Genomic DNA, 53,764 nt, shown 5'->3' with positions numbered 1-53,764 from the left:
TCACCGCTGCTTCGTCGGTCAGGTCGATGGTCTCGGTGCGGGCGCCGAGCGCAGCGAGTGGGGCGAGTTTCGCCGCATCGCGTCCGGTGGCGATGACGCCGGCCCCCGCTGCGAGCAGTGCGCGGGTGGCTGCATCGCCAGCGGCGCTGGTCGCACCGGCGATGAGCACGGTGCGACCGCTGAGGTCGCTGGTCGAGGTGTGCGCCTCAGGCATCGGTGGCTCGAATTCCGGCGGTGGACGCGATGACATCGGCCATCTTCTTGTTCAACGCCTCGAAGAACATGGAGAGCGGGAACTCGTCGTCCATCACGAGGTCGGTGTAGCCCTTCGGGGGGCCCGCGAGCACCTCACGAGGCAGTCCCTCCGCCCAGACCGACGCCGGATTCGGGGTGACGACGGACGAGACGAGGCGGTAGGCCTCGAGCCAGTGCACCGTCTTCGGTCGGTCGATGGACTTCCAGTAGAGTTCGTCGATCGCGTCGCCGAGCTCGACGACGGCGTCCGCGACGCGATCCCAATCGAAGCTGAGCTCGACATCGCGCCACTCGATCACGTGCCGCTGGTGCAGCCACGCGAAGAGCAGCTGCCCGCCGAGCCCGTCGTAGTTGCGGACGCGTCCGCCCGTGATGGCGAATCGGAAGATCCGATCGAAGATCACTGCATACTGCACCAGTTTCGCCGTCATCAGCGTCTGCCGTTCGACATCTGAGAGATCCTCGCCCGCAGCGTCACGAGCCGCGAGGGCGCGCTCGATCTTCACGGACTCCCGGAACGCGGTGAGGTCGCACCGCATCTCCTCGAGCGAGTAGAGGAAGAACGGCATGCGCTGTTTGATCATGAACGGATCGAAGGGGAGATCCCCGCGCATGTGGGTGCGGTCGTGAATGATGTCCCACATCACGAACGTCTGCTCGGTGAGGCGCTGGTCGGCGAGCATGGCCGCGGCGTCGTCCGGCAGCTCGAGCTTGGTGATCTCGGCCGCCGCCTGGACGACCCGGCGGTAGCGTGCTGCCTCGCGGTCCTGGAAGATCGCGCCCCAGGTGAAGCTCGGGATCTCGCGCATCGCGACGGTCTCCGGGAAGAGCACCGCCGAGTTCGTGTCGTATCCGGATGTGAAGTCGACGAGGCGCAGCGAGACGAACAGGCGGTTCCCGTAATCGCCCGCCTCGAGGGCGGCGACGAACTCGGGCCAGATGGTCTCGACGATGAGCGCCTCGACGTGCCGGTCGGGCGAACCGTTCTGCGTGTACATCGGGAAGACCACGAGGTGACGGATGCCGTCGACGCGGTGCTCCTGCGGCTGAAAAGCGACCAGTGAATCGAGGAAGTCGGGCACGCCGAGTCCGGTATCGACCCAGTTGGCGAAGTCGCGGGGGAGCGCGTCGAGGTAGGCGGCGTCGTGAGGGAACAGCGGTGCGAGGTGCGCGATCGCGGCGACGATCGTGTCGATGTGCTCGGCCGCGGCGGCGTGATCGGAGGGATCCGGAATCGACCCGTCCTTCGCCTGCAGCGCCTGCAGTGCCGTCGCAGACTCCTTGAGCGTGAGCCAGGGCGCGCTGCGCTCGACGGTCTCGACCTCGAGGGTCCTTCCCTCGGCGTCGACGACGGTGCGGGTGACGTCGACGGAAGCAGGTGCAGAAGCGGACATGAGCATCTCCGATCAGGGTCGCAACAGAAAAATATCCGGTACAAACCGGAGTACACAGGTTATTTTACTCCGCACATCGGACTCGTCAAGGAGACTCAGCGCTGCTGGTACGATCCCAACCATGGATGATCCTGTCGACATGCGCCTCGCAGCAGCGGTGTCGAACGACCCGCGGGCGACGCTCGCGCAGCTGTCGGAGCGCATCGGACTGTCGTCCTCTGCCGTCCAAGCGCGTTTGAAGCGCCTCGAGCATTCGGGCGTCATCTCCGGGTATCGCGCGGTGCTCGATCCCGAAGCGGTCGGCAAGCCGCTCTCGGCGTTCATCGAGATCACTCCGCTCGATCCGGCGCAGCCCGATACCGCCCCTGAGCTGCTCGAGCACCTCACCGCGATCGAGGCGTGCCACTCCATCGCAGGTGAGGCCAGCTACATGCTGTTCGTCCGCGTCGGATCCCCGCGTGAGCTCGAGGCGCTCATCCGCGACATCCGGCATGCCGCATCGGTGAATACGCGGACCACGGTCGTGCTGCAGACCTTCTACGAACAGCGTCCGATCCTCCCGCCACCCGTATGAACGCGTGGCAGCCGGATGTGCTCGGCGACGGATTCGAACAGCGGACGATCGACCTCGGCGCGGATGACGAGGGCCCGCTCGTCGCGACCCTCGTCCGGGCGCTGCCGCGCCACCGTTCGGTCGGCGCACGGTTCTTTCTCCGTCCGCTCCCACTTGAGAACGTCGATGTGCTCTACGTCCACGGGTGGTCGGACTACTTCTTCCAGCGACGCCTCGCTCGGTTCTGGACCGACCGCGGCGCCAGGTTCTTCGCGCTCGACCTGCGCAAGTACGGGCGGAGCCTGAGACCCAACCAGACCGCCGGCTACGTCGAGCACCTCGAGGATTACGACGCCGAGATCGAGGCGTCCTTGCAGATCATGCGCGACAGCGCCGTGGGCGAGCGCAGGATCCTGCTCATGGGTCACTCGACCGGAGGGCTGATCTTCAGTCTCTGGAGCGCGCGGAACCCTCGGGTCGCCGATGCGCTCGTACTGAACAGTCCGTGGCTCGAGTTTCAACTGAGTGCGCGCATCCGGCAGCTCATCGCCCCGTTCGTGGACCTGCGGGCGCGTCTGCAGCCGATGAAAGAGGCGCCGCAGCTGGACGCCGGGTTCTACTCGCGAGCGGTCCGGGAGGCCGCGGATCCCGACGATCCGATGGACATCGACCTCGATTGGCGTCCGGAGCGATCGCACGCGGTCACTCCTGGATGGTTGCGCGCCGTGCTCACCGGTCACGCCGAGGTCGGCGCCGGCCTGATGGTGGACACGCCGGTCTGCGTCCTGCTGTCCGCGCGTTCGGAGGCGCCGCTGCGCTGGTCGGAGAACCTCACCCGCGTCGACACCGTGCTCGACGTCGACGAGGTGGCACGGGCGTCCTTGAAACTCGGGCCCTCGGTCACCGTCGAGCGCATCGACGGAGCCCTGCACGACATCTTCCTCTCGCGAAAAGGTGCGCGCGACGAGGCATACGCACGGCTCGAACGCTGGGTCATGGGTTGGCAGGCGGTGCCGTACCCCTCCCGAGCATCGGCAAGCTAGGCTCGGGGGTATGGATCTCCGAGTTGCCGCGTACGCGGTCGTCGAGCGCCGGGGGAAGATTCTGCTGACCCACTGGCGCCGCGGCCACATGCACGGGTGGACGCTGCCCGGAGGCGGGCTCGAAGCCGGTGAGCACCCGAAAGACGCCGTCGTGCGCGAGGTGCAGGAAGAGACGGGTCTCGAGGCTCGCGTCGGCAAGCTGCTCGGCGTCGACTCCCGGGTCATGGTGCGCGAAGAGGTCACCGACGGTCGGGATCCCGAGCTGCACACCATCCGCATCATCTACCGCGCCTCGGTGAAGGACGGTCCGCTGCGACACGAGGTCGGCGGGTCGTCGGACGAGGCGCGCTGGGTGCCGCTCAAAGAGGTGCGCGGCTTGCGTACGCTGTCGCTCGTGCAGACGGGCATGCGCATGGCGGGGCTCGGGCGACGCAGCCCGAACACGCGTCCGCGCAAATAGGGCCGCAGAACAGAAGAACGGCGCGACCCCGATTACCCGGGATCGCGCCGTTCGACGGTCTGACTCAGTTCTCTGGCGACACCCAGAGCTCGTCGTCCGACCGGAATGCCTGCCAGAGCGCGTAGCCCACACCCACGGCGGCGACAGCCCCGAGGATGATGCCGAAGACGCCGCCTGCGCGACGCGCCTTCGACTTCTTGAGGTAGCCGGTACGCTCGCCGAACTTGCGCACCTGCTTCGCGGCGTCGGGGTTCTCGAGCTTGTCGAGCGCGCGAACCGTGCTGACCAGCGCTGCCGCCACCATCGGAGCGGTGACGCGACGGGCGCGGGTCGCTGCACGGCGTGCGGAATCGACACCGGTCTCGACATAGGGCCGCAGATTCTCTGCGGCGGAATCGACACGAGGAGCGAGATGCTCATCGCTGAGGTGGCGGGCCTGAGAACCAGCCTCCCCGAGAACGTCGCCCGCCCGACCGAGCACTACGCGCTGGGCGTCGAGCAGGTCGTTGGCGTGACTCCGGAGTTTGCGCAGTTCGCGACGGCGCTTGCGTGAAAGTGCCACAGAATCCTCCATACGGTGTGAAGCTGGTCGCCTTCGTTCGGCTCACGTATCCCCAACGCTACACCGAAGCGACAGTCGATGCGCGATCTGACGCGCATTCCCAGCGGGATCGACGGGTCTCGTCAGTGCGCGCAACTAGACTGGCGCCTATGAGCAACCACACTTCTGTAGCGACGGTCAAGACCAATCACGGCGATATCGTGCTGAACCTCTTCGGCGATCACGCCCCGAAGACGGTGAAGAATTTCGTCGATCTCGCCGGGAAGGGCTTCTACGACGGGGTCATCTTCCACCGCATCATCCCGAACTTCATGATCCAGGGCGGTGACCCGACCGGCACCGGCACGGGTGGCCCCGGTTACACCTTCGACGACGAGATCCACCCCGAGCTCGTCTTCAACCAGCCGTACCAGCTGGCCATGGCGAACGCGGGCAAGCGCCCCGATCTCACCGGCCGCCTCGCGGGCACCAACGGTTCGCAGTTCTTCATCACGACGACGTCGCCCGACTGGCTGAACGGCAAGCACACCATCTTCGGTGCGGTGGCCGACGATGCATCGAAGGCCGTCGTCGACGCCATCTCGGCCGTGCAGACCGGTGCGCAGGATCGTCCCGTCGACGACGTGGTGATCGAGAGCGTCACCGTCACCGAGGCGTAAGTCAGGTGAGTTCGGGCGGATCGACCCCGCAGTTCGGCGAGCGCGCCGAGTACGGTGCTGAGGACGTGTGTTACCGGCACCCCGGTGTGCAGAGTTTCACACTGTGCCAGCGCTGCGGTCGGACGATCTGCTCGGACTGCCAGACCGCGTCAGCGGTCGGCGTGCTGTGCCCGGAGTGCGTGCGTGCCACGCGCCCGGGCGCTGCACAGCGCGTGGGGCGATCCGCGCGCGTCATGAGCCGTCGGGCCTCGAACACGGATACCCCGATCGTCACGTACGGCATCATGATCCTCTGCGCCCTCGTGTTCGTGGGGCAGTTGTTCAGCGACTCCGTGACGCAGACCCTGTGGTACGCCCCCTTCTACTCACTGCCGTCCGACCTCGCGGGAGCCGGGAGCACGAGCTTCGAACCGTGGCGCATGCTGACGGTGATGTTCACGCACTCGCCGAGCTTCTTCTTCCACATCCTGTTCAACATGATCGCCCTGTGGCTGTTCGGGCGGAATCTCGAGCACATGATCGGGCGCCTGCAGTTCGCCGTGCTCTACGTCTTCGCCGGTGTCGGCGGCGCGCTGGGAGTCATGTTCTGGGCATACGTCGATCCCGCGTCGCTCATGACGCCGACGGTGGGCGCATCGGGTGCGATCTTCGGGGTCCTGGCGGCGACGCTCGTCGCATTCCGCGCCGCCAATGTGAATATCACGTCCCTTGCGGTGCTCATCACGATCAACTTCGTGATCGGCCTGATCCCCGGCAGCTCGATCTCGTGGCAGGCGCACCTCGGCGGCCTGATCGTCGGTGCGCTGACGATGCAGCTGATGGTCGTGCTGCGGGGGCCGCGCAAACGCGGAATGCGCATCGCGGCGACCGTCGGACTCGGGGTCGTGCTCGTCGCACTGTCATGTGCCTACTTCGTGGCACTGCCGTTGCCGTCCGCCTGACCTCGCGTCCCTTCCGTTCCCGGTCGCCCGCGAAGTTATCCACAGGGTTATTCCCAGCTGGGGAAGAATTACACCCGTGTGATTTCGCTCAGTCGGCGGTTATTTCCACCACGGCGTCATCAGGAAGCCGACGAGAATCAGGCCGAATCCGATGAAGATGTTCGCCTGACCGAGCTGCGGGATCGGCAGTGGCATCGCCGATGCGCTGGTGATGTAGTACACCACGATCCAGATCAGGCCGAGGAGCATGAACCCGAACATCACCGGCTTGAACCACACGGGGTTCGGGGTGTCCTTTCGGGCCGCCGCGACCTCGGCCTTGCTGCGTTCGGTCTCCGCCGACTTGCGCTTGCTCACGTCTTTTCCAGCTGCTGCCATGCCCCCGAGTCTACCGTCAACTCCGATCCGACTCAGAGAGCAGGCCTAGAATAAGCGGTATGACTGAGTCTGCGCGGCCCGCCCGGCATGGCCGTCGACGTTCGCGGAGGCGAGCACGACTGAGCCCGCTCACGGTGTTCGGCGAGCTGCTGCTGCTGTGCGGACTCGGAGTGCTCGGCTACATGGTCTGGCAGCCCTGGTACACCGGCTTCGTGGTGCAGGGACAGCAGAACGACCTGGCGGCCCAGGAGTCCGATCGGTGGCGTGAGGCGGCAGACACGGGTGAGCAGCCCTCGACCGACGGCATCCCGGTGGTGGATCGACCCGAACCGGGTGAGGTTTTCGCGAACCTCTATGTCCCGGCGTTCGGCGAGACCTTCTCGAACCGCATCACCTACTCGACCGAGCAGTACATCATCGATTCGGGCGACCACGGCATCGGCCAATACGACGTGACGCAGATGCCGGGCGAACCGGGCAACTTCGCGATCGCGGCGCACCGCAACGGACCGATCATCGCACCGTTCCGCGAGGTGATGAACCTCAGGATCGGCGACGGCATGTTCATCGAGACGCCGAAGGGCTGGTACACCTACCGCTTCCGCGATCTCGAGTACGTCCTGCCCGACGCGTTCGATGTGACGAATCCGTTCCCGCGTCTCGACGGGACGCCGGGTGAGGACCAGATCCTCACGCTCACGACCTGCCACCCGAAGTGGGCCGGCAGCGAGGAGCGCGCGATCGCGTACGCGGTGCTGGAGGACTTCCAGCCGCTGAGCGAGGGCCCGCCGGCGGAGCTCGCCGAGCAGAACCCCAACGTGGACGGAGTGTGATCGGGTGTTCTCCCTGCTGTGGCGTTTCTTCCCCGGGCCCGTGTGGCTGCGGTTGATCGTGCTGCTCGTGGCGCTCGCCGCGCTCGTGTATGCGATGATCTTCTATATCTATCCGTGGGTGTCTCAACTGCTCCCTGAACCCGAGGTGACGATCAACCAATGACGCGCATCCTGGTCATCGACAACTACGACAGCTTCGTCTACACGCTGAACGGCTACCTGCAGCAGCTCGGCGCCGAGACGCGCGTGATCCGGAACGATGCGGTGAGCGTGGGCGAGCTCGAGGCGCTCGCGCACGAGTTCGACGGGGTGCTCCTCTCGCCCGGTCCCGGTGCCCCGGTCGATGCCGGGGTCTCGATCCCGATGGTCGAGATCGCGCTGCGCACCGGCATCCCCCTGCTCGGGGTCTGCCTCGGTCACCAGGCCATCGCCGAGACGCTCGGCGGCACGGTGACGCACGCCGAGGAGCTCATGCACGGCAAGACGTCCGTGGTCACGCACCACCACGATCTGCTCTTTCGGGGTGTCGCCGAGCAGTTCACGGCGACCCGCTACCACTCGCTCGCCGTCGTGCGGAACACGGTGCCCGAGTCGCTCACCATCACGGCCGAGACCGATGGCGGAGTCGTCATGGGGCTCCGGCACCGCGAGCTGCCGATCTTCGGGGTGCAGTACCACCCCGAGTCCGTGCTGACCGAGGGCGGCTACGTGCAGCTCGGCAACTGGCTCGGGGTCGCCGGCTCACCGAACGCGGCCGAGATCGCAGCGACGCTCTCGCCGCTGCTCACGCGCAGCGCCGACTGAGGTCAGCCCGAGCAGTAGGTGAGGGAGACCTCGGTGCCCTGCGGCTGATCGCCGACCGCGCTCTGTTCGACGATAGGCAGGTTGTTCGCCTGATCGCACTCGTCGTTCGGCACGATCTTCAGATCGAGCGAGAGACTCTCGAGCTGCGACTGGGCTGCCGTGAGGGACTGGCCCTTGACGTCGGGCACCTGCACGTTGCCGCTCGACACGGTGAGCGTGACGACGGTGTCCGACTCGACCGACGTGCCGACCTCGGGCGAAACGCTCATCACGCGCCCTTTCGGTGCCACGGGATCGTTCTCGGTGTTGACCTGCCCGACCACCAGACCGAGACCTTCGATCTCGGTCGTGTAGTCCTCGACGGACATGCTCTCCGTCTCGGGGATCTCCGCGGTCGCCGGCCCGGTGGAGACGTAGATCGTGATCGTGTCGCCCTCGGAGAGGTTCGCACCCACCTCGGGGTCGGTCTCGATGATGTGCTCGGCGGCGACGTCCTCGTTGGCGCGCTCGACGGGGATCGGCACGAGGCCCATTCCCTCGAGCGTCTCGACCGCGGCTTCGCGTTCGATGCCGGCGAGGTCGGGAACCTCGCGCGAGTCTTCGGGGAACACCTGATAGGGAGACAGTGTGACGAGCCAGAACACCACCGCGACGATCACGGCGCCGACCGTGAGGATCGCCGCCCACGTCCACATGACCGGTGGGCGACTCTGGGTCCGCGATCCGCCGCCGCTCTCGGCGAGCTGGCGCAGCGCGAGGTCGGATTCGGAGACCTCTTCGCCGCCGGAGAAAAGGACGGTGTCGCCGTCGCCGCCGTGATCGGCGGCGAGCTTGGGCATCGTCCCCTCAGCAGCGAGGCGGAGCGCGTCGCGGAACTCCGAGGCCGACTGGAACCGTCGCGCGCGATCCTTCTGCATCGCGTGCAGCACGACCCGGTCGAGCTCGGCGGTGACCTCGGAGTCGCGCTCGCTCGGCGGCGTCGGGCGCTCACTCACATGCTGGTAGGCGACCGAAACGGCGGTGTCGCCCTGGAAGGGCACGGCTCCGGCGAGGAGCTCGTACAGCAGCACGCCGGTCGAGTAGAGGTCGGTTCGCGCATCGACGGTGTCGCCCTTCGCCTGTTCGGGCGAGAAGTACGCTGCGGTGCCGAGGATCGCGGTCGTCTGCTGCAGCGTCGACGACGTCTCGGAGACGGCGCGGGCGATGCCGAAGTCCATCACCTTGACCTGTCCGTCGGTCGTAATCATGATGTTGGCCGGCTTGATGTCGCGGTGGACGATGCCGGCGCGGTGCGAATACTCGAGCGCCGTGAGCACGGAGTCGGTGATGCGGCAGGCTTCGCTCTGCGAGAGCCGCTGCTCCGAGGCGAGCTGTCGGAGGTTCGTGCCCTCCACGTACTCCATGACGATGAACGGGAGCCGCTGCGGGCCGTCGGCGGTGCGGATGAGGTCGTCGCCGGCGTCGAAGACGCGCACGATGGTCGGGTGCGCCATGCGCGACGCCGACTGCGCCTCCTGCCGGAAACGCTCACGGAAGTCGGCGTCGTCCGCCAGATTGGCCTTCATCACCTTGATGGCGACCTGGCGCCCGAGCTTCGTGTCCGTGCCGCGATACACCGTCGCCATGCCGCCCTGGCCGACGAACTCACCAATCGCGTAGCGACCAGCGAGGATTCGCTGCTCACCAGCTTCCGTGGGCTCTGGCATGTTCACCTCAATCTGTGCATGGGCTGGACCTAGTTTACGGGCTCGCGCGACGCGAACCTTGCCCGGGTCCAAGTATTCCGTGACTCCGTGACCGTTCCGTTAGTTATCGTCGTCGTTACCTCCGGGGGGCGTCGGCGAGGGGTCCGGGCGTGCCGGTGCCTTCACGGTGATGCTGGTCTCCGATGAGGACGGGGATTCCAGGCTGGCGCCCGATCCAGCGCACTGGACGACATACGTGACGGTAATGGTTCCATCGCTCGCACCGGCGTCGAGGGTGTTCGCCTTGATGTTCGCTGTGGATCCGGACACGCCGCTGAGCGAACCGTCGCCCTCCACAGTCACGTCGTACCCCTGCACGTTCAGGCCGGTGGGGCAGACGCTCGAGTCGAGCGACAGTCCGGTCGAACCGCCGGCGTCGATCTCGGAGGCGCCGCGGGCCGCTGCCGGCTCCGCCGGATCACCGAAGCCCACGGCATATGTGAGAGTGATGGGCTCGTTGAGGCCGACCTGCTGGCCGGTGGGGTTCACCTGGGTGACGAGGCCGGCGCCGTCGGCGGAGGGCGAACCCTCCTGGACGCGGACGTCGGTGAAGCCGCGACCCTCGAGGAGGCCGACGGCCTGCTCGTACGGAGTCCCGATCAACTCGCTCTCGTCGACGACGCCGGTGGTCGCCTCGGTTTCGGTCGGTGTGGGCGACGGAGTCTCACTCGTCTGCGTGGGCTCGGGCTCATCGTTGTTGCCCGACCAGAGCGCGATGGCGGTGCCGCCGCCGATGAGGAGCAGCAGGATGAGCAGAGTGATGAGCGGCCAGGTCCACGGGTTCTTCTTCTTCTTGCCGACCTCGCCCTCGGCCTGCTCGTCGATGGGGTTTCCATCTTCATCGAGCAGCGGCTGACCCGCCTGCTCGGCGAACGCCTGCGTGCGCGGCAGCGCCGTCGTCGCGGCGTCGCCGGCGGTCGTCGCCGGCATCATCATCGTCGCGGCGTCGCCGGCGCCGAGCACCTGCGGCACGAAGCCGGCAGCGGCCTGCACGTCGTCCCGGTGCAGCGCCGAAGCGGCTTGCGCGAGCTTCGTGGCGCTCTGCGGCCGGCCGTCCGCGTCTTTCGCCAGGCAGGCCATGACGAGGTTGCGGACCGGGGCAGCGATGTCGTTCGGCAGATCCGGCGGGGTGTCGTTGATCTGCGCCATGGCGATGGCGACCTGCGACTCGCCCGTGAACGGGCGCTTGCCGGCGAGGCACTCGTACGCGACGACACCGAGCGAGTAGATGTCGGTCGCGGGGGTCGCGATGTGGCCGCTCGCCTGCTCGGGCGCCAGGTACTGCACGGTTCCCATGACCTGGCCGGTCGCGGTGAGCGGTACCTGGTCGGCGATCCGCGCGATCCCGAAGTCGGTGATCTTGACTCGCCCCTCGGGGGTGATGAGCAGGTTGCCCGGCTTGATGTCGCGGTGTACGAGTCCGGCATCATGGGCGGCCTGCAGCGACGTCGCGGTCTGCGCGACGATGCCGAGCACCTGGTCGGTGGGAAGTCGACCCTCGCGCTCGATGATGGCCGAGAGCGGTTCGCCCGGCACGAGCTCCATCACGATGTAGGCGGAACCCTGCTCCTCGCCGTAATCGAAGACGTTCGCGATGCCCTCATGGTTGACGAGCGCAGCGTGACGCGCCTCCGCGCGGAAACGCTCGAGGAAGCCGGGGTCACCCATGTACTCGTCTTTGAGGATCTTGATCGCGACGGTACGACCGATGATGCTGTCCGTGGCCTTCCAGACCTCGCCCATGCCGCCGACGGCGATCCTCGAGCTGAGCTCGTAGCGCCCGCCGAACGTGACTCCTGACGTTGGTTTCATTCGCTCAACACCGCTTCCATGACTTGTTTCCCAATCTGCGTGGGGAGTTCGTACGTACTCCCCTCGTATCCATACGCTTCTCCGCCCCCGTCGGCGATGACGACGGCCACCGCCACCTCCGGGTCGTCTGCAGGCGCGAATCCGGTGAACCAGAGCGTGTAGGGCAGATCCTCGCCCGCATCGTCCTTGCCGTTCTCGGCGGTTCCCGTTTTGCCGGCGACGTCGACGCCGTCGATCGCGGCGAGGTGGCCGGTACCGTCGGACTCGGAGACGACCTTCGTCATCATGTCCGTCAGCGTACTCGCCGTGCTCTCCGAGATGGGGCGACTGAACTGCTCGGCCGAGAAGTCGCGCTCGACCCGGAGGTCGGGCGTGATCACCTGATTGACGAGCTGCGGGTTCATGACCTGCCCCCCGTTCGCGATGCCGGCGGAGACCATCGCCATCTGCAACGGCGTCGCGCGCACGTCGAGCTGACCGATCGAGGAGAGCGCGACCTGCGCCTGGCCATCGGGCTCGGGAGCATCGCTCGGTGTCACGCTGAGCGGAATCTCGACGTCCTGTCCGAAGCCGAAGTCACGCGCCATGGCGGGGACGTCGCCGGAGTCCATGCTCATCGCGAGTTCGGCGAACGGGATGTTGCACGACAGCACGAGGGCGCGCTCCATGCTCACCTTCGATCCCGAATCGCAGGTCTCGCGCGTCGAGTTCTGCATCTCGGCCGATGACTGCGGCAGCTGCAGTGTGCGCGGGTTGGCGAACTCGGTGCTGGGTGTCGCTTCGCCGTTCTCGATGGCCGCCGCCGCGGTCAGCAGCTTGTAGGTCGAGCCCGGGTGGTACAGGTCGCCGCCGATCGCACGGTTGGTGAGCGGGCGCGCCGGATCCTCCTCGTACTGCCGGTAGTTCGTGATGATGTCGGCATCGTCGTTCGATGACAGGAGGTTCGGATCGAAACTCGGCGTCGAGACGAGCGCGAGCACCTTGCCGGTCTTCGGCTCGAGCGCCACCACGGCACCCTCGAGCCCGTCCATGCCCTCGGCGGCTGCGGCCTGAGCCGCCGAGTCGATCGTCAGCTCGACCGAGCTGCCCTGCGGCTCGACTCCCGACACGGTGTTCATGAACCGCGAGAAGAACTGCGCGTCGCCGATGCCCGCGAGATCCTGGTTCATCGCCGACTCGATACCGGTGAGGCCCTGCGTGTTCGAGAAGTATCCGGTGATGGGCGCCCACAGCGGGCCGTTCTCGTACTGCCGCTGGTACTTGAAGTCGTCGTCGGTCGGGGTCGAGTAGGCGATCGGGTTGCCATCGACCAGGATCGACCCTCGCTCGATGTCGTAGCTGTTCTTCACGGTGCGATTGTTGAGCTCGTTGCTGCGCAGCTCATCGGCAGAGACGAACTGGATCATCGTCACGGCGAAGAACAGCACGAGGAACATGCCGAACACGGTCCGGGTCAAGAACTTGAGCTGCTTGTTCATGCGCGGATCACCAGCTTGGGTCGGTTGCGCACCGCATTCGAGAGACGGAGCAGGAGCGCGATGATGATCCAGTTCGACACCAGCGACGACCCGCCCGCCGCGAGGAACGGAGCGGTGAGGCCGGTCAGGGGGATCACGCGCGTGACGCCGCCGACCACGACGAAGACCTGCAGGGCCAGGGTGAAGGCCAGACCGGCGGCGAGCAGCTTGCCGAAGTCGTCCTGTCCGGCGAATCCGATGCGGAGGCCGCGGCTGACGAGCAGCAGGTACGCGGCGAGCACGACGAAGAGACCGATGAGACCGAGCTCTTCACCGAGGCTCGGGAAAATGTAGTCGCTGCGGGCGAGCGGGGTGTCCTGCGGGAAGCCCTGGCCGAGTCCGGTGCCCGTCATGCCGCCGTTCGCCATGCCGAAGAGACCCTGCACGAGCTGGTAGCTCGCGCCGAGCGGGTCGGCGAAGGGGTCGAGCCAGTTCGCGAAGCGGTTGCCGACGTAGGCGAGGGTCTGGCTGGCCAGGATTCCGCCGAACAGGAACAGCCCGACGCCGAGCACGATCCAGCCGATGCGGCCGGTCGCGAGGTACAGCATCGACAGGAACAGGCCGAAGTACAGGAGCGAGGTGCCGAGGTCGCGCTGGAAGACGAGCACCGACATCGCGAGCAGCCAGAAGACGAGCAGCGGACCGAGGTCGCGCCCGCGCGGGAAGCGGATGCCGAGCACCTTCTTGCCGACCATCGCCAGGGCCTCGCGATTGCGCACCAGATACCCCGCGAAGAAGATCGCGAGCATGATCTTCGCGACCTCGCCCGGCTGGAAGGAGAAGCCGCCCACGTGGATCCAGACGCGTGCGCCGTTGATCTCCTGCCCGATACCCGGGAGCATCGGCAAGAGGAGCAGCAGCAAGCCCGAGAGCCCGAGCAGGTAGGTGTACCGGAAGAGCACCAGGTGGTTCTTGATGACGAGGAGCACCACGATCGCGACGACGACCGCGATCGTCGACCACAGCAGCTGCCGCGCCGAGACCGATCCCATCGTGACCGCCTCTTCGGTGGCGAGATCGATGCGGTAGATCTGCGCGGTGCCGAGCAGGTTCAGCATGACCGCGACGGGCATGATGAGCGGGTCGGCATCGGGTGCGGTCCGACGAACCACGATGTGGAGCGCGGCGACGGCGATGAGGAATGCCGCACCAGTCGGCACGAGTACCATCGACAGCTCGCCGTTGACGGTGAAGTCGATGATCACGACCGCGGCGATGCCGACGACGGCCGCGAACACGGTCAGCGCGAGTTCGAGTCCGCGGAGCAGGCGAGGTGCTCGGATCGCCGTGATGCGCTGCAGCACCGTCTCGCTGGTGCGCACGCGCTCGTACGTGTTGGCATCACTCGTCATCTTCGTGCACCCCCAATCGCGTCACGATGTCTCGGGCTTCCTCGAGCGAGCTCGCGCTGAGCGTGCGCTCGATCTGACGACGCTCGTTGCCGTCGAGGGCGTCGATCGGAATATCGGTGTCCTCGGCGACCGAGTGCAGGTCGAGCGACCCGATGCTCTGCTGCACGCCCTGGTAGATGACGACGGAGTTGCCATCGGTGCCGACGAAGTATCGGGTCTGCGTCCACTGGTACCCGAGGAACAGCGCGCCCGCGATCGTCGCGAGCACCGCGATGACGCCCACGAGCCAGAGCACGCGCCTGCGCCAATTGCGTCGACGGGTCTCGGCGATGAGCTCGGCGAGGTACTCGTCGACGCGCGGTTCGAAGTGGCTTTCTTCGACGGGCTGCACGCGGCGCGGCGGCCGACGGCGGCCGAGCAGCCGATTCCGCGCGGTGCTGACGTGCTCGCCTCCGGGGATGTCGGAGGCCGCGGAACCGGCGAAGCGGGGCCCGGGAAGCTGATCCGGCTCGATGGGAGCGGGGATCGCCTCGACCAGCACGACGGTGACGTTGTCTGGCGCCCCGGCCGCGAGGCTCTTGTCGATGAGGTTCTCGACGGCGCCCTCGAGGGTGGTCCGGCGGCGCAGGATCTTCTCGATGTCGGGCTCGTCGACGTATCCGCAGAGGCCGTCGGAGCAGAGCAGCCAGACATCGCCGACCTGGGAGTCGAGCACTTCGGTGTCGATCTCGGGCGAGGAATCGACGTCGCCGAGCACGCGCATGAGGACCGAACGGCGGGGGTGGGTCTTCGCCTCTTCTTCGGTGATGCGGCCGCTGTCGACGAGGCGCTGCACGAAGGTGTGGTCCCGGGTGACCTGGCGCATCTTGCCGTTGCGCAGCAGGTAGAGGCGCGAATCGCCGATGTGAGCGAGTGAGAGCTGGTCGCCCACCGTCAGGAAACCGGTGAACGTGGTGCCCATGCCGGCGAGCTCGGGGCGATCCTTGACCGTCGAGCGCAGCATGCGGTTGGCGTCGAGCAGCCCGGCCTTCAGTGCGCGGGCGCTCTCGACGGCGTCGCCGGTCGGTTGGCCCTCGATGTCGGCCATGGTCTTCGTCGTGAGCGCGGATGCGACGTCACCGCCGGCGTGGCCCCCCATGCCGTCGGCGACGAGGAACAAGCGGTCGCCGGCGAAGCCGGAGTCCTGGTTGTTCGACCGCACCATGCCGACATGGGAGCCGATCGCGCTCGCGAAACCGATCGTCACGGCGACGGCCTCAGCTCGAAGGTCGTCGTGCCGATGGTGACCGGCGTGAACATGGGCAGCTGCATGGGGGACGTGATGCGGTTGCCCGAGACCTTCGTGCCGTTGGTCGAGTCGAGATCGGTGATGGTCCAGCGGTCCCCGGAGCGCTTGAGCTGCGCGTGATACGTCGACGTGTACTCGTCGACGATGACGAGCGTCGAGTCGGCGCTGCGTCCCACGGTGACGATGTCGTCATCGAGGCCGATGGACGTGCCGGCGGCCTTGCCGCCGGTGATCACGAGATACCTGGCCGGGCCCGTCGGGCCGGAGGGCGCTCGCGGCGGAGAGACCATCGCGGTAGGCGCGTCGTTGGGTGCTGGTGAGGCGACGGGGGCCGGTGCGGGCGCCATTGCGGCTGCGGCCGCTCCGCTCGCGGCTCGGTTGGTGGCTTCTTCGCCCCGCATGCGGCGGACGGGAGTGCCGAACAGGTCACTGCGCAGCGCGTAGACGATCGCGAAGATGAAGAACCAGAGCAGCAGCAAGAAGCCGATGCGCAAGATCATCAAGGTCAGTTCGCTCACAGGCCCCTCCAGAAGTCCTGCTCGATACCGGCCCCTGTCCCCGACTCCGCACGCGAGCCGCGTGCGGACTGCGAGGCACCGCCGCTCGACGACCGCTGCTGCTGCGCAGGGGCGTCGGTGCGCGACGGGACCAGTTCGAATCGCAGTGAGGTCTGGCCGATCGTGATGGTGGTATCGGGAGCGAGGGCCGCTTCGCGGAATCGCTCGCCGTTGATCTTGGATCCGTTGGTGGAGCCGAGGTCGCGAGCGAGACCGGCCTGACCGTCCCAGAGCACATCGAGGTGCTGACGCGACGCCGCGGAGTCGGTGATGCGGATCGCCGCGTCGCTGCCGCGGCCCACGATGTTCGAGCCGCGTCGCAGCGGGTGCCGCACCGCGCCGTCGATGACGAGCATCGGTGTCCAGCCCACGGCCCCGTCGACGCGAGTCGCATCGACCTCGAGCACGCCCTTGGTGAGAGCGTCATCGGGTCGCACCTCGACGTCGGCGTCACCGGCGAGCTGGTAGCCCTGTCGTTTCACGTGCTTGTTGACGACGCCCACGAGCTCGCGCTCGAGTGTGTCGCCCAGACTCGTGAGACGCTCGAAGTCGGCCATCGAGACGCGCACGAGGAAGCGGTTCGGTGCGAGCACGCGGTCGCGGTCCACGATCACGGCGCCGATATCGAGTTCGCGCTTCAATGCGGAAGCGATCTCGACCGGTTGCACACCGGAGCGGAAGGTCCGGGCGAACGCACCGTTCACGGCGCGCTCGAGGCCGCGTTCGACATTGTCGAGAATGCCCATGGGCCGCGACCCCCTCTCTGTGTTCCTGACTTCCGATGACCGCCTGCACGGCACGCCGCACGGGAGCCGACGACCCGGCTCGTGTTGAATGCTACCCGGTACCGATTGGCAACACCCAAGTGAGCGCTCAAATCGGGATGGGTTCGTTGCGCTTCTGCGGCGCGGTGTCGTGGCCGGAGAGCCGCGTCATGACCCATCGACGAGCCGCTTCCCGCCACGCATCGAATTGGATTCGCGACCCCACTACCTGCTAGAGTGATGGGGTTGTCACGACATCGATGCCGTGCACACGACTCGCGCGAGTGGCGGAATTGGCAGACGCGCTGGCTTCAGGTGCCAGTGCCCGCAAGGGCGTGGGGGTTCAAGTCCCCCCTCGCGCACGAGACGAACAAGCGGCCCGGATCTCAGGATCCGGGCCGCTTCGTTGTGTGCGGATGGAGTGCGCGCCCACCCGCGCTACGCGCCCACCCGCGCTACGCGCGTCGCAGCACGTTCGGCACCTGATTCCCGAGTCGCCAGCGTTCGCGGTCGATCCAGTATCGGCGGGCGAGTCTGAGGACCACGGAACTCGAGACGGCTCTGACGCCCTTCATGTCGCCGAGGTCGGTTCTGATGAACTCGGCGAGCGCTGCCGGGCCGGAGAATGCTGCGGAGAGGCTGACGGGTTCCGCCCCGGTGACCGCGTTGAGGAGGCGGACGTTGGGCTGGTCGGCGAGAGCCTCGAGCACGGGCCCGATTGACTTCGGACTGACGTCGAGCGAGAGCAGGGCGTTCAGGGGGTATCCGATCAGCGAGGGCTGGATCTCGACGCGAGGTGTCACTGCACCGCTGTGCACCACGGTCTTGATGGCGCGCGCCGCGGTCGACGGTGAGACGTCGAGCTGACGGGCGATCGTCGCCGCGGTCTCGCGCGCGTTTGCGCCCAGAATGCGCATGGTTGCGAATTCGAGGTCCGAGAGCTCATCGAGGGAGCTGATCGGATCGGCCGACACGTCGGGTCGGTGCGCTTCGAGCGCGCGGACCACGGCGTCGTCGAGGCGAGCGAACCTCCAGCTCTGTCCCACTTTCGCGGGTTGGAGCATCATGCGGCTGTCGAGGGCGATGAGCCCGTCGATGCTCGGCACGCGCTCGGCGAGCAGTTGCTCGGCGTCCGATCCGATGAGGGGGTACAGGTGCACGTGGATGTCGGAGGGCCCGCTCACCTGCGTGGCGAATTGGATGTCGGGGATCCGGAGCAGTTCGTCGAGCACCTCGCGCGAACGACCGGGGGCGGAGGTGATCCAGAGTTCGAAAGGATTGCTCGACGTGATCAGTTCCCAGGCGAACCGACCGACGACGCGCAGCATCCGCTCGTCCTGCATCCGACTGAGGCGGCGACTGACGGTGCTCGACGGGACGCCCAGAATATCGGCGAGTGCGGCGGAGGGTACGCGGGGAGCCACGTGCAGCGCAGCGACGATATCGAGATCGATGCTGTCGAGTGACGGGCGATCCCGATCCGCTGCTGGCATGCTCACCCACCCAATATACCGAGCGTCCGCTGCGTGTGCCGCTGACGGATTTTCCCATAAACCTTGCTCTGAATGATTGATCTGCCTATAGTTGCTGTGATTGATGACAAGAGGCGTCATCTCTCAGGCCGAAGGGAAGCACATGGAAGCTCAGGAACCGTGGCAGTGGACTGAACCGGAGTGGCGTGCTCGGGTGGAACGCGTCCGAGCCGGCAAGACCCTCAGGCACCGGGATTCCGCTCGCAGATGGCCCGAAGGCCGCAGAGCGGCGGTCGCAATCTCCTTCGACAGCGATCACGAGACGCCCGCACTGCGCGACGGCGAGACGTCACCGGCCCGTATGGCCCAGGGGGAGTTCGGCGCGCGCGTCGCGGTGCCGAAGATCCTCGACCTGCTCGCCGTGCACGACATCGCCGCGACCTTCTTCATGCCGGCGGTCTGCGCCCTCATGCGCCCGGAGGAGGCGCCTCGGTACCGCGACCTCGGCCACGAGGTCGCGGTGCACGGGTGGATTCACGAGCGCAATACGACGCTCGAGTTCGCCGATGAACTCGATCTCACCCGCCGATGCCTCGACACCTTCGAGCACCAGCTCGGTCACCGACCGGTCGGCATCCGCACCCCCTCATGGGACTTCTCCGAGGGCACCCTCGCGGTGATCCGGGAACTCGGGTTCGCCTACGACTCCTCACTCATGGCGGATACCGAGCCGTACGAGCTCATCGAGGCGGGAGAGCAGACAGGCGTCGTGGAGATCCCGGTCGAGTGGATCCGCGATGACGCACCGTACCTCATGATGGACCGGTTCGGCGGGCTCCGGCCCCACACCGCCCCGCGCGATCTGCTGCAGATCTGGATCGACGAGTTCGATGCCGCCTACGCCGAGGGCGGTCTGTTCCAGCTCACGATGCACCCGCACATCATCGGCCACCGGTCGCGCCTGCGGATCCTCGACGACCTGCTCCGCCACATCAGCAGCCATTCCGATGTCTGGATCGGCACGCACGCCGACCTGGCAGCACACTTGCGGCCACTCATCTGAGCGCCGACGCTCCGACAGAAAGCGAATCATGACCTCCATCACGACCGAGCCCGTGAGCTCGACCCGATTGACGAAGAAGGGGAAGAAGGCGCTCGTCGCCGGTTCGATCGGCAACGCCGTCGAGTTCGTCGACTGGGCGATCTACTCCACCTTCGTCTCGATCTTCGCCCACCACTTCTTCCCGCCGGGCAACGACATCGCAGCGCTGCTGTCGACCCTGGCGATCTTCGCGGTCGGATTCATCATGCGACCCATCGGCGCCGCGGTCATGGGGGCCTACGCCGACCGGCACGGTCGCAAGAAGGGCCTTCTGCTCACCATCTCGATGATGGCCTGCGCGACGCTCGTGATCGGAATCGCCCCCACCTACGAGCAGGTCGGCATCATCGCCCCGATCATCCTCGTGCTCGCCCGGTTGACCCAGGGATTCGCGGCGGGCGGCGAGTTCGGTTCGGCATCGGCGTTCATGGTGGAATCCGCGGCACCGGCTCGGCGGGCGTTCGCGGGCTCGTGGCAGCAAGTGTCCACCGCAGGTGGAGTGCTCATCGCGGTCGGGATCGGAACGACGATCACCACCTTCCTTCCCGACGAGGCGGTCGACAGCTGGGGGTGGCGCGCCGCGTTCGTCTTCGCGGCGATGCTCGGAGTCGTCGGCGTCTGGCTGCGCCGCACCGTCGAAGAGACCGACTCGCACGCGACCGGGCTCGTGAACGTCGAGCAGGCGAACACGTCGCACAAGAATGCGTTCATGCGCATGGTGCGCGAGCACCCGAAGTCGATGCTGCGCGTCTTCGGCATCACGATCGCCGGCACGCTGCTGTACTACCTGTGGATCAACTTCATGCCCACCTACGCGTCGGTCACGACGGGGATCCCGCTGAACCAGGCGCTCGCCGCGAACTTCATCTCGATCGCGGTGTTCATCGTGCTCTTGCCGTTCGGCGGCATTCTCTCCGACAAGATCGGGCGCAAGCCGACGATGGCGGCGTTCGCCGGCGGGTTCCTCATCTTCGCCTGGCCGGCCTTCAGTCTCATCGGCGGCGGCTTCTGGTCGTTGCTGCTCGTCGAGCTCATCGGCGTGTTCTTCCTGGTGGGATACAGCGCGAACTGCGCGGTCATCATGGCCGAGCAGTTCCCGCCCGAGGTGCGGGCGACCGGGATCGGGCTGCCGTACGCACTCGCGGTTGCCATGTTCGGCGGAACGGCTCCGTACATCACGACTTGGATGAGCACCAATGGACTCGGCGAGTGGGTCTGGGTGTACGCCGCCGGAGCGGCCGCCATCGGGCTCGTCGTGTACCTGACGATGCCCGAGACCAAGGGAAAGGCACTCGATTGAGCCGGCACATTCTGATCACCGGTGCCGGATCGGGCATCGGCAGAGAGATCGCACTCGCCTTCGCGCGACTCGGCGAACGCATCACCATCGCTGACATCCGCGCCCAACCGCTGACCGAAACCGCCCGTGCTCTCGCGCAGGCGGGGGCAGCCGAGGTGCGCACCGCCTCTGTGGACCTGAGCCGTGCCGAATCGGCCGAGGAGTTGATCGCGGAGACCTGGGAACACCGCCCGATCGACGTACTGATCTCGAGCGCCGGCATCTATCCGGCGACGCCGTTCCTCGAACTCACCCCCGAAACGTGGGACACCGTGCTCGACCTGAACACCCGCGCCCCCCTCCTGTTGACCGTCGCGCTCGCACGCCGCGTCATCACGGAATCCCGGCGGGCGAACGTGGTCAACATCACATCGGGTGCGGCGCAGCGCGCCAGGCCGGGCGCGGCACCGTACTCCACGTCGAAAGCGGCGCTGGAGATGGCGACCCGCGCGTCCGCACTCGAGCTCGGCGCGCACGGCATCCGGGTGAACGCCGTCTCGCCCGGTTTCATCACCGTCGACTCGGAGGTGAACCCGGTGACCGAGGAGTACGCGTCGGCCGTCGGCGACAATCCGTTGGGCCGCCGCGGGCGTCCGAGTGACGTCGCTCGGGCGGTCGTCTGGATCGCCAGCGATGCGGCGGAGTGGATCACCGGAGAAGTGCTGCGCGTCGATGGCGGATCGTCGACGGGGTCCTGGAAACTCCCGCAGCACTGGGAGTCGGCGCAGAGCGAGGAGACATCATGACGACGTACACCGTGGTGGGCGCGGGAGCGATCGGAGGCACCCTGGCAGTGCATCTGCATCGCGCGGGTGCGGACGTGCAGATCGTGGATGCGGACGAAACGCATGTTCGGGCGATCGCGGAGCGGGGCTTGCGCGTCGAACAGCCGGACGGAGTGATCGAGGCGCGCATCCCGGTGATGACACCCGAGAACGCGCCTGAGAAGCTCGACGCCGTGCTGCTCGCCGTCAAGGCACAGGCCACCGATGCGGTGGCCGCCTGGATCGCCCCGCGGCTCGCCGACGATGGATGGGTGGCCTCGCTGCAGAACGGACTCAACGAGCCGGTCATCGCCCGTCACGTCGGTGCGGACCGCACGGTCGCCGCGTTCGTCGACCTCTTCGCCGACGTGATCGAACCCGGAGTGGTGCGCGACGGCGGTGCCGGCGACATCGCGCTCGGCGAGTATGCGGGTGGTGACAGCACTCGGGTGCGTCGTCTCGCTCAGGATCTCAGCGAGTGGGGAACGCCGATCATCTCGGGCAACATCCCCGGCTTCCTCTGGTCGAAGCTCGGATTCGGCGCGATGCTCGTCGCCAGCGCGCTCGTCGACGACGACATGGGTGACCTCATCGACCGGCACCGCATCGGGATGCACGCGCTGACGCGCGAAGTGCTGCAGGTCGCACGCGCCGAGCAGATCGCACTCGAGGCGTTCGACGCCTTCACACCGCACGACTATCTCGGAACCGATGCCGACGCGAACCGCGCGACGGACGCGCTGGTCGCCTGGCTCGCCACGCAGGCGAAGAAGCGTTCGGGGATCTGGCGGGACATCGCCGTGCGCGGGCGCAAGACGGAGGTGCCGGCACAGTACGCGGCGGTCTTCGCCGCAGCCGAGCGGCATGAGATCGCGACGCCGACCCTGCGCTGGCTCGTGACTCAGATCGAGCGCCTCGAAACACATCAGATCGCGATGGACGAATCACTGCTGCACGAACTCGACGGAAAGGTGGCCGCCTGATGGACGCGCTCGCCGCTGCACGCGCCTCGCGCGCACGACTGACTGAAGACCTCACCGCGTACGTCGAACTGGAGACGCCCTCGGACGATCCGGAGGCGTTGACCCGCGGCCTCGCCTGGGCTCGCGCGTACGTGACCACGCACCTCGGTGAACCTGACGGTGTCGACGTGACTGCGGGAGCGCCGTACGGCGATACTGCGGTGCTCCGCTACGCGGCGTCGAACGACGGCACGGGGACCATCGGTGTGCTCTGCCACTACGACACCGTGTGGCCGCTCGGCACCCTGCACGAGTGGCCCGTCAGCATCGACGGCGACCGTTTCACCGGTCCGGGAGCGTTCGACATGAAAGCGGGGTTGGTGCAGTTCGTGCACGCGGTGCGGATCGCGCGGGAGCATGGGATGCGGGTTCCCGCGCTCACGATCGTGCTGAACGGTGACGAAGAGGTGGGATCGCCGGCTTCGCGCCCGGTGATCGAGGACGCCGTGCGCGGTCTCGACGCCGTGCTGGTGTTCGAGGCGAGCGCCGACGGTGCGGTGAAGACCGCCCGGAAGGGCGTCGGACTGTTCTCCGTGACGACCACCGGTCGAGAGGCGCACGCCGGCCTCGATCCCGACCGCGGCATCAGCGCCATCGACGAGATTGCGCGCGCCGTTCTGCAGCTGCACGGTGCAGCGGACCGTGCAGCCGGGACCAGTGTGAACGTCGGGATCCTGTCCGGTGGATCGCGCATGAACGTGACCGCCGGGCACGCCGAGGCCCAGATCGATGTGCGCGTCGAGTCCGAGTCCGAGCGCGAGCGGATCGATGCGGTGCTCGGGGGTCTGCGCGCGGAGCACCCCGACGCGACACTCACGGTCTCCGGGGGATGGAACCGTCCGATCATGCCCAGATCCGACTCCACGGCCGCCCTCTTCACCGAGGCGTCGAACGCCGCCGACGAGCTCGGTTTTTCGCTCACGGAGATCTCGGTCGGCGGAGCGAGCGACGGCAACTTCGCCGCCGCGCTCGGCATACCGGTGCTCGACGGCCTCGGGGCCGTCGGCGATGGAGCGCACGCACGCACGGAGTGGGTCAGCATCGACGGCATGGTCGAGCGCACAGCGCTGGCCGCCGCGCTCCTGCACCGCCTCGGCCAACGGTAGGCGCGAGGGCGTGACCCCGGCGTCCCCACCGCACTAGGCTCATGCCATGGGAGCGAACGTCACGGCGGTCACGGCTGCGGGCCGGGTACAGGGTAAGGATCTCGGCGACGCGGTCGTCTTCTACGGCGTCCCGTACGCTGCGCCGCCCATCGGTGATCTGACATTCGCCGCCCCGGTGCCGCCCGTCCCGTGGAACGGGATGCGCGACGCGACGGTACCGGGCCCGACGGCGCAGCATCGCGCATTCGCCGCCGGCACCATCCCCGACCCGTCCGTCGACGGTGACGACATTCTCACGGTGAACATCTGGTCCCCCGCAGCGGCACGGGAGGCACGGCTCCCGGTCCTCGTCTGGTTCCACGGCGGTGCGTTCATCGCCGGATCCCCGGTGAGCCCCTGGTACGACGGACGATCGTTCGCGCGCGACGGCATCGTCGTCGTCACCGTCGGTTCGCGACTCGGCATCGCCGGCTTCGGCACGCTGCCGGACGCCCCGCAGAACCGCGCGGTGCGCGACTGGATCGCCGCTCTCGAGTGGGTGCAGCAGAATATCGGCGACTTCGGAGGCGACCCCTCCCGCGTCACGATCGCCGGCCAGTCGGCCGGAGGGGGTGCCGTGCTCACGCTGCTCGGCACCCCACGCATCGGCGCACTCGTGCACGGCGCTATCGCGATGTCTCCGGTCGCGAAGATCGCCTCGCCCGAGGAGGCAGCGCGAGCGACCGCGGTTGCCGCTGAACGGCTGGGTGTCGAGCCGACGGCTGCAGCCCTGTCGCGTCTGTCCCGCGAGACTCTTGCGGATGTCCCGTGGACGATGCCGAACGTCTTCGGCACTTCCGAGGTCCAGATGAGTCGGCTGCCCGCGCCGGCGATGCTCGTGCCCGCCGTGCTCGCCTCGCTGCCGTTCACTCCCGTGCTCGACGGCGAATGGGTGACCGCGCAGGCTCCCGATGGCGCCCGCAGTGGGCCGGGAGCGGCGATCCCGCTGATGATCGGCGCCGTCGGTCAGGAGTTCACCGGCATGGCCGCGGGAATCCCCGGGGCATCCGCTCTGACCCGTCAGGTGCTGGAGGGCATGGGCGCATCGGGGATCGCCGACGCGTACCTCGCCGCGCACGATGCGCTGCCCGAGAGCGATTCGCTCGGCCAGCTGCTCAGCGACGTGTTCATCCGCTCCACCGTCCCCCGCGTCGCCGAGGACCGCGACCGTACCTGGGTGTACGACTTCACCTGGGGGAGTCGCGGGGCGATCGATCCGGGACGCGCGTTCCACTGCCTCGACATTCCGTTTGCCTGGAACGTCGTGGGCACACCGGAGGCGGATCGTGTCACGGGCACGGCACCGCAGGCGCTCGCCGCAGAGATGCACGCGGCGTGGACGTCGTTCATCACTGGCGGAGACCCGGGATGGGCGCCGTACCGCGAGGACGGTGCGACGCGACGGTGGGGCGACGTCAGCGAGACGATCGCGAACGGGTACGCGGCGGAACGGCTGCTGGTGGCGTCGCCTGACTGAACACCTGCCACGACCGCAAGGGCCTTGAGCACTTTCTTCGGTTCCCGCACCATATTCCCTGAGCACTGGACAGGGGAGACGCGTAATGGGGTCGCACAGCGAGGGGCCGTCGAAGGCCGAGGAGTTGCTCGGACGCATTGAACGATCGGCGGGCCGGGTCGAAGAGCGGATCGGCAGCAAGCGGGGTGACGACTTCGCCGCGATCCACGGCCGCGTCCGTCGGCGGCGCGCAGAAGAACGATTGCGTCCGGACGAAGCCGAGACGCCGAATGATCAGGTCGACGAGGGCGCTTCCGACGAAACCGGCGCTGACCACTGACCCGCGGGACTGCGCCAGTGCGGGGAGCCTGAAGCTGCAGACGTGATCAGTGGTCGCTCCCGAGGTTGCCCGAAAGACGATGGTGCAGCGCGGCCGCGTCATCGTTCAAGCCCTCGATGGTCACCGACTTGTCGAGGCGTGCGTACTTCGTCGTGATGGCGTCAAGAGCCGCGACCGTCGACGCGTCCCACACGTGAGAACCGCTCATGTCGATCACGACGCGCGCGGGATCGTCGGCGTACGCGAACTGCGTCGTGAGGTCATTGCTCGATGCGAAGAACAGCTCGCCGTTGACGGTGTACCGGGCGATCGAAGAGCCATCGCGCTCGTCCAACGTACGCGTCACACTCGCGAAGTGGGCGACGCGGCGGGCGAACATGATCATCGCGGCCAGCACGCCGAGGATCACGCCGATGGCGAGGTTGTGCGTCCATACGGTCGCCACCACGGTGATCAGCATGACCGCGGTCTCGCTCCGCGGCATCCGCTTCAGTGTGTCGAGACGAATGCTGTGCCAGTCGAACGTCGCCACCGATACGACGATCATGACCGCCACGAGCGCGGCCATCGGAATGATGGCGACGACGTCTCCGAGCGCGAGAATCAGGACGAGCAGGAAGACGCCGGCGAGGAACGTGGAGATGCGGGTACGGGCACCCGACGCCTTCACGTTGATCATGGTCTGCCCGATCATCGCGCACCCGCCCATGCCGCCGAACATCCCGGAAAGGAGATTCGCGACGCCCTGTCCGAAGGCTTCTCGCGTCTTTCCGGAGTGCGTGTCGGTGATGTCGTCGACGAGCTTGGCGGTCATGAGCGACTCGAGGAGTCCGACTACCGCCATCGCCAGTGCGTAGGGTGCGATGATCTGCAGCGTCTCGAGCGTGAGGGGGACGTTCGGCACGAAGAGCGCGGGCAGGCTTCGCGGAAGTTCGCCCTGGTCCCCGACGTTCGGCACGGTGAGCCCGAACGCAACCACGGCCGTGGTGAGGAGGACGATCGCTACCAGTGGTGCGGGCACGACCGTGGTGATGCGCGGGAGCACCACCACCACCACGAGTCCGACCGCTACGAGCGGGTAGACGAGCCAGGGTACGCCGATGAGCTGCGGGAACTGCGAGGTGAAGATGAGGATCGCGAGGGCGTTGACGAAGCCGACCATGACGGACCGCGGAATGAAGCGCATGAGCTTCGCGACCCCGAGCACGGCGAGCCCGACCTGGATCAGTCCGCCGAGGAGGACGGTCGCGATGAAGTAGTCGATGCCGTGGTCACGCGCGACGGGAGCGATGACGAGCGCGATGGCTCCCGTCGCGGCAGTGATCATGGCCGGTCGACCGCCGAGGAACGCGATGGCGACCGCCATGACGAACGAGGAGAAGAGACCGACCCTCGGGTCGACTCCTGCGATGATCGAGAAGGCGATGGCTTCGGGGATCAAGGCGAGTGCCACGACGAGGCCGGCGAGCACCTCTCGCGTGAGGAGGCGTGGGTTGCGGAATGCTTGTCCGACAGTGGGCTCGATGCGAGTGCGCGACGTCTGTGCGCGCACGGGGGTAAGTGGTGACATATGTCTCCGAAGTCGGGCCCCGAAACCGGAGCGTGAGGTGAGCGGTGCACGGAGCACCGTGGTCGGTCAGGCCGACGCGAGAAGATAGGAGCAGCATTCTCGCCGCATACGTCGACTCTAACGTAACGTGAGGTTTGCGGGAAGTGAAAAGGGGGACAGTGTGTCTGAAAGCGGCATGATGCGGATCGGCGCAGTCGCAGAACGAACGGAGTTGTCGTTCCGTACCCTGCGGCACTACGACGAGGTGGGTCTGGTCACTCCCTCGGGGCGCACCGACGGCGGGTTCCGGCTGTATACGGACCACGACGTGGAACGGTTGCTCCTGATCCGTCGAATGAAGCCGCTCGGGTATTCCCTGGACGAGATGGGCGAACTGCTGAGCGTGGTCGACGCGCTCGCGGCATCCCCCCATGACGCATCATTGCAGCACCGCATGCGCGAGATCCGTGACGGGGCGGAGAGCCGGCGGGAGAAGCTCGAGCAGCATCTGGCGATGGCTGACGAGTTCCTGGCGTTGCTGGAGGATCGACGCCCGCACCAGTCCGTTCGACCGGACGAGAGCGAGTGAGTAGCCTGGAACGATGCGCCGTACATCGCATGGGGGAGCGGGCCGGGCGAGGCCGACAGCCGTCTCGCCGCGATGGACGGCATCGAGGAGGTTCCTACAGACGTCTCTGAGCAGTGGGACGCCTGGTATGCGCACCTATCAGCTATCAGCGAGGCCGAGCAGGCGGGCGACGCCCCAGCAGAGCTCATCGCCGACGGATCCTCCGGCGCCGCCGCGGAGGCGGGGAGCGCACTCAGCGACTCCTACACGGGCACCTGTCTGTAGCGAGGGACCGTTCGCAGCCTCTCACTCCTCCGGACATGGTGCAAGGGGGAAGCCAAGAGCGCGCAGGCTGCTTACCGTCGGGGTATGCATGAATACGTCGCCTATCTCGCTCGAGCCGGCCCGGGGTACGACCCTTCGGATTGGCACATCACCGTGCACGACCTCGAAGACCCCGATCGCGTGGGCCCGGAGGGGACGGTCGAGAGCGCCGAGAAGCGCGTGCTCGGGCACTGGTTCCGAGATCGTGGATTCACGATCACCGGCGAATTTCTCGACGGCCGAGCCTTTCGGCTCCGCCGGACGTAAGGCGCCGTTCCTGCTCCACTTGCGGCGATGTCGCGTATGCGCGCAATGGCGAAAGGAATACGCGTAGTGGACGGGCATCAGGACACTGCGAGCGTCAGGACAGCACATGTCCGGCGTCGGAAAGGGCGGCTTCCGCGCGCGTGGCGTGCCCCACCGGGAACATGAGCACGTCCCCGTCGAACGTCGACACCACGAAGACGGGGCAGCCGACCGCCGACAGCGGTGAGACCAGCGATGACACGATGCCGGTGGTTTCGAATGCGATCGGACCGCCGACGATGAGCGCGACCCATGGCCCGTCGATCCGCGCATCGCTTGGCGCGGAGTCTGATGGGCAGACGACCGAGATCTCGTGCGGGGTGCGCGTGACCGAGGCGAACGCCCCCGCGGTGATCTGATCTTCCAGCACGGATCGCACGTCAGCCGACGGAGGGAACCGCGCGACGACGTACTCGCCCGGAAGGCGGTGCAGGGTGACGGAGGGAGCGTTCATCAGGAAGGTCCTCAGTGATGATGCGCGGAAGGCTCGATCCGAGCCGCGAGATTCGCGCGTTCGCTTTCCAGCTTAGCGAGTGGGGAGCTCGCTATCCGTCACGCTCGTTCCCGCGGCCGACGACGGTGCGCTGCGCTCGTCTCTGTGTTTCGCTCCAGAACTCCGTCGCTCCCAACGCGATCCCGATCCAGAGGCGTGGGAAGGGGAGTCGCAGTTTGCGGAGCGCTCGCTCTGTTTTCTCGTCCGCCCACCACGAGAACATCCACGCGCCGGCCATCAGCGCAGCTGCAAGTGAGGCAAGCGCCAGCCGTGCGGCGGGGTGCGGCTGCACGCGTGCTCCGGCCCGGTCTGCGCGTTCTCGCCCCAGGATCTTCTCGCCGGCCCCGGGAGTCGCTACGACGATGGCGACTCCGCCGGCCGAAGCCCACGTCAGCCCGTGCCGCGTCCACCTCGGGAAGGCTCGCCCGGGTATGAGGGTGAACGCGCAGACCCCCAGGGCACTCGCGAGAGGACTGGTGAGCGCTCGGCGAAGTGCAGTGTTCATCCGTCCACCCTAGAGCTGCACCGGCGCCTACGAAACCTCAATGGCCCGGGTACAGTCGCCGTATGGCGAGGCGAGAAACAGGTTCGGATCTGCACTGGACAGTGTTGCGCAGAAGGTATCTCGAGCTCGGCACCGGCGAGTTCATCGCCGCCGCGGTCTTCGCCGCTGTGGCCGCCGGGGTCATCTCGCCACGACTCGGGACGCAGCAAGATGTCCTCGCTCTCTGGTGTGCGCTGGTGCCGCTTCTCGTGATCCTCGTGCAGGCGGGCGTGTACTGGTTGCTGGCTCGGCACGGACTCGGCCGAGAGCCGATGTCGACGAGAGCACGTGCGGTGTATCGGGCATTTCGGTATGGAAACCCGGTGATGCTCATCGTCGCACTCGTCGCGATTGTCGTGTGGCGACCCACGCAGTTCTCGATCTTCGCGATGGTCGTCGCGGTGTGGCTGTTCGCCGCAGTCGAGTACGTCAACTACTACGTGATGCGGGTGGCGTACCCGATTCAGCACTGGCCCCGACGCGTCCTGCGGCGGCGGCGACCCCAGCTCGTTCGCGATCTCATGTCGGTCCGATGACCCGCGCTACCGGGGTGGGGCAGGGCGCAGATGTGAGATCCGGCAGTGCATGCATAAGCCGACGAGGATACGTCTCGCGCTTGAGCTCGACGCGACGTCAACGTTTTGACTGGGTCCATGACTCCGCACGCGACATCTTCGACTCCCGATTCCCGCACGACCTATGTCACCGCGCTGCGCCTCGACGGCGGGCGCTGGCGCCCGATCATCGCGATCACATCTGGGATGACGATCTTCCTTCTGCTGGTCTTCGTGGCGAGTACCCCGGTGGCGATCGCCATCGACACCACTCTCGGAATCGCGCCCTACGACCCTGATGCGCCCACCATCACGGTCGGACTGTGGGCGGGAGGGAATCTGCTTCTCGCAGCTCTCATCCCCATCTCCGCGCTGTTGCAATGGGGAATCTTCGGAGTTCGGCCCGGTCGATTATCATCCGTGAGCGGCCGTTTCAGGTGGCGGTGGCTCGCCGAAGTGGCCGTCATCTTCGTGCCGCTGTGGCTCGTGGTGACCGCTGTGCTGCAGAGTATTGCCCCGGCGCAAGGGGCACCGGTCTCAGGAACGGCTCTGCTGTTGATTCTCATGTGCTTGACGGCCGTGCCGCTGCAGTCGGCCGGAGAAGAATGGTTGTTCCGAGGCTTGCTGTTCCGTGCGGTCGGCGCGCTTTTCGCGTGTCGGAGAGTCGCGGTGGTCGTCGCGGTCATCACGACATCGCTCGCGTTCGCGGTGGTGCACGCTCCCGGTTCTGCATGGGCTCTCGGGTATTACCTCGTGATGGGAGTCTGCTTCGCTGCGCTCACGCACACGACCGGAGGGCTCGAAGCAAGTTCGTTGGCCCACGCAACGGGCAATACGCTGCTCACTCTGCCGATAGTGCTGACCGGGGGACTCAATGACCTCGCGACGCTCGACGGCCCGGTGTACCTCGTCCCCGCGGCAGCAATGATGCTCGCCACCGTCGTGATCGGCTGGCGCGCACGGCGACGCGGCCTGACTCCGCGGACCGTATGAGGTGCCGGAACATGAAACCCGCGTGCCAGGATGTACCGATGAGCGCACCTGACACACCCGAACCGACGGAGAGCCACGCGCCTCCACGGTTGACGGAAGAAGAACGTATCCAGAACGACGTGCCGTGGGGTGTTCGAATCGCCGCCGCATGGTCGTGGCGCATCATCATCATCCTGATCCTGACGGGTACGTTGATCTGGCTGCTGGGCCACCTCTCGCTGCTGTTGATCCCGCTCCTCGTCGCCGCACTGCTTGCGACGCTCTTGCGTCCCCTGCACGACCTGCTCGTGAAGCTCAAGTTTCCGAGGTTTCTGGCGGCGATCACGACACTCATCGTGCTGATCGCGTTCGTCACCGGCCTGTTGTTCCTCGTCAGCCAGCAGCTGTTCCGCGGGTTCTCAGAGATGGCGAATCAGGTTACTGAAGGTCTCTTCAAGCTCGTCACCGTCGCTGAGGACACGGCAGCGAATCTGGGTGTCCAGTTGTCGACGGATCAGATCAACCAGGGTCTCGAGGAGGGGCTGGCGTATCTGCAGGAGAACGCCGATGCCATTCTCGGCGGCGCGATCGCCATCAGTTCGACCGCGGGCAGTGTCATCGTCGGGAGCATCCTCGCCCTGTTCACGCTGGTGTTCTTCCTCGCCGACGGACGGAAGATCTGGGACTTCCTGGTGCTGTTCGCTCCCGGTCAGCACCGAGCAGCCATCCACGGAGCCGGCCGTCACGGGTGGACCGCACTCGGTTCATACATGCGGGTGCAGGTCTTCGTCGCCGGCGTCGATGCAGTCGGAATCGGCGTGGGCGCTGCCCTCCTGGGCGTGCCGCTGGCGCTGCCCGTGGCGGTTCTGGTCTTCCTCGGATCGTTCATCCCGATCGTGGGCGCCGTGGTCACCGGCGCCGTAGCCGTGATCCTCGCCCTGGTGGCCAACGGGTGGGGCAACGCGCTCCTCATGCTGGGTGTCGTGCTCCTGGTGCAGCAGATCGAATCGAACATCTTGCAACCCATCGTGATGGGCAAAGCCGTCCGACTGCACCCCCTCGCAGTGATTCTCGCGGTCACCGCCGGTACGACGCTGCTGGACCTCGCGGGTGCGCTGCTCGCGGTGCCGGTTCTGGCGTTCGTGAACCGCGCGACTCGATATCTGAAGCACGAAGAGTGGCGCGGAGATCCGGAGGCCAGAGCGATGGAGCAGCGTGAGAAAGAGGCGGCCGTGAAGCGGTCGGCTCAGCAGGAAGCCCTGGCGGTTCAAGACCGCCTGGCATGGATGAGCGTGATCCGTCGCTTCACGAAGCGTCCGGCAGGATCGGGTGCCGTCGACGCGGCGCCCGTCGACGGCACGGACGCGGTGACGGACGGCACCGAGGCACCCGACCGCGAGTGAACAGTCCTGCGCGTTGCGATCCTCGTGGCCGGACTGTTTGACTGCACGAATGACTCCGCAGCGAAAACAGATGCTCGTCGTGATCAGCAGCGTGCTCATCGCCTTCGTCGTGAACGGGGCGCTCGAGATGGTGACCGACATGCATCTCGCTGTCAGGTGGGCGCTGGCGATACTCGCCTCCATCATCTTCACGGCCGCGATCGAGAGCATGCGGCGCGCGCGTTCTCGGAATCGAGATCGTGACTGGGGCTCTCGGGATCGGAACTCTGGGGCATCGGAATGAGCATCGCGCCGCGGAGGGTGCGTTGCGCCCCCTAGGCTGGGAGCATGTTCACGCGGTCAGTCGCTCTCGTCTCACTCGGCCTCCTCGCTACGGCGCTCCTGTCGGGATGCACGGTGAGCGCCGACGCGAACCTCACGGTCCCGGCGTCCGACATCGCGGATACTTCAGCCGGGGCGCTCGAGGAGCAGATCGGTCTTCGCCCCGAGATGGACTGCGGCGATGAGCAGGTGGACCTCGTCGATGGAACGGTCGTCGACTGCGTGCTGACCGACCCGAACACCGGCTCGACGTTCGACGCGCCCGTCACCATCGACGACGTGGACGGCACCGATTACACGGTCTCCGTCGAGGTCGCGGAGACGCCCCAGGGGTAGGGTCCTCGCCGTTCGCCGGACGCCGTTCGCCGGACGCGTACCCGATGGCTCGAGGTTGCCCTGAGCACCCTCCGGGCGTGAGACTCGGAGTCGAACCGGAGAGGGGATGCATGAGATTCGTGGTGGGAGCAGGCTTCGTTCTGCTGGGCGTGGTGGTCCTGGTGCTGAAAGCATTCGGTGCGGTCTCCGAGCTCACGACGACGATCACGTTGACCGCACTGCTCGTGACCGCGGTGCTCACGGCGATCATCTGGCAGATCATTCGCACGCAGCGACGCGCGAGACGCTACGCGGAGTCCTCAGGCCGCTCGTGAACCTCGGCGTCACCGCCTGATCGGCGCCCAAGGTGTCGCATGCATCCCACCGGCGAGTCGCACGATAGATTCATTCCAGGATTGATCTTTCCGTTTTGCCGAACCCGAGGAACTCAGATGCTCGCTCATGCCCGGCGAATCGCTCACGGTGCTGTGCTGATGACGATCACCCTGACGCTCATTGCGGCCGGGGGCGCAACTGCGCACGCAACGGCACCGGCGCGGGATGCCCACCCGCTCGTGCGAGAAGACGTCGATGCGTGGCTGGACGGATTCCTCCCGCCTCTGCTCGAGCGAGAGGGCATCGTCGGGGCGACCGTTGCGGTCGTCGGCAACGGCGAGGTCGTGACCGAACGCGGTTTCGGCACGACTGACGAGGTCGAGGGTGCGGCCGTAGATCCCCACCAAAGTCTGTTCCGGATCGGCTCGATCTCGAAACTGGTCACCGCCACCGCCGTGATGCAGCTCGTCGAACGCGATCTCCTCGATCTCGATGTGCCGGTGCAGCAATACCTCGATTTCGAGCTCGACACTCAGTTCGCGGAGCCGGTCACGCTGCGTCACCTCCTGACCCATACGGCCGGATTCGAAGACAAGGTCGCCGGAGTCATCGGCGATCCCGACACCGCAGCCCCCACTCTGCGAGACGCCGTCACCATTGACCCGCCCGAGCAGATCTTCCGCCCGGGCACCACTCCCGCGTATTCGAACTACTCGAACGGTCTCGCCGCGTATGTAGTCGAACATGTCATGGAAGAGCCATACGCCGACTATGTGCAGCGGGAGATCTTCGACCCGGCAGGCATGCGCCACGCCACCCTCGAGCAGCCGCTCCCCTCGGACGCTCAAGCAACACTGTCGAAGGGGTACGATCACGCCGGCGGAGCCGAGATCCCGTTCGAGATGAACTCGCCGGCCCCCGCCGGAGCGATATCGGCGACCGCATCCGACATGAGCGCGTTCATGCTCGCCCAGTTGCCCGATCGTACGACGCTGCTCGGTCCATCGGCCCTCGAGCAACTCCACCAACCCGCGCTGACCGCGGATGACCTCGGAGGGCTCGCTCTCGGACCCCGCATGGCGCTGGGCTTCTTCGAAAGCGACCGCAACGGACATCGCGTGATCAGTCATGGTGGAGACCTGACCGCGTTCCACGCGCAACTCGACCTGTACCCCGAAGACCGGTCTGGGATCTTCATCTCGTTGAACAGCACCGGACTTCGGGGGGACGCCACGACGGCGATACGCGACACGCTGTCGCAGGCTTTCGCGGATCGCTACTTCCCGGATCAGCGTGCTGGCATCGGCGACGTCACGAACACCGCCGCCCAGCACGCCGACGCGATCACCGGCTCGTATCAGGTCGCCAGGCGCGGAGAGACGACGTTCATGCGACTGTTCTTCGCGCTCTCCAGCGTCGAGATCGCGCAAGGGAGTGGGGAGACCGTCACCATTTCCGCGCTCACGGACGCCAGCGGAACACCGGTGGAGTTCATCGAGGTGGAGCCCTGGGTGTGGCAGGAGGTCGACGGGATGCGGCGCGTTCCCGTCGATCAGCGTGACGGCGAGGTGCGGGCTGTCGGACTCAATCCGGCCTTCGCGCTGCAGCCGATGCCCGAGAGTCGAGCGGTGCTTGCCGGTCTCGCCGTCGCCGCGCTGGTGATTCTGGCAGCCGCGCTGGTCACCGCGCCGCTGCCGATGCTGATGCGTCGTTGGTACCGGCGACCTCGACCGACGGCTCCCGGCGAGAGGATCCTGACTCGTGCTCGTCTCGCTGCGCTCATCGCACTCGTCGGTGCCGGAGCACTGTGGGCGGTGATCGCCTCCGCGTTGCTGTCGGACGGTCCGCCGGTGTCCGGGGTGCTCATCCGGAGCGCTCAGATCCTCACACTGCTCGCAGTGCTGGGCATCATTCCTGCCGCTCTCACGGTGTGGGTGCGTGGTCGGCAGATCGGGTCGAGCCCCGGTACGCGATCATGGTTCGGCCTCGGGACGTCCGTCGTCGTCGCGTCGGGTTTCGCGGCGCTCGGGTACGTCGCGGTGGTCGGCGGCTTGCTCGCGCCGAGCATCACCTACTAGACGCTCCCCGCGCCGTCGTCGGACCGGTGCACGAGTGCGGGTACCGCGCGCACCGAGATCCAGCCAGGTTCATCGCCAGTCATACACCAACGACCGAGCGGCACGACCATGCTCGCGTCGTCGGATGTCAGTAGTGCTCCTTCGCGTACCGCTCCGCCTGCTCTTCCGACATGACCTGCATGCCGTAGGGCTGGTTCGCCGTGTCTTCAAGCACTTTCACCCACACGGGATTGATCTCTGGCTGCCGTCCTCCCGAGTACCGGACCGTGAGGGGTACGTATGGCGAGATCCAGATCGCCATACGCCCATCTCCCTCTTTCAAGGACTTGTTCCAGTTCAAGAAGAACGGCTCGAAACGCCGGAGCTTCTGCCCGGTCGCGGTCTTGATGTGCGCGAGCAACCTGTCCTCGAAGTCGTAGTCTTGACCGTCGTAGTGAAGGTGTCCCATGAACTTAGAATGCCATTTCGGTGTGTTTTTCGCCACACGGGCGCACGGAACTCCGTGAGAGGGGAGAGAGACGCTCACGATTCGCGTGTGAGCCGAGCCGAGATCGCCTCGGTAACCGCGATCACGGCGGTGGTTGCGATCTCGACTTCGAGCCCGCGGCGGCCGGCACTGACCCAGATCGTCTCGTGATCCAGCGCGTGCTCATCGATCACGGTGCGCAACCGTCTGCGCTGCCCGAACGGTGAGATTCCGCCGGTGACGTACCCGGTCGCGCGTTCGGCCAGAGCGGCGTCGGCCAGCGATGCCCGTCGACCGTGCACGGTCGCAGCGAGCGCCTTGAGGTCGAGGCGTGCGGTCACCGGCACGATCGCCACGACGAGAGCCTCGTCGACCACGGTCACCAGCGTCTTGAAGACGCGCGCCGGATCTGCGCCCAGTGCCTCGGCGGCCTCCAGTCCGTAGGGCAGTGCGCTCGAGGGATCGTGCGCGAACTCGTGCACGACGTGAGCGATGTCTGCAAGGTGCAAGACCTGCAGCGCGGGAGTCGCGGGGGCTCGTCGCGCCGACCGGGAGGGTTTCACCCTTTCATTGTGCCTCGAGAGGCGACGGCGATGGGGTGGCGCGGACCCGTACACTCGGACCATGCCAGCACCCTTCGCCGAGGCTCAGCAGCGAATCATCGCCCTGAATGCGGACACCCTGCCCTTCGTCATCGAGCCGACACCGGAGGGTGCGGTCGCGCGGTGGAAATGGGCAGATGCCCGGTGGCACAACATCCTCGCCGCCGGCGCATACGAGCAGGAGTACGAGCTGCGTATCGTGCTCGATCCCGCGCAGGCGACGTGGCAGTTCTCGGAGTTCACCAGCGGGAGCGAGACGAGCGTTGGGATCTCCGGCGCGAGCTTCTCGTCCACCCAGTTCCGGGGTCGGGTGTACCAGCGGTCGTTCAGGAAGGACTTCGCGGTAGGGGCGGAATCGTCGGACCGTCACGGAATCACCTCCGGGCACGGTTGGGAGACACGCTTCTCGACTGAAGATGTCAAGCGACCGATCGTCGACGCCCTCACCGGCCTCGGCTGGTCACAGCGGCGAGGGTTCTGGTCGCGGCTCTTCGGCGGGTGAGGCTCCCCGCGCCCGAGTGCCATCGTGGAGGACTCGCTACAGTGAGACCATCATGAGGGCCTGGACCGAGACGGTACGGTCCTCCACCCGTATGGCACGACTGAAGGAGTCCCGACATCGCGCGTCCGCCCCAACCTCTGCTCAGTCGAAGCCTGATCGCCTCGACCGCGTTGGCACTCATCGATCGTGATGGTGCCCCGGGGGCGAGCATTCGGCGCGTGGCAGCCGAGCTCAACGTCAATCCGGCATCCCTCTACAACCACGTGCCCAATCGAGCCGCCATGATCGAGGATGTTCGGGCGCTGGTATCCGCGCGCATCGTCTCGGCACCACTCCGTGAGCTGACGTGGGAGGACGGACTCCGGGAGTGGGCACGCTCGTACCGTCTCGCCTTCGCGCAGCACCCGCTCGTCGTCCCGATCCTGATGACGACCCCGGCATCGTCGTCTGTGCTGCTCGCGGAGTACGAGGATTTCGCGATCGCCGCCCAATCGGTGGGTTGGTCCAGCAGCGAAGTCCTCCCGTTGCTGACCGCATTCGAGTCGTTCATCCTCGGAAGCGTGCTCGATCTGGCCGGGCCCGCTGTCATGTTCGATCCTGCCGGGCAGGAGGCGTCCTTCCCGAATTTCGCCCGTGCGTACGCATCGCTCTCGGAAGAAGATCCCCAGGACCCGGTGGCGACGCGCGCCTTCGAAATGGGTCTGTCGATGCTCGTGGCGAACGCTCGACCCCGAAGCGCAACCTGACATCGGACTGAGTTCGACTCGGGCAGATTCTCATGCCTTCGGCGGCGAACCCGGTGCGCTGTGCCGTCACGAAGTGGTGCATCGACTGGTACAGATGAAACAAACAGTGTATGTTTTAGCATCAGCGCGCGAGTGCGCGCATGTCGATCGAATGAAGGTGAGCACTGTCATGCCACGCCGTTTCTCCGTAGTGGAGGCCACTATCGATGACCTGCACGACGCTCTGGCAGTCGGTGCGACCACCAGCGTCGAACTGGTGGCGCGGTACCTGAACCGTGTCGCAGCGTTCGATCGGTCGGGGCCCCGCCTCAACGCGATGACCACGGTGAATCCTCGTGCCTTCGAGGAGGCGCGGGATTCCGATATCCGACGCGCTTCCGGGTGCCCGCTCGGTCCGCTCGACGGCATCCCGTTCACTGCGAAAGACAGCTACTGCGTGACGGGCCTTCCGGTTGCGGCCGGGTCGCCGGCGTTCGAGAAGCTCATCGCCCAGTACGATGCGTTCGCCGTGCAACAGCTCCGCGAGGCGGGTGCGGTGTTCCTCGGGCTGACGAATATGCCGCCGATGGCCGCAGGCGGTATGCAGCGCGGGCTCTCCGGGCGGGCCGAATCGCCCTACCACCCGGACTACCTGACTTCGGCATTCGGATCGGGATCCTCGAATGGATCCGGCACAGCGACGGCGGCCTCCTTCGCTGCGTTCGGTCTGGGCGAGGAGACCTGGTCGTCGGGCCGAGCACCCGCGTCGAACAACTCGCTCGTCGCCTACACGCCGTCCCGGGGCATGATCTCTGTGCGCGGAAACTGGCCGCTCGTGCCGACCATGGATGTCGTCGTGCCGCACACGCGGTCGGTGACTGACCTGAAGCATGTTCTCGATGTGCTCCTCGTGGACGACCCCGAGGCAGCGGGTGATTTCTGGCGGACGCAACCGTTCGTTCCGATCCCGGCACCCTCTACCGTGGTCAACGAATCTCCGTCGCAGATCCCGGACCTGCCTCTGGCCGGCGTGCGGTTCGCCGTGCCCCGGATCTACGTCAATGGTGACCCCGATAGCACGTACCCGATCGATACCCGTGATTCCGTCATACAGCTCTGGAGAGAGATGTGCGAGGACCTCGAGCGCGCAGGTGCCGAGGTGATCGAAACCTCCTTCCCCGTGGTCGACAACTACGAGGGTCTCCATCCCGGCGACCCCAGCATCAGCGATCGCGGCTGGGTGAGCGACGCGTTCCTCCGTGACGAGATCGGCGCGCTCTCCGTCTGGGCGATGGACGACTTCCTGCAGCGCAACGGTGACCCGCAGTTGTGCCGCCTGAAGGATGTCGAGGCATCCCGGGTATTCCCCGCCCCCACGGGTTCACTGCCCGATCGCTTCGGCGTCTTCGACTTCGACATCGCCTACGACATCGCCGACTATGTGGATCGAGCCGCAGATGGAGTCGTGTCGTGGCAGGATATCGGTTCTCTGGAGCACGGGGTGCGCGGTCTCGAGCGCACCCGTCAGGTGGACTTCGAATCGTGGTTGACGGAGCACAAGTTCGACGCCGTGATCTTTCCGTCCGCTGCGGATGTCGGACCCTCGGACGCCGACACGAACCCCGCATCGGCAGACCTCGCCTGGAAGAACGGGGTGTGGGTCTCGAACGGCAACCTCGTGCCCCGTCACCTCGGCATTCCCACGGTGACCCTTCCGCTGGGCATCATGCGCGACACCCGTATGCCGGTGGGGCTCACTATCGCCGGGGCCGCGTACGCGGACGTGCGACTCGTGCAGGTCGCGTCAGCCATTGAACGGATGCGTGTGCGCCGCGGCGTGCCGCAGCGCACACCGGAACTCGACGAAGAACAGGTCTTCGCGGACGCCGTCGCGGCGCGGCCCGGAGCCGTGGCGGTGCAGTGCGATACCGTCACGGTGACGAGTGACGACCAGCGCACCGTTGTCGGGATCACCGCCCACGTCGTCGGAGGAACGGCAGCGGAGTGCGCCGTGTTCGTCGATGGCGTGCGAGTGCCGGCCAGCCTCGAGGCGAACCGGATCAGCGGCGACGTCGTGAGTGACGCCGGTCGATACGAACATCGGCACAGCGAGTGGCGACCCGCATACGGTCCGTTGGTGGTGGTCGTTGTCCGATCCGCCGAGGGAGCCGTCGCCGGCACCGTCGCAACGTCGTCGGGTTCACCCTTGTAGGCCGCCCGCGCCCCTCCGGCGCCTCGGTACCGGTGCATCACGTCTCGAGTGACTCCACGATGGTCTGTTGCCCGCCATGGATGAGCAGTGCCTGGTCGTCTCGGACCGGTCGCAGCTCATGCGAGTCTCCGAACCGTGACAGCGTCTTCTGGATGAGTGCGGGCGGGTACGGGGGCAGCTGACCGTCGGCGTGGGGGATGACCGTGGCGCTGATGAGGCCCAGGCCGGTCGTGTCCGTCAGTAGGGGACCGTCGGCGGGGTCGTCCATCAGGGACGCCGGAGCGACATCGGGCCCAGTGATGATCGACCCGGCACTGCAGCCGATGTACGGCAACCCGGCGCGTACGTGAGAGACGATGATGGCGTCATTGCCCGTGATCCTGAGCGCTTCGAGGAGGGCGAAGGTGCTGCCGCCCGCGACATAGATCGCGTCGAGGTCGGTGAGTCGTGCGTCCAGTTGAGCGGGTGCGAGGGTGCGGCACTCGATGCGCTCCACCTCGTGTCCGAGCGCGCGGATGCGCTCGTACTCCGCAGCCACGAAGGGCGCGTCGCCGTACGCGGCCTGCGCGTCGGTCACGTATCCGATGCGCAGAGCCCGCCCGGTCGAGGCGAACAAGGCGTCGAGAAATGAGGCGACGGCGCCGGTGTGGAGTGAGAGAAGGAGCAGGTGCACCCTCACAGGCTATGGGGCACCCCCGACAACGCGCGCCCTACCGCGCGGCCGCGCGCCTCACGTCTCGCGGGTCAGCGACCGGTGGCTCCGTCGATGAGCTCGCGGAGGATGTCGGCGTGGCCGGCGTGGCGGCCGGTCTCCTCGATCATGTGCGTGAGCGCCCATCGCGTGCTCGCCTCTTCAACGTGCGCGAGGTGATTCAGCAGTCCCAACAGTGTGGTTCCCGACGGCACCTGAGCCGTGCGTACAGCCGGCTCGGGTGCGGTCTCTATTTTGTGCGCGATCGATTGGCGCAGGTAATCGAGGAAGCCGCGCAGCACCTCCGCTTCGGAGCCGCCGGTTCTCGGTGGAGGTGCATCCCGGCGACGAGCCGCCCGTGCGGGTGTCGCAGAGGTCATGGCATCCACGATCACATCTCACGAACCGGTGACGCGAGTATCCTTGCGCTATTGGCACGCGCCATCGATGTCAGCGCGACCTCCGCTGCCCTGAAGCTGCACGCTTCCGGATGCGCGCCCACAGTGGATCCTGCTCGGCGGCACCCGACACGATCCGCAGCACGCCTCCCAACTGACCGACACCGGAGACCGCACTGATCACGCCGACAATGGCCGCGGCGGAGGAGTAGGGTGTCGCGGCGGTGCCGAAGTCGCGGATGGCGAGCGCGATCCCGCCGATCGCCAGCAGCAGCGCGAGTGTTCCGGTCACGAGACGCAGAAGAATCCTTGGTTCGAAGTTCACCGTTCGGGCGTGCAGCCACCCCAAAGCCCGTCGCGGGAGCTGTCCCTGAGCGTACGAAAACCGCATCCACCAGGTCGCAGCCGAGGCGAGCCGGCGCCCGGACCACCACAGCATCGCCAGCACGGCGATCCCCGTGAGCGCGACACCGGCGGCGATCATCGTTGCGACGAGGTCGATCCCCATCAGGGGACCACCCATGAGGCGCGCGGTCTCGGCGACGCCGATGGCGACGAAGGATCCGGAGATTGCGAGCGTGAAACCGAGCAGCCCGAGCGCCCAACGCGACCAGCGCTCGAAGTCGGCGCGAAGTACGTCGATCGCGTGAGCGGAATTCGCGGGCGCTGCCTCCGCCGACTCCGCTGCGGCCAGGTACGGTCGCGAGGTGGAGCGAATGAACGCGAAAGGCATGCGTTCAGGCTAGCGCGCGGCAGCGGCGGGGTGGTGGCACTCTCGGTCTCGCTCCGGTAGACCTGGAGGGGTGGAACGCAGCGGAACAGACCTCACACTCACCATCGGTGACGAAGAACTCATCCTCCGTGGTCGCTACGAGGTGCTCAGCATCGTCAACGACATCATGGTCGCCATCTGGTTCATCGTCGGGAGCGTGCTCTTCTTCTCCGAGCAGACCACAACGATCGGCACCTGGCTGTTCCTCGCCGGGAGCGTGCAGCTCTTGATCCGCCCCGTGATCCGGCTCTCGCGTCACGTGCATCTGCGCAGGCTCGACGCACACGGCCCGAAGGAGTCGAGCGACGACTTCTGAGTCGGCGGTGCTGGCGCGCGCGGCTTCAGGCCCGGATCGGGGTGGGCGGGGTCTCGCCGCTGAGCACCGCGAGCGCGTTCTCCGCTGCGAGAACCGCCATTGCCGTGCGCGTTTCCACCGTCGCCGATCCGAGGTGGGGGATCAGCACGACGTTGTCGAGCTCGAGCAGGTCCGGCTCGACGCGGGGCTCCCGTTCGTAGACGTCCAGTCCCGCACCGGCGATGGTTCCGTCGCGCAGGGCGACCGCGAGCGCAGCCTCGTCCACGATCGGTCCGCGCGCAGTGTTGACGAGAGTGGCCGAGTCCTTCATCGCGGCGAACTCCGCTGCGCCGAAGAGATGATGCGTGTCCGGGGTGAACGGGCAGTGCACCGACACCACGTCCGATACCGCGAGCAACTCGTCGAGATCCACACGTCGAGCCTCCAGCTCGTCCGCGATCGCGGGATCGATCTCGCTCCGTGATTGATAGACGATCTCCATGCCGAACGCACGCGCGCGGCGAGCGGTGGCCTGCCCGATGCCGCCCATGCCGACGACGCCGAGCGTCTTCCCCTGCAGACCGCTGCCGAGCAGGAAGAACATGCCCCACTTCCAGGCCTCGCCCGAGCGGACCAGTCGTTCGCCCTCGCCGAGACGACGCGTCGCCATGAGGATGAGGGAGAACGCGATGTCCGCGGTGGCCTCCGTCAGGACGCCGGGGGTGTTGGTCGCGATGACCCCGCGCGCGGTGCACGCCGCGACGTCGACGTTGTCGTAGCCCACCGCCACGTTCGCCACCACTTTCAGCTGCGGACCCGCGGCATCGAGCAGTTCGGCGTCCACCTGCTCGGTGAGGAGGGTGACGATGGCGTCGGCTCCCGCAACACGACTCAGCAGTTCTGAGCGGCTGATCGAGTCGGACTCCGACCAGGCGTCGACATCGTGTTCGGCGCGGAGCTTCTCGATCGCGGCATCCGGGATCCGTCCGGTGACGACCACGCGGCTCATGCGTTGACCCAGTCGCGCAGCGTGCCGAGGCCCTCGCGGATGTCGGTGAGGTCGATGCCGGAGTAGGCGAGCCTGATGTACCGGCGGTCTTCACCCGGCTGGCTGCGCCCGAAGTGCTCCCGGGTGCAGAACGAGACGCCCGTCTCGTGCAGGGCATCCGCCGCGAACGCGCCGACCTCGGTGTACCCCTTGCGCTGCATGGCCTCGGTGACATCGGGGAACAGGTAGAACGTGGACTGCGGGATCGCGACGCGGAATCCGGAGATCGTGTTGACGATCTCGCAGGCGGCGTCGCGGCGCTCGCGGAGGGTGTCGAGCATGTGCGCGACGGGTTCCTGGGTGCCCTGCAGTGCTGCGATGCCCGCCCACTGGACGTAGTGCGTGGTGCACGACTCGTCATTCGTGTTGAGGGTCGACAGCACCTGCGCGACCTCGGTCGGTGCGACGGCGCAGCCCAGACGGGAACCCGTCATCGCGAACTTCTTGCTGAACGTGTAGAGGATCACGGTGCGCTCGGCCATGCCGGGGATCGAGGTGATCGAGGTCGACTCGCCCTCGTAACGGGTCTCGAAGTATGCCTCGTCCGAGAGCACCCAGAGATCGTGTTCGATGGCGAGCTGCGCGATCGCCTCGCGCTCCGCCTCGGTGGACTCTGCAGAGATCGGGTTCTGCAGGTCGTTGTAGATGATCGCGACGGTGTTCGGGGTGATGGATGACCGGATCTGTTCGATGTCGATCGCGAAGCCGGCGTCCGTCGGCAGGTAGCGGTACGGCACTGCGGTGCCGCCGAGGTACTCGATCTGGGACTCGTAGATCGGGAAGCCGGGGTTCGGGTAGAGCACCTCTTGACCCGGGTTCATGACCGCCTGGAGGAACTTGGTGATGACGGGCTTCCCACCGGTCATCACGACGACGTTCTCGGGCTTCACCGATGTGCCGCGACGCGCGCCGATGTCGTCGGCGAGAGCTTCGCGCAGTGGCGGAATGCCCGGGCCGGGGCAGTAGCCCGTTCGTCCGTCGGTGATCGCACGGTTCATCGCGTCGATGATGTGAGGAGCGGTGGGAATGTTGATGTCGCCCAGGTGGAACGGGTACACCCGGTTTCCCTGAGCGGTCCATGCCGCGGCGGCCTGGGCGACCGCGAACGCGGTTTCGGTCCCCAGTCGGTCGAGTCTCTGTGCAAGCTCCATGATTCACCTCTTCGTCGACGGTGCGAATGTGATCTCGTGCTCGGCATCGCAGCGGATGACAAACTGATATATCACTTTGTCCGCGAGCATAATCCACTTTTTATCGCGCGGCAATAGATTGGTCTGATGTGCAATGATGGCCCGAGAGGCAGCGGTCTCCGCGGGAAATTTCTGATCGGTCGCTGAGTTCTGCGGGTATGCTTCCGCGTATGGAGGCGATGACGCTGAGGGCGCGACAGAGCGGAAGACGACTCCTGACGATCGGCGCCGCGGCCGCAATCGTCAGTGCTGGTCTCGTCCAGGTTGCACCGGCTCAGGCTGCACCGTCGGACGGCTACCCGGACTGGAGCATCTCCGGAGGGAGTGGCGCGTTCACGGGAGACTTGGAATTCCCGGTGGGATTCCCCGAGGTCACGTTCGCCACGGACACTCTTGCCTCGGGAACGATGATTCCGGGCGGAGGATCGACGTGGCTTCCCGAGTCCACATCGTTCGGTGCCGAGTTCGGGTCGAGTCGCAATCAGGAATACATCAGCGTGCGTCCCGCGGGAAACCGGGCGGGAGCTCCCTCCACCACGACGTACACGTTCTCGTCGCCGAGCCCGGTCGGCACCTGGGGGTTCAGTCTCGGGGACGTCGACGCCGAGATCCTGGGGGTGACCGCGACAGACGCGGACGGAAATCCGGTCTCCGGCGAGCAACTGGGTCTCGTCGAGACGTTCAACTATTGCGGGCAGGCCGGCGGCCCCTCGTGCGACCAGAGTCAGGCGTTCGCCCTCCCCACCTCGACGATCTCTGAGACCGGTGTCGCTCTCGAAGAGCTCGGCTGTCCGACCTCCCAGGACCTGTGCGACACGGCGGGAGCGTCCGCGTGGTTCTCGCCGACCGTTCCCCTGAAGACACTGAGCATCACGTCCGAGTGGAAGTCGGGGTTCCCCTCGTACCAGACATGGTTCTCGACCCGGGCGCAGTCCGTGGGCGGTGCGGTCGCGGCGGATTGCGCTCTGGACGGGTCTGCCGCGGTGCAACTCCTCGACGCCGCCGGTGCGGTGGTGGCGACGGCGCCCGTGGACGGTCAGGGTGCGTACGTGTTCCCCGTCGTCGCCGGAGGCACCGGGTATTCGGTACGCGTCGACCCGTCGACGCTTCCGACCGGAGCCACGTCGACCGCAGTCCCGGTCGAGGTGGCTCGCGATGATGTCGCAGGTGTCGACCTCGCCGTCACGAGCACGTTCTCGGTGACCGGCACGGTCGCGGGGGACGTCGATCTCGGTGGAGTCCCCGTCACGCTCACTCCGGCCGACGATGCGGTGCCCGCTCGCTCGACCACCACTGGTGCATCGGGTGACTACGGGTTCGCTGAGGTTTCCAACGGCGAGTACATCCTCACCGTCGAGACGGGCGAGGGCGTGGACGTGACACCGCAGCAGCAGCGCATCACGGTCGACTGCGCAGTCCCCGAGGTGAGCTCATTCGTGCTTACCGTGACGGAAGACCCGGGCCAGGATCCGGATCCGGACCCCGATCCGAACGATCCGGAACCTCCGCCTCCTTCGGAGGATCCCACCAACCCATCCCCGCCTCCTGGCGGAGACGGTTCGGTGACCCCCACGGGGTCTGAGTCCGGTGCATTGGCTGCGACGGGCGCAGCGAGCGCACCGGTCGCGCTGATGACCGCCGGAGCCGCGGCGATCCTTCTCGGGATGATGGCCTTGCTCACGGCCAAGGCTCGTCGGCGTTCGCAGCGTCTCTAGCGCCGACGCGCCGCTCGCTCACCACGAACACGATGAGGAGCAGACCGCCGGTCGCCACGATGAGCGGCGTGCTGAGCATCGGGAGCAGTTCGAGCGGGTTCCCCTGCGTCGGATGCTCCGAGAACAGCAGAATCATGGGGTCCGTCGACGCATGCAGCAGGATCGGCACGATCAGGCGACCGGTCAGCCGGAGTGCGAGGTACATGATGACACCGAACCCGAACGTGTACACTACCTGCGCCGCGGTCGTCGCGACGCCCTGGTCGGTGGTGAAGAGGTTGCCGCTGTGCAGCGCCGCGAAGATGCCGGCCGAGGCGACCGCGATCGCGATCTCGCCGTATCCGGCCCTGCGCATCAGTTCGACGACGACGCCCCGCGTGAGCAGTTCCTCCGCGAGACCGATGCAGAGGCCCGTCAACAGCCAGGTGGCGACCAGTGCGCCACCCGCCGAACCGAAGTCGAGCGCGATCAGTGCGGATGCGTTGATCGCGACCACGACGCCGATGCCGATCCACACCCACCCGCGCTGTCGACGCGGCTGCGGTCCGAAGAGTGGGCGCAGCCAGCCGACGGACGCGGCGAATCCGATGAGCACCGCGGCGCCGAGCGCGATCGGGAGTGCGGTGCCGATGAGCAGGCCGAGCGGGTCGCTCGTGTCGAGACCCGCAGCGGCCTGTCCGCCGGGAAGGTGATTGATCAGCAGCGAGAGGAGCTGATACACGCCGTAGTACGCGGCGGCGAGGAGGAGCGCCCGCCACCATCCGCCGCGATCCCAGAACCGCTGCCAGGGATTCTGCGTCGGTGATGTGCTCACGGGTGACGGATCCACGCGCACCCTCCTCGGTGATCGCCGATGTGAGTTCACCATACCTGTTGCAGTGCGCACGACCGTCAACTTTCACGAAGCGGCAGGTCATGGGAGACTCGAAGCACTGAGTTGTCTGCTGAAAGGTTCCGCGTGTTCGACAAGATTCTTACTCTCGCCGCCTGGTTCTACGGTGTGGTCTTCGTCGGCGCTGCCGTGGCGACGCTCGGACTGGTGGTGGCGACGATCGCGCTGGGCGAGTCGCCGATCCAGTTCGAGAGCCACTGACCACCGGTTTCAACACCCGTCGTGTACGTGAGCGGCTGAGTCCGCTCCCGGTCGAACGACGACGCAGCACGCGCGTCCCCGCCAGGCCCTGACCCCCTCGCGGACCGCGAAGCCGGAGATCGTGAGTGCCGCGATCGAGTCGGCCCAGGCCCAGCCCAGCCAGCTGTTGAGCATCAGCCCGATCAGCAGCGCTGCGGACAAGTACGTGCAGATCAACGTCTGCTGCGAGTCGGCGACAGCCGATGCAGATCCGAGTTCGCGCCCGGTGCGCCGCTCGAACCATGAGAGGAACGGCATCACGACGAGGCTGAGAGCCGCGATGACGATGCCGATCGGCGAGTGCTCGGGGTCGCGAAGTCCGGCGAGCGACAGGATCGCGTCGACGGAGACGTACGCGGCGAGACCGAAGAACGACACCGCGATCAATCGCAAAGCGGTCCGCTCCCGCTGATCGGGGTCGGGCGCAGAGAACTGCCACGCGACCGCGGCAGCGGAGAGCACCTCGACGAGCGAATCCAGGCCGAATCCGATGAGCACTGCGGAGGACGCGGCGGCTCCGGCAGTGAGCGCCACGACGGCCTCGACTGCGTTCCAGGTGATCGTGATCATGACCACGATCCTGATCCGCTGCTTCAAGACACCCGCGCGTGCGGCACTGATCGCGGTGGTACTCACCGTGGACCCTTCACGCCGCAACAGCCGGGCACCGTGCACGTCTCATCGATGCATGGCGCGTGCTCCTCGACAGCCAACGTCGCATCCACCAGCGCGCGGAGCGCGGCGGCAAGGTGGGGATCCGCGATTTCGTACCGGACCTGGCGTCCCTCCGGCTCGGCTACGACGATCCCGCAGCCGCGCAGGCACGCGAGGTGATTCGAGACGTTCGTCCGTGTCAGGTCCAGATCCCGCGCGAGCGACGCGGGATACCCGGGTCGCTGCAGGAGGGTCCAGAGGATGCGGGATCGGGTCGGATCCGCCATCGCCCGCCCGAGGCGATGCATGACATCCAGGTGCGTCGAAAGCGTCAGCATGGGCTGACTATACAGCGAATGCTGACGTATTGTCGACCATGCGCGGTGCAGTGGAGGCTTGCTCGCACGACAATGGAGCTATGGCGGATGCAGCATGGCAACAGCTTCTCGAACGCGTGCGTGCGGACATCCCCGACCTTCTGCAGGAGTTTCTGCGCGAGCTCGGGGACCACGAGGGGTACACGGAGGGCGACGTGCCCCAAGAGGACTTGGAACGTACCGCGCTGCAGGCGTTCGACCTCTTCCTCGACCGGCTGGCCAATCAGGGCGAGGCAGAGGTCTGGCCCGATTTTCCGAGGGCGCTCGGGCGACGCCGGGCCAGGCAGGGGCTCCGCATCGACCAGTTCACCGAAGCCGTCAGGATCAACTTCCGCCTGATCTGGCGCGCGCTCGACCGTGCTGCGCACCCCGACCTGGTCGACGAGCTCGTGGCGAACGGGGAGCGGGTGCTCACAGTGGTCGAGCGCTACGCCACTGAGGTGCAGCGCTCCTTCCTCGATGAGACGCAGCTCATGGCGCAGTTCCATCGCAGCGCACGGGAGCGGGCACTGTCCCGACTCTTCTCGGGGCACGCCGACGCCGACGAACTCGGCTCCATCGCAGAACTGCTCGGTATCCGTCGGCATGAGGTGTACGAGATGTTCGCTCTGGAGAGCGCCGGTCTCACCGAGCAGGATCGCAAACGGATGGCGGACTCCGCTGCGTACAGCTACGAGGACGGTGAGCTGACATTCCTGTTTAGGCCCCGACGAGGCATCGCCGACTGGACGGTATCGCACCCCGATGCCGACGGCGCCTACCTCTCGAGGATCGACGGGATCGGGAAGCTGGCGCACGCGGCGGTCGTCGCGAGACGCCTGGCTGAGGTTCGCACGCGTCCGGGGCCGTTCACGCTCAAGGACGGGTTCCACCGTCTCATCGCGACCGGTGCCCGAGACGGGCTCGCCGGATTCGAGCACGAGCTCATCGGGCCGTTCGCGGAAGTTCCAGCCGAGGAGCAGAACCGATTCGCCGTGACCGTCCACGCGTTCATGCGGAGCGGTTCGATTCAGCAGGCCGCCGATGTGCTCTTCGTGCACCGAAACACCGTTTTCAAGCGCATGCGCGCGTTCGCAGCAGTGACGGGGCTCGACGTCAGGATCCCGAGAGATGCCGCGATCGCGTTCCTCCTCCTGCCCGAACCGACCGGTGTGCAGATCAACACCGAGCGGTGAAAAGCGGCTCTATCGTGACACCGGGCTCAGGCGGATCCGGTCGTACGGTCGATATGTCGGTTTCAGAACGCAGTGAAACCCGGCATCGACGTCCCCTCGTGGGTTTCGTCGGTGCGTGACCCGTCGATTCGTGAATGGAACACTGATGTCCCACCCCCAGGAACACCCTTCCTCGTCCGCGACAGCCCCGAAGATCAGCGGAGCGGACGCCGGCAAGGTCGCACGCGCCGCGTTCGTCGGTACCGCGCTCGAGTGGTACGACTACTTCCTCTTCGGTACGGCCGCGGCGCTCGTCTTCAACCGTCTGTTTTTCACGGATCTCGATCCGAATGCCGCGCTCCTCGCCGCGTTCGCGACGTTCGGAGTCGGGTTTGCGGCGCGCCCGCTCGGCGCGCTGCTCTTCGGGTACATCGGCGACAAGGTGGGTCGTCGGCCGGCGCTGCTGATCACCATCGTGATGATCGGTATCGCCACCGGTCTCATCGGCCTGCTCCCGGACTTCGGCAGCATCGGTCTCGCCGCGCCGATCATGCTCGCGGTGCTCCGACTCGTCCAGGGATTGGCGGTCGGTGGCGAGTGGGGCGGCGCCGTGACGATGGCCGTCGAGCACGCGCCGGCCGAGAAGCGCGGACGCTTCGCGGCCCTGGTGCAGATCGGTTCACCGGTCGGCACGCTGCTGTCCTCCGGCGCGTTCGCCGTGGTGCTGCTGCTCCCGCCCGAGAGCTTCGACGCCTGGGGATGGCGGCTCCCGTTCCTCCTGGCGTTCCCGCTGCTGCTGATCGCGCTGTACATTCGCGTCAAGGTCGAGGAGTCGCCGATCTTCAAGGACCTGCTCGCGGAAGAAGAGGCAGCGAAGGTGCCGGCCTTCGAGGTGTTCCGGTACGCCTGGGGTCGCCTGATCGTCGCCGTGCTCGGCGCGCTGCTCGGCGTCGGCGGGTTCTACATGATCACGACGTTCGTCGTCTCTTACGGCGCGAACACCCTCGGGGTGGATCGCCAGGTGATGGTGAATGCGACGCTCATCGCGGCGGTCGCTCAGATCTTCATGACGATCTTCGCGGGAAGAGTCGCCGAGCGCGTCGGGCCGGGTCGCGTCACGATGTGGGGCGGGATCCTGACGGGTCTCGCGGCCTTCCCGCTGTTCATGCTCATCGATACCCGTTCACCGCTCGCGATCACGTTGGCGATCACCGTCGGCATTCTGCTCGTCACGATCGCGTACGCCGTATCGGGTGCACTGCTCGCCGAGCTGTTCCCGGCGAAGCTCCGTTACTCGGGCGTCGCCCTCGGATACAACATCGCCGGAGCGACGAGCGGTTTCCTGCCGCTCATCGCGACCGCGATGCTCACGATCTCGAACAACGCGTCGTGGGGCGCCGCCGTGATCCTGGTCGCGATTTCCATCCTGACCGCGATCGGCGGGTTCTTCGGTGAACGCCTGCGCGTCACGGACAAGAACATTGTCGTCGACGACTGAACCCGTATCGCACCACACGAACCCGAAGGATGTTGAAATGATCTCGAATGACCTTGCGGAGCGGATCCTCGCCGCCGTCGACGCCCAGTTCGACGACCAACTCGCGGCGACCGCCGAGCTCGTCGCCTCGCCGTCGCTCCGCGCCGGTGAGGAACCCGCCCAGGACCTGATCGAGGCGCGGCTGCGGAACCTCGGCGTGGACATCGATCGGTGGACGATCGCGTCCCCCGAACTCGCCGCGCATCCCGGTTACGGACCGTCGACGGTGGACTACTCGCAGATGACGAATGTCGTCGGCACATTCGAGCCGACACAGAACCTCGGCAAGTCGTTGATCCTGAACGGTCACATCGACGTGGTTCCGCAGGGGCCCGAGTCGCAGTGGTCGCGATCGCCCTGGGACGCCGAGGTGCGGGACGGCTGGATGTACGGCCGCGGCGCCGGTGACATGAAGGCCGGGCTCATCGCGAACCTCTTCGCGTTCGACGCGATCCGTCGCGCCGGTCTGGACCTCACGGGACGGGTGCACCTGCAGTCCGTCGTGGAGGAGGAGTGCACGGGGAACGGCTCGCTCGCGGCGCTGCTGCGCGGCTACACCGCAGACGCGGTGATCATCTCGGAGCCCGAGGAGGACGCGCTGGTGCGCGCGAACGTGGGTGTGCTGTGGTTCACGGTCCGCGTGAGCGGCAATCCGACGCACCCCCGTGAGATGGCCAGCGGCTTCAACGCGATCGACGCGGCCTACGAGGTCATGACGGCGCTTCGGGTGCTCGAGGCGGACTGGAACGCGGATCAGGCGAACCACCGGTACTTCGAGGATCTCGACCACCCGATCAACTTCAACTTCGGCGGCATCGAGGGCGGAGACTGGCCGTCGAGCGTGCCCGCGTGGTGCGAGTTGCGCGTGCGGGTGGCCACGTACCCGGGAACTCCGGCGGAGAGCGCGTGGAACGAGATCGTTCACTGCGTCGAGAACGCCGCGGCGAACTCGGCGTTCGCGGTCGAACTGACGCGCGACGGGTTCTACGCCGAGGGCTACGTGCTCGAGTCAGGCAGCGAAGCGGAGACCCTGCTCGAAGCGACGCACGAGCGCGTGTTCTCGCGCGAACTCACCTCGTTCACGACGCCGGGATATCTCGACGGCCGGGTGTTCGTCAATTACGGAGACATGCCGACGCTGGTCTACGGCCCCGTTTCCGAGAGCATCCACGGGTTCGACGAACGCGTGAGCGTCGAATCGGTGCGCAAGTGCACGAAGTCGATGGCGCTGTTCATCGCGTCGTGGTGCGGCGTGGTCGAGGCGCAGTAGTCCGGCACGGACGTTCCCCGAATGCCCCCCGCGCCGACTACCCGGCGGTCGGCAGCGTCAGGATCTCGGCACCCGTCTCGGTGATCGCGATCGTGTGCTCGGAGTGGGCGGTGCGGCACCCGGTCGCGCTGCGGAGCGTCCAGCCGTCGTCCGGGTCGGTGATGAGTCGGTCGGTGTCGGCCATGACCCACGGTTCGAGCGCCAGGAGCAGGCCGGGGCGGAGCGCGAAGCCGCGCCCCGGCCTCCCGGTGTTCGCGACGTGCGGGTCCTGGTGCATCGTCGTGCCGATGCCGTGCCCGCCGAACTCGGTGTTGATGGGGTAGCCCGCGTCGGTGAGCACGCTGCCGATCGCGTGGGAGAGGTCGCCCAGCCGGACGCCTGGAGCCGCGATGTCGATGGCGGCCGCGAGAGCGCGTTCCGTGGTTGCGATCATCGCGTGATCCTCGGGAGCGCCGGCATCCCCCACGATGAAGCTGATCGCCGCGTCGGCCGCGACACCGTCCTTGACGATCGCGAGGTCGAGCGTCAGCAAGTCTCCGTCCGCCAGTCGCGTGTCGCGCGGCATGGCGTGCAGCACCGCATCGTTGACGGCCGTGCAGATGTTGTGGCCGAACGGTCCTCGGCCGAACGGCGGTGCGTAGTCCACGTAGCAGGATTCCGCGTCCGCTGCGAGGATCAGCTCCTTCGCCCATCGGTCGATCTCGAGCAGGTTGGTGCCGATCCGGCAGCGCTGACGAATGGTGGCGAGAATATCGCCGACGACACGGCCGGTGACGCGCGCCCGCTCGATCTGCCTGGCATTCAGAATCTCGATCATGCGCGTCTCCTTGCCTGTCGCGAAGAACCAATAACTATCCCGGTCATCTTATACCGGGATTATCATAGGAGGCATGGTCAGGCTTCCCCTCACTCCCGAAGAGGTCGCACGCGGGCAACGGCTCGGGGCGCTCCTCCGGCGAGCGCGCGGGGCGCGGCCGATGCTCGACGTCGCGCTCGCCGCAGGGATCTCACCGGAGACGCTGCGCAAGATCGAGTCGGGACGCGTGGCGACGCCGGCGTTCAGCACGGTCGCCGCGCTCGCCGGGGTGCTTGCGCTCTCCCTCGATGCGGTGTGGGCGGAGATGCGCGAGGATCGCGCGGTTCACGACCGCGGGGAACGCAGTGCCGCAATACCGGCGATGGCGAACCATACGTAGATGCTCTCGGCGGCGAGCCGCTCGGACCAGCCCACGGGGCCGTGACCCCCGAGCGCGAAGCCGAGCCACACGATGCCGGCGATCGTGGCCGCCGCGACGATCCACGCCGCCGGCCGCCATCACGATGCCGGCAGCCACGGTGATGCGCGACCATTGATACCGAGGCGCAAGCAGGAGAGTGCCGGCACCGATGATCATGTACTGCACGACACCGCCGACGTTGAAGAGCGCGTGCAGCGGCGAACAGGTTTCGAGCAGTCCGCCGGGCCGTGACTCTGCCACGCACGTGGTGTACCCGAGATCGCTCACGGTATGGTCGGCGAGCCGGTAGGGGACGGGCCACGCCTGGACGACGATGGGCTGCAGCGCGACGTTCATGACCGGTGCAACGATCCACAGTACGGCGCCGATGCGCACGACGGTGGTCGTCTGCGCGGGCAAGACGGCCCGTGCACCCCCCGGCGCTCCTGGCATGTCCGAAGCGTACCTCGCGAAGGCGATCCGGAAC

61 protein-coding genes, 1 tRNA gene and 1 pseudogene (1 of these 63 only partly in view) are annotated in these 53,764 nt (G+C 66.8%); 37 read left to right on the top strand and 26 right to left on the bottom strand.

Annotation, left to right across the window (positions count from 1 at the left end; genetic code table 11):
- Both J4H85_RS01610 and J4H85_RS01605 read right to left on the bottom strand, forming a co-directional pair.
- On the bottom strand, positions 1-214 hold the beginning of the coding sequence (locus J4H85_RS01610; protein WP_208236262.1) for an SDR family NAD(P)-dependent oxidoreductase. The gene continues 485 nt to the left of window position 1, outside the view; only the first 214 of its 699 coding nucleotides appear in the window; the start codon lies at positions 212-214; the stop codon falls past the left edge of the window.
- On the bottom strand, positions 207-1,649 hold the full coding sequence (locus tag J4H85_RS01605; RefSeq protein ID WP_372440178.1) for a DUF6421 family protein: 1,443 nt from the start codon (positions 1,647-1,649) through the stop codon (positions 207-209). The genes J4H85_RS01610 and J4H85_RS01605 overlap by 8 nt, the downstream gene beginning before the upstream one ends.
- Before the next feature lie 121 nt (positions 1,650-1,770).
- On the opposite strand from J4H85_RS01605, the gene J4H85_RS01600 reads away from it, so the two are divergent.
- From J4H85_RS01600 to J4H85_RS01590, 3 genes are read left to right on the top strand one after another with little or no spacing between them, the layout of a single operon-like run.
- Positions 1,771-2,223: an Lrp/AsnC family transcriptional regulator gene (locus tag J4H85_RS01600; protein ID WP_208236258.1), complete on the top strand. Its 453-nt coding sequence runs from the start codon at positions 1,771-1,773 to the stop codon at positions 2,221-2,223.
- Positions 2,220-3,245, top strand: coding sequence for an alpha/beta hydrolase (locus tag J4H85_RS01595; protein ID WP_208236256.1), 1,026 nt, complete (start codon positions 2,220-2,222; stop codon positions 3,243-3,245). The genes J4H85_RS01600 and J4H85_RS01595 overlap by 4 nt, the downstream gene beginning before the upstream one ends.
- 10 nt (positions 3,246-3,255) lie before the next feature.
- A complete protein-coding gene (locus tag J4H85_RS01590) occupies positions 3,256-3,705 on the top strand; it encodes an NUDIX hydrolase (protein WP_208236254.1) in 450 nt (149 codons plus the stop codon).
- A 64-nt stretch (positions 3,706-3,769) separates the two neighbouring features.
- On the opposite strand, the gene J4H85_RS01585 is transcribed toward J4H85_RS01590, so the two are convergent.
- A complete protein-coding gene (locus J4H85_RS01585; RefSeq protein WP_208236252.1) occupies positions 3,770-4,267 on the bottom strand; it encodes a DNA/RNA helicase in 498 nt (165 codons plus the stop codon).
- 149 nt (positions 4,268-4,416) lie between these two features.
- On the opposite strand from J4H85_RS01585, the gene J4H85_RS01580 reads away from it, so the two are divergent.
- Both J4H85_RS01580 and J4H85_RS01575 read left to right on the top strand, forming a co-directional pair.
- Positions 4,417-4,926 (top strand): peptidylprolyl isomerase, encoded by a 510-nt coding sequence (locus J4H85_RS01580; RefSeq protein ID WP_208236250.1) that lies wholly within the window; start codon positions 4,417-4,419, stop codon positions 4,924-4,926.
- Between the two features lie 5 nt (positions 4,927-4,931).
- On the top strand, positions 4,932-5,867 hold the full coding sequence (locus tag J4H85_RS01575; RefSeq protein WP_208236248.1) for a rhomboid family intramembrane serine protease: 936 nt from the start codon (positions 4,932-4,934) through the stop codon (positions 5,865-5,867).
- 99 nt (positions 5,868-5,966) lie between these two features.
- Here the strand turns inward: J4H85_RS01575 and J4H85_RS01570 are convergent, their stop codons facing one another.
- Entirely contained in the window at positions 5,967-6,245 is a 279-nt protein-coding gene (locus J4H85_RS01570; RefSeq protein WP_208236246.1) for a cell division protein CrgA, read from the bottom strand.
- A 59-nt stretch (positions 6,246-6,304) separates the two neighbouring features.
- Here J4H85_RS01570 and J4H85_RS01565 point away from each other — a divergent pair, with 59 nt between their 5' ends.
- Genes J4H85_RS01565 through J4H85_RS01555 form a run of 3 tightly spaced genes read left to right on the top strand, consistent with a single transcriptional unit; the run spans position 6,305 to position 7,882 of the window.
- A complete protein-coding gene (locus J4H85_RS01565) occupies positions 6,305-7,078 on the top strand; it encodes a class E sortase (RefSeq protein ID WP_208236244.1) in 774 nt (257 codons plus the stop codon).
- Positions 7,079-7,082: 4 nt separating this feature from the next.
- Entirely contained in the window at positions 7,083-7,241 is a 159-nt protein-coding gene (locus tag J4H85_RS01560) for a hypothetical protein (protein WP_208236242.1), read from the top strand.
- Complete coding sequence (locus tag J4H85_RS01555) at positions 7,238-7,882, top strand: anthranilate synthase component II (protein ID WP_208236239.1); 645 nt, start codon at positions 7,238-7,240, stop codon at positions 7,880-7,882. The genes J4H85_RS01560 and J4H85_RS01555 overlap by 4 nt, the downstream gene beginning before the upstream one ends.
- Before the next feature lie 2 nt (positions 7,883-7,884).
- Here the strand turns inward: J4H85_RS01555 and pknB are convergent, their stop codons facing one another.
- The 7 genes from pknB to J4H85_RS01520 form a co-directional block, all read right to left on the bottom strand.
- Positions 7,885-9,588, bottom strand: a complete 1,704-nt coding sequence (gene pknB / locus J4H85_RS01550; RefSeq protein ID WP_208236237.1) for a Stk1 family PASTA domain-containing Ser/Thr kinase — start codon at positions 9,586-9,588, stop codon at positions 7,885-7,887.
- A 99-nt stretch (positions 9,589-9,687) separates the two neighbouring features.
- Positions 9,688-11,439, bottom strand: coding sequence for a serine/threonine-protein kinase (locus tag J4H85_RS01545; protein WP_208236235.1), 1,752 nt, complete (start codon positions 11,437-11,439; stop codon positions 9,688-9,690).
- Entirely contained in the window at positions 11,436-12,917 is a 1,482-nt protein-coding gene (locus tag J4H85_RS01540) for a peptidoglycan D,D-transpeptidase FtsI family protein (protein WP_208236233.1), read from the bottom strand. Before J4H85_RS01540 ends, J4H85_RS01545 begins: the two co-directional genes overlap by 4 nt.
- The gene (locus tag J4H85_RS01535; protein WP_208236231.1) at positions 12,914-14,308 is read right to left on the bottom strand and encodes an FtsW/RodA/SpoVE family cell cycle protein; all 1,395 of its coding nucleotides are present in this window, start codon (positions 14,306-14,308) and stop codon (positions 12,914-12,916) included. The genes J4H85_RS01540 and J4H85_RS01535 overlap by 4 nt, the downstream gene beginning before the upstream one ends.
- Positions 14,298-15,554, bottom strand: coding sequence for a PP2C family protein-serine/threonine phosphatase (locus J4H85_RS01530; RefSeq protein WP_208236229.1), 1,257 nt, complete (start codon positions 15,552-15,554; stop codon positions 14,298-14,300). The genes J4H85_RS01535 and J4H85_RS01530 overlap by 11 nt, the downstream gene beginning before the upstream one ends.
- Positions 15,551-16,114 carry an FHA domain-containing protein FhaB/FipA gene (locus J4H85_RS01525; protein ID WP_208236226.1) on the bottom strand — a complete coding sequence of 188 codons (564 nt, stop codon included), beginning with the start codon at positions 16,112-16,114 and terminating at the stop codon, positions 15,551-15,553. The genes J4H85_RS01530 and J4H85_RS01525 overlap by 4 nt, the downstream gene beginning before the upstream one ends.
- Positions 16,111-16,899 (bottom strand): FHA domain-containing protein, encoded by a 789-nt coding sequence (locus tag J4H85_RS01520; protein WP_208236224.1) that lies wholly within the window; start codon positions 16,897-16,899, stop codon positions 16,111-16,113. The genes J4H85_RS01525 and J4H85_RS01520 overlap by 4 nt, the downstream gene beginning before the upstream one ends.
- 296 nt (positions 16,900-17,195) lie before the next feature.
- On the opposite strand from J4H85_RS01520, the gene J4H85_RS01515 reads away from it, so the two are divergent.
- Positions 17,196-17,279: transfer RNA gene (locus J4H85_RS01515), tRNA-Leu, on the top strand.
- A gap of 93 nt (positions 17,280-17,372) precedes the next feature.
- On the opposite strand, the gene J4H85_RS01510 is transcribed toward J4H85_RS01515, so the two are convergent.
- Positions 17,373-18,410 carry an Lrp/AsnC family transcriptional regulator gene (locus tag J4H85_RS01510; protein ID WP_243893363.1) on the bottom strand — a complete coding sequence of 346 codons (1,038 nt, stop codon included), beginning with the start codon at positions 18,408-18,410 and terminating at the stop codon, positions 17,373-17,375.
- Positions 18,411-18,552: 142 nt separating this feature from the next.
- Here J4H85_RS01510 and J4H85_RS01505 point away from each other — a divergent pair, with 142 nt between their 5' ends.
- The 7 genes from J4H85_RS01505 (at position 18,553) to J4H85_RS01475 (ending at position 25,557) form a co-directional block, all read left to right on the top strand.
- A complete protein-coding gene (locus tag J4H85_RS01505) occupies positions 18,553-19,452 on the top strand; it encodes a polysaccharide deacetylase family protein (RefSeq protein WP_208236220.1) in 900 nt (299 codons plus the stop codon).
- A gap of 28 nt (positions 19,453-19,480) precedes the next feature.
- Positions 19,481-20,791: an MFS transporter gene (locus J4H85_RS01500; RefSeq protein ID WP_208236218.1), complete on the top strand. Its 1,311-nt coding sequence runs from the start codon at positions 19,481-19,483 to the stop codon at positions 20,789-20,791.
- On the top strand, positions 20,788-21,576 hold the full coding sequence (locus J4H85_RS01495) for an SDR family NAD(P)-dependent oxidoreductase (RefSeq protein ID WP_208236216.1): 789 nt from the start codon (positions 20,788-20,790) through the stop codon (positions 21,574-21,576). Before J4H85_RS01500 ends, J4H85_RS01495 begins: the two co-directional genes overlap by 4 nt.
- A complete protein-coding gene (locus J4H85_RS01490; RefSeq protein WP_208236214.1) occupies positions 21,573-22,577 on the top strand; it encodes a ketopantoate reductase family protein in 1,005 nt (334 codons plus the stop codon). Before J4H85_RS01495 ends, J4H85_RS01490 begins: the two co-directional genes overlap by 4 nt.
- Positions 22,577-23,722: a M20 family metallopeptidase gene (locus J4H85_RS01485; RefSeq protein WP_208236212.1), complete on the top strand. Its 1,146-nt coding sequence runs from the start codon at positions 22,577-22,579 to the stop codon at positions 23,720-23,722. The genes J4H85_RS01490 and J4H85_RS01485 overlap by 1 nt, the downstream gene beginning before the upstream one ends.
- Before the next feature lie 46 nt (positions 23,723-23,768).
- Positions 23,769-25,238, top strand: coding sequence for a carboxylesterase/lipase family protein (locus tag J4H85_RS01480; protein WP_208236210.1), 1,470 nt, complete (start codon positions 23,769-23,771; stop codon positions 25,236-25,238).
- Between the two features lie 85 nt (positions 25,239-25,323).
- Positions 25,324-25,557, top strand: a complete 234-nt coding sequence (locus J4H85_RS01475; RefSeq protein ID WP_208236208.1) for a hypothetical protein — start codon at positions 25,324-25,326, stop codon at positions 25,555-25,557.
- Positions 25,558-25,603: 46 nt separating this feature from the next.
- Here J4H85_RS01475 and J4H85_RS01470 read toward each other — a convergent pair whose 3' ends face one another.
- Positions 25,604-27,127 (bottom strand): SulP family inorganic anion transporter, encoded by a 1,524-nt coding sequence (locus J4H85_RS01470; protein WP_208236206.1) that lies wholly within the window; start codon positions 27,125-27,127, stop codon positions 25,604-25,606.
- A 175-nt stretch (positions 27,128-27,302) separates the two neighbouring features.
- Here J4H85_RS01470 and J4H85_RS01465 point away from each other — a divergent pair, with 175 nt between their 5' ends.
- The 3 genes from J4H85_RS01465 (at position 27,303) to J4H85_RS01455 (ending at position 28,265) form a co-directional block, all read left to right on the top strand.
- A complete protein-coding gene (locus tag J4H85_RS01465; RefSeq protein WP_208237267.1) occupies positions 27,303-27,695 on the top strand; it encodes a MerR family transcriptional regulator in 393 nt (130 codons plus the stop codon).
- Between the two features lie 72 nt (positions 27,696-27,767).
- On the top strand, positions 27,768-27,959 hold the full coding sequence (locus tag J4H85_RS01460) for a hypothetical protein (protein ID WP_208236204.1): 192 nt from the start codon (positions 27,768-27,770) through the stop codon (positions 27,957-27,959).
- Between the two features lie 84 nt (positions 27,960-28,043).
- The gene (locus J4H85_RS01455) at positions 28,044-28,265 is read left to right on the top strand and encodes a hypothetical protein (RefSeq protein WP_208236202.1); all 222 of its coding nucleotides are present in this window, start codon (positions 28,044-28,046) and stop codon (positions 28,263-28,265) included.
- Positions 28,266-28,359: 94 nt separating this feature from the next.
- Here J4H85_RS01455 and J4H85_RS01450 read toward each other — a convergent pair whose 3' ends face one another.
- Positions 28,360-28,758: an ACT domain-containing protein gene (locus J4H85_RS01450; RefSeq protein WP_208236200.1), complete on the bottom strand. Its 399-nt coding sequence runs from the start codon at positions 28,756-28,758 to the stop codon at positions 28,360-28,362.
- 91 nt (positions 28,759-28,849) lie between these two features.
- On the bottom strand, positions 28,850-29,302 hold the full coding sequence (locus tag J4H85_RS01445; RefSeq protein ID WP_208236198.1) for a hypothetical protein: 453 nt from the start codon (positions 29,300-29,302) through the stop codon (positions 28,850-28,852).
- A 62-nt stretch (positions 29,303-29,364) separates the two neighbouring features.
- Between J4H85_RS01445 and J4H85_RS01440 the strand changes: the two genes are divergently transcribed.
- The 7 genes from J4H85_RS01440 to J4H85_RS01410 all read left to right on the top strand — a co-directional run bounded on the left by J4H85_RS01440 (position 29,365) and on the right by J4H85_RS01410 (position 35,320).
- Complete coding sequence (locus tag J4H85_RS01440; protein ID WP_208236195.1) at positions 29,365-29,877, top strand: hypothetical protein; 513 nt, start codon at positions 29,365-29,367, stop codon at positions 29,875-29,877.
- Positions 29,878-29,994: 117 nt separating this feature from the next.
- Positions 29,995-30,888 (top strand): CPBP family intramembrane glutamic endopeptidase, encoded by an 894-nt coding sequence (locus J4H85_RS01435; protein ID WP_208236193.1) that lies wholly within the window; start codon positions 29,995-29,997, stop codon positions 30,886-30,888.
- Between the two features lie 38 nt (positions 30,889-30,926).
- Positions 30,927-32,270, top strand: coding sequence for an AI-2E family transporter (locus J4H85_RS01430; protein WP_208236192.1), 1,344 nt, complete (start codon positions 30,927-30,929; stop codon positions 32,268-32,270).
- Positions 32,271-32,319: 49 nt separating this feature from the next.
- A complete protein-coding gene (locus J4H85_RS01425) occupies positions 32,320-32,553 on the top strand; it encodes a hypothetical protein (protein WP_208236190.1) in 234 nt (77 codons plus the stop codon).
- Between the two features lie 44 nt (positions 32,554-32,597).
- Entirely contained in the window at positions 32,598-32,927 is a 330-nt protein-coding gene (locus J4H85_RS01420; RefSeq protein ID WP_208236188.1) for a DUF4333 domain-containing protein, read from the top strand.
- Positions 32,928-33,037: 110 nt separating this feature from the next.
- A complete protein-coding gene (locus J4H85_RS01415) occupies positions 33,038-33,241 on the top strand; it encodes a hypothetical protein (RefSeq protein WP_208236186.1) in 204 nt (67 codons plus the stop codon).
- Positions 33,242-33,400: 159 nt separating this feature from the next.
- Positions 33,401-35,320, top strand: coding sequence for a serine hydrolase domain-containing protein (locus J4H85_RS01410; protein ID WP_208236184.1), 1,920 nt, complete (start codon positions 33,401-33,403; stop codon positions 35,318-35,320).
- A 127-nt stretch (positions 35,321-35,447) separates the two neighbouring features.
- Here J4H85_RS01410 and J4H85_RS01405 read toward each other — a convergent pair whose 3' ends face one another.
- Together J4H85_RS01405 and ybaK are read right to left on the bottom strand one after the other, a co-directional pair.
- Entirely contained in the window at positions 35,448-35,768 is a 321-nt protein-coding gene (locus tag J4H85_RS01405; protein ID WP_208236182.1) for a DUF7882 family protein, read from the bottom strand.
- A 74-nt stretch (positions 35,769-35,842) separates the two neighbouring features.
- A complete protein-coding gene (gene ybaK / locus J4H85_RS01400; protein ID WP_307863307.1) occupies positions 35,843-36,349 on the bottom strand; it encodes a Cys-tRNA(Pro) deacylase in 507 nt (168 codons plus the stop codon).
- Positions 36,350-36,410: 61 nt separating this feature from the next.
- Between ybaK and J4H85_RS01395 the strand changes: the two genes are divergently transcribed.
- The 3 genes and pseudogenes from J4H85_RS01395 to J4H85_RS01385 form a co-directional block, all read left to right on the top strand.
- On the top strand, positions 36,411-36,890 hold the full coding sequence (locus tag J4H85_RS01395) for a hypothetical protein (RefSeq protein ID WP_208236178.1): 480 nt from the start codon (positions 36,411-36,413) through the stop codon (positions 36,888-36,890).
- Between the two features lie 170 nt (positions 36,891-37,060).
- Complete coding sequence (locus J4H85_RS01390) at positions 37,061-37,636, top strand: TetR/AcrR family transcriptional regulator (RefSeq protein ID WP_208236176.1); 576 nt, start codon at positions 37,061-37,063, stop codon at positions 37,634-37,636.
- Between the two features lie 169 nt (positions 37,637-37,805).
- Positions 37,806-39,479: pseudogene (locus J4H85_RS01385) on the top strand (amidase); the annotation flags it as partial.
- Between the two features lie 385 nt (positions 39,480-39,864).
- Here the strand turns inward: J4H85_RS01385 and J4H85_RS01380 are convergent.
- The 3 genes from J4H85_RS01380 to J4H85_RS01370 form a co-directional block, all read right to left on the bottom strand.
- Positions 39,865-40,500, bottom strand: a complete 636-nt coding sequence (locus tag J4H85_RS01380; protein ID WP_208236172.1) for a Type 1 glutamine amidotransferase-like domain-containing protein — start codon at positions 40,498-40,500, stop codon at positions 39,865-39,867.
- Positions 40,501-40,571: 71 nt separating this feature from the next.
- Positions 40,572-40,898 carry a mycothiol transferase gene (locus J4H85_RS01375; RefSeq protein WP_208236170.1) on the bottom strand — a complete coding sequence of 109 codons (327 nt, stop codon included), beginning with the start codon at positions 40,896-40,898 and terminating at the stop codon, positions 40,572-40,574.
- A 70-nt stretch (positions 40,899-40,968) separates the two neighbouring features.
- Positions 40,969-41,649: a hypothetical protein gene (locus J4H85_RS01370; RefSeq protein ID WP_208236168.1), complete on the bottom strand. Its 681-nt coding sequence runs from the start codon at positions 41,647-41,649 to the stop codon at positions 40,969-40,971.
- Positions 41,650-41,719: 70 nt separating this feature from the next.
- Between J4H85_RS01370 and J4H85_RS01365 the strand changes: the two genes are divergently transcribed.
- A complete protein-coding gene (locus J4H85_RS01365; protein ID WP_208236166.1) occupies positions 41,720-42,004 on the top strand; it encodes a YrhK family protein in 285 nt (94 codons plus the stop codon).
- Positions 42,005-42,029: 25 nt separating this feature from the next.
- Here J4H85_RS01365 and J4H85_RS01360 read toward each other — a convergent pair whose 3' ends face one another.
- Both J4H85_RS01360 and J4H85_RS01355 read right to left on the bottom strand, forming a co-directional pair.
- Positions 42,030-42,992: a 2-hydroxyacid dehydrogenase gene (locus J4H85_RS01360; RefSeq protein ID WP_208236164.1), complete on the bottom strand. Its 963-nt coding sequence runs from the start codon at positions 42,990-42,992 to the stop codon at positions 42,030-42,032.
- Positions 42,989-44,182, bottom strand: coding sequence for a pyridoxal phosphate-dependent aminotransferase (locus J4H85_RS01355; RefSeq protein ID WP_208236162.1), 1,194 nt, complete (start codon positions 44,180-44,182; stop codon positions 42,989-42,991). The genes J4H85_RS01360 and J4H85_RS01355 overlap by 4 nt, the downstream gene beginning before the upstream one ends.
- A gap of 209 nt (positions 44,183-44,391) precedes the next feature.
- On the opposite strand from J4H85_RS01355, the gene J4H85_RS01350 reads away from it, so the two are divergent.
- On the top strand, positions 44,392-45,936 hold the full coding sequence (locus tag J4H85_RS01350) for an SdrD B-like domain-containing protein (protein ID WP_208236160.1): 1,545 nt from the start codon (positions 44,392-44,394) through the stop codon (positions 45,934-45,936).
- Here the strand turns inward: J4H85_RS01350 and J4H85_RS01345 are convergent.
- Positions 45,899-46,765 carry a CPBP family intramembrane glutamic endopeptidase gene (locus tag J4H85_RS01345; RefSeq protein ID WP_307863306.1) on the bottom strand — a complete coding sequence of 289 codons (867 nt, stop codon included), beginning with the start codon at positions 46,763-46,765 and terminating at the stop codon, positions 45,899-45,901. The genes J4H85_RS01350 and J4H85_RS01345 overlap by 38 nt on opposite strands.
- Positions 46,766-46,894: 129 nt before the next feature.
- Here J4H85_RS01345 and J4H85_RS14130 point away from each other — a divergent pair, with 129 nt between their 5' ends.
- On the top strand, positions 46,895-47,029 hold the full coding sequence (locus J4H85_RS14130) for a hypothetical protein (RefSeq protein ID WP_279591998.1): 135 nt from the start codon (positions 46,895-46,897) through the stop codon (positions 47,027-47,029).
- A gap of 9 nt (positions 47,030-47,038) precedes the next feature.
- On the opposite strand, the gene J4H85_RS01340 is transcribed toward J4H85_RS14130, so the two are convergent.
- Together J4H85_RS01340 and cmtR are read right to left on the bottom strand one after the other, a co-directional pair.
- Positions 47,039-47,638, bottom strand: coding sequence for a cation diffusion facilitator family transporter (locus J4H85_RS01340; RefSeq protein WP_208237265.1), 600 nt, complete (start codon positions 47,636-47,638; stop codon positions 47,039-47,041).
- 62 nt (positions 47,639-47,700) lie between these two features.
- The gene (cmtR, locus tag J4H85_RS01335) at positions 47,701-48,060 is read right to left on the bottom strand and encodes a Cd(II)/Pb(II)-sensing metalloregulatory transcriptional regulator CmtR (RefSeq protein ID WP_208236155.1); all 360 of its coding nucleotides are present in this window, start codon (positions 48,058-48,060) and stop codon (positions 47,701-47,703) included.
- A gap of 80 nt (positions 48,061-48,140) precedes the next feature.
- Between cmtR and J4H85_RS01330 the strand changes: the two genes are divergently transcribed.
- The 3 genes from J4H85_RS01330 (at position 48,141) to J4H85_RS01320 (ending at position 52,060) form a co-directional block, all read left to right on the top strand.
- Positions 48,141-49,274 (top strand): RsbRD N-terminal domain-containing protein, encoded by a 1,134-nt coding sequence (locus J4H85_RS01330; RefSeq protein WP_208236153.1) that lies wholly within the window; start codon positions 48,141-48,143, stop codon positions 49,272-49,274.
- 145 nt (positions 49,275-49,419) lie between these two features.
- The gene (locus tag J4H85_RS01325; RefSeq protein WP_208236151.1) at positions 49,420-50,751 is read left to right on the top strand and encodes an MFS transporter; all 1,332 of its coding nucleotides are present in this window, start codon (positions 49,420-49,422) and stop codon (positions 50,749-50,751) included.
- A 37-nt stretch (positions 50,752-50,788) separates the two neighbouring features.
- Entirely contained in the window at positions 50,789-52,060 is a 1,272-nt protein-coding gene (locus J4H85_RS01320; protein WP_208236149.1) for an ArgE/DapE family deacylase, read from the top strand.
- Between the two features lie 37 nt (positions 52,061-52,097).
- Here J4H85_RS01320 and map read toward each other — a convergent pair whose 3' ends face one another.
- Positions 52,098-52,877 (bottom strand): type I methionyl aminopeptidase, encoded by a 780-nt coding sequence (map, locus tag J4H85_RS01315; RefSeq protein ID WP_208236147.1) that lies wholly within the window; start codon positions 52,875-52,877, stop codon positions 52,098-52,100.
- A 73-nt stretch (positions 52,878-52,950) separates the two neighbouring features.
- Here map and J4H85_RS01310 point away from each other — a divergent pair, with 73 nt between their 5' ends.
- Positions 52,951-53,256, top strand: a complete 306-nt coding sequence (locus J4H85_RS01310; RefSeq protein WP_208236145.1) for a helix-turn-helix domain-containing protein — start codon at positions 52,951-52,953, stop codon at positions 53,254-53,256.
- Positions 53,257-53,328: 72 nt separating this feature from the next.
- Entirely contained in the window at positions 53,329-53,529 is a 201-nt protein-coding gene (locus J4H85_RS01305) for a hypothetical protein (protein WP_208236143.1), read from the top strand.
- Positions 53,530-53,764: the final 235 nt, after the last annotated feature.

This window comes from Leucobacter tardus (assembly GCF_017583045.1).
Classification (GTDB): domain Bacteria; phylum Actinomycetota; class Actinomycetes; order Actinomycetales; family Microbacteriaceae; genus Leucobacter; species Leucobacter tardus.
The sequence above is the reverse complement of the archived record's forward strand: the minus strand, read 5'-3'. Positions and strand labels throughout refer to the sequence as shown.

Excerpts from the sequence above, each read along its gene's own strand:
- J4H85_RS01445 (WP_208236198.1), bottom strand. The coding sequence starts at position 29,302 with ATGAACACTGCACTTCGCCGAGCGCTCACCAGTCCTCTCGCGAGTGCC.
- J4H85_RS01460 (WP_208236204.1), top strand. The coding sequence starts at position 27,768 with ATGGACGGCATCGAGGAGGTTCCTACAGACGTCTCTGAGCAGTGGGAC.
- J4H85_RS01415 (WP_208236186.1), top strand. The coding sequence starts at position 33,038 with ATGAGATTCGTGGTGGGAGCAGGCTTCGTTCTGCTGGGCGTGGTGGTC.
- J4H85_RS01555 (WP_208236239.1), top strand. The coding sequence starts at position 7,238 with ATGACGCGCATCCTGGTCATCGACAACTACGACAGCTTCGTCTACACG.
- J4H85_RS01455 (WP_208236202.1), top strand. The coding sequence starts at position 28,044 with ATGCATGAATACGTCGCCTATCTCGCTCGAGCCGGCCCGGGGTACGAC.
- J4H85_RS01310 (WP_208236145.1), top strand. The coding sequence starts at position 52,951 with ATGGTCAGGCTTCCCCTCACTCCCGAAGAGGTCGCACGCGGGCAACGG.
- J4H85_RS01590 (WP_208236254.1), top strand. The coding sequence starts at position 3,256 with ATGGATCTCCGAGTTGCCGCGTACGCGGTCGTCGAGCGCCGGGGGAAG.
- J4H85_RS01330 (WP_208236153.1), top strand. The coding sequence starts at position 48,141 with ATGGCGGATGCAGCATGGCAACAGCTTCTCGAACGCGTGCGTGCGGAC.
- cmtR (WP_208236155.1), bottom strand. The coding sequence starts at position 48,060 with ATGCTGACGCTTTCGACGCACCTGGATGTCATGCATCGCCTCGGGCGG.
- J4H85_RS01350 (WP_208236160.1), top strand. The coding sequence starts at position 44,392 with ATGGAGGCGATGACGCTGAGGGCGCGACAGAGCGGAAGACGACTCCTG.
- J4H85_RS01305 (WP_208236143.1), top strand. The coding sequence starts at position 53,329 with ATGCCGGCGATCGTGGCCGCCGCGACGATCCACGCCGCCGGCCGCCAT.
- J4H85_RS01565 (WP_208236244.1), top strand. The coding sequence starts at position 6,305 with ATGACTGAGTCTGCGCGGCCCGCCCGGCATGGCCGTCGACGTTCGCGG.
- J4H85_RS01595 (WP_208236256.1), top strand. The coding sequence starts at position 2,220 with ATGAACGCGTGGCAGCCGGATGTGCTCGGCGACGGATTCGAACAGCGG.
- J4H85_RS01470 (WP_208236206.1), bottom strand. The coding sequence starts at position 27,127 with ATGTCACCACTTACCCCCGTGCGCGCACAGACGTCGCGCACTCGCATC.
- J4H85_RS01600 (WP_208236258.1), top strand. The coding sequence starts at position 1,771 with ATGGATGATCCTGTCGACATGCGCCTCGCAGCAGCGGTGTCGAACGAC.
- J4H85_RS01360 (WP_208236164.1), bottom strand. The coding sequence starts at position 42,992 with ATGAGCCGCGTGGTCGTCACCGGACGGATCCCGGATGCCGCGATCGAG.
- J4H85_RS01450 (WP_208236200.1), bottom strand. The coding sequence starts at position 28,758 with ATGAACGCTCCCTCCGTCACCCTGCACCGCCTTCCGGGCGAGTACGTC.
- J4H85_RS01570 (WP_208236246.1), bottom strand. The coding sequence starts at position 6,245 with ATGGCAGCAGCTGGAAAAGACGTGAGCAAGCGCAAGTCGGCGGAGACC.
- J4H85_RS01420 (WP_208236188.1), top strand. The coding sequence starts at position 32,598 with ATGTTCACGCGGTCAGTCGCTCTCGTCTCACTCGGCCTCCTCGCTACG.
- J4H85_RS01410 (WP_208236184.1), top strand. The coding sequence starts at position 33,401 with ATGACGATCACCCTGACGCTCATTGCGGCCGGGGGCGCAACTGCGCAC.
- J4H85_RS01505 (WP_208236220.1), top strand. The coding sequence starts at position 18,553 with ATGGAAGCTCAGGAACCGTGGCAGTGGACTGAACCGGAGTGGCGTGCT.
- J4H85_RS01320 (WP_208236149.1), top strand. The coding sequence starts at position 50,789 with ATGATCTCGAATGACCTTGCGGAGCGGATCCTCGCCGCCGTCGACGCC.
- J4H85_RS01490 (WP_208236214.1), top strand. The coding sequence starts at position 21,573 with ATGACGACGTACACCGTGGTGGGCGCGGGAGCGATCGGAGGCACCCTG.
- J4H85_RS01435 (WP_208236193.1), top strand. The coding sequence starts at position 29,995 with ATGACTCCGCACGCGACATCTTCGACTCCCGATTCCCGCACGACCTAT.
- J4H85_RS01475 (WP_208236208.1), top strand. The coding sequence starts at position 25,324 with ATGGGGTCGCACAGCGAGGGGCCGTCGAAGGCCGAGGAGTTGCTCGGA.
- pknB (WP_208236237.1), bottom strand. The coding sequence starts at position 9,588 with ATGCCAGAGCCCACGGAAGCTGGTGAGCAGCGAATCCTCGCTGGTCGC.
- J4H85_RS01465 (WP_208237267.1), top strand. The coding sequence starts at position 27,303 with ATGATGCGGATCGGCGCAGTCGCAGAACGAACGGAGTTGTCGTTCCGT.
- J4H85_RS01395 (WP_208236178.1), top strand. The coding sequence starts at position 36,411 with ATGCCAGCACCCTTCGCCGAGGCTCAGCAGCGAATCATCGCCCTGAAT.
- J4H85_RS01510 (WP_243893363.1), bottom strand. The coding sequence starts at position 18,410 with ATGCCAGCAGCGGATCGGGATCGCCCGTCACTCGACAGCATCGATCTC.
- J4H85_RS01440 (WP_208236195.1), top strand. The coding sequence starts at position 29,365 with ATGGCGAGGCGAGAAACAGGTTCGGATCTGCACTGGACAGTGTTGCGC.
- J4H85_RS01520 (WP_208236224.1), bottom strand. The coding sequence starts at position 16,899 with ATGGGCATTCTCGACAATGTCGAACGCGGCCTCGAGCGCGCCGTGAAC.
- J4H85_RS01500 (WP_208236218.1), top strand. The coding sequence starts at position 19,481 with ATGACCTCCATCACGACCGAGCCCGTGAGCTCGACCCGATTGACGAAG.
- J4H85_RS01355 (WP_208236162.1), bottom strand. The coding sequence starts at position 44,182 with ATGGAGCTTGCACAGAGACTCGACCGACTGGGGACCGAAACCGCGTTC.
- J4H85_RS01430 (WP_208236192.1), top strand. The coding sequence starts at position 30,927 with ATGAGCGCACCTGACACACCCGAACCGACGGAGAGCCACGCGCCTCCA.
- J4H85_RS01325 (WP_208236151.1), top strand. The coding sequence starts at position 49,420 with ATGTCCCACCCCCAGGAACACCCTTCCTCGTCCGCGACAGCCCCGAAG.
- map (WP_208236147.1), bottom strand. The coding sequence starts at position 52,877 with ATGATCGAGATTCTGAATGCCAGGCAGATCGAGCGGGCGCGCGTCACC.
- J4H85_RS01405 (WP_208236182.1), bottom strand. The coding sequence starts at position 35,768 with ATGGGACACCTTCACTACGACGGTCAAGACTACGACTTCGAGGACAGG.
- J4H85_RS01370 (WP_208236168.1), bottom strand. The coding sequence starts at position 41,649 with ATGCCTTTCGCGTTCATTCGCTCCACCTCGCGACCGTACCTGGCCGCA.
- J4H85_RS01605 (WP_372440178.1), bottom strand. The coding sequence starts at position 1,649 with ATGTCCGCTTCTGCACCTGCTTCCGTCGACGTCACCCGCACCGTCGTC.
- J4H85_RS01425 (WP_208236190.1), top strand. The coding sequence starts at position 32,320 with ATGACTCCGCAGCGAAAACAGATGCTCGTCGTGATCAGCAGCGTGCTC.
- J4H85_RS01580 (WP_208236250.1), top strand. The coding sequence starts at position 4,417 with ATGAGCAACCACACTTCTGTAGCGACGGTCAAGACCAATCACGGCGAT.
- J4H85_RS01480 (WP_208236210.1), top strand. The coding sequence starts at position 23,769 with ATGGGAGCGAACGTCACGGCGGTCACGGCTGCGGGCCGGGTACAGGGT.
- J4H85_RS01545 (WP_208236235.1), bottom strand. The coding sequence starts at position 11,439 with ATGAAACCAACGTCAGGAGTCACGTTCGGCGGGCGCTACGAGCTCAGC.
- J4H85_RS01340 (WP_208237265.1), bottom strand. The coding sequence starts at position 47,638 with ATGATCACGATCACCTGGAACGCAGTCGAGGCCGTCGTGGCGCTCACT.
- J4H85_RS01540 (WP_208236233.1), bottom strand. The coding sequence starts at position 12,917 with ATGAACAAGCAGCTCAAGTTCTTGACCCGGACCGTGTTCGGCATGTTC.
- J4H85_RS01535 (WP_208236231.1), bottom strand. The coding sequence starts at position 14,308 with ATGACGAGTGATGCCAACACGTACGAGCGCGTGCGCACCAGCGAGACG.
- J4H85_RS01375 (WP_208236170.1), bottom strand. The coding sequence starts at position 40,898 with ATGACCTCTGCGACACCCGCACGGGCGGCTCGTCGCCGGGATGCACCT.
- J4H85_RS01485 (WP_208236212.1), top strand. The coding sequence starts at position 22,577 with ATGGACGCGCTCGCCGCTGCACGCGCCTCGCGCGCACGACTGACTGAA.